Genomic DNA, 57,202 nt, shown 5'->3' on the forward strand with positions numbered 1-57,202 from the left:
AGGGCCCCTGGCTGGTGGCGGACCCAGCGCTGGTGGAGCGGTGGCGGCAGCGGCTGGCGGCGCTGGGTCCGGGCCTGCGGGTCGGCATCGGCTGGCGCAGCCAATTGATGACCGCCGACCGCAAGGCTTCCTACGTGATGCTGGAGCATTGGGGACCGCTGTTCGCCGTGCCCGGCCTGACCTTCGTCAATTTGCAGTATGGCGACTGCGAGGCCGAGATCCGGGCGGCAGAGGAGCGCTTCGGCGTGACCATCCACCACTGGACCGATCTGAACCTGAAGGACGATTTCGATGGCGCGGCGGCGCTGACCGCCAACCTGGATCTGGTGATCTCGCCGGCGATGTCGGCGGGGGAACTGGCCGGTGCGCTGGGGGTTCCGGTCTGGCGCTTCGGCGGCCGCGACTGGACGCAACTTGCCACCGGCGCCCGCCCCTGGTTCCCGACCATGCGTCTGTTCCAGCCGAGGCCGGGCGAAGCGCTGGACTCGATCATCGGAGCCATCGCCGAGGCACTGCGCGCCATGATGCCGGAGCCCGAGCCCGCTTCCGAGGAGAAGGCGGCCCACGAACCGGAAAAGCCCGCCGATTTCGATGCGCTGCTGAACCATGCCGCCGACCTTCACCGCAGCGGCCGGACGGATGAGGCGGAAGCGGCCTACCGTGCCGCCATCGCCGCCGATCCCCGCCGCGAAGCTCCTGGCCATCCCGACGCCCTGCATCTGCTTGGGCTGTTGATGCACCAGACCGGGCGGAACGACGATGCCCTCGCCCTGATCGGCGAGGCGTTGCGCATCGACCCGGCCTTTCCCCAGGCCTGGAACCATCTGGGTCTGGTGCATGAAATGGAAAAGCGCCACGCCGACTCTACCTTCGCCTTCGCCCGCGCGCTGGCCCTGCACCCCGCCTATCCGGAGGCGCTGACCCATCTGGGCCTCGTCCATCAGATCGGCGGCCGGCCGGCCGAGGGCATGCGGCTGCACCGCCGCGCCATCGCCATCCAGCCCGACCATATTCCGGCCCATGCCAATCTCGGCCATGCCTGCGAACTGACCGGACAGACGGTGGAGGCGACCGGCCATTACCGCCGTGCGCTTGCCCTGCAACCGGAGTCGGCCGAGGCCAACAACAACCTTGCCACCATGGCGACGCTGGCCAACCGGCTGGACGAGGCGAAGAGCCATCTGCGCCGCGCGCTGCGGGTCGATCCCGGCTTTGCGCTGGCGGCCTGGAATCTCGGCTTGATGGATTTCGCCGACGGGCGCATTGCCGAGGGCTGGGCCGGCTATTCGCGTCGCTTCTCCGCCCGGCAGTTGCAGCGGGCGCGCCGCATCGACCGGCCGGTCTGGATGGGCGAGGCGTTGCAGGGCCGGCGACTGCTGGTCTGGTCGGAACAGGGTGTCGGCGACGAGATTTTCTTCGCCTCCTGCTTCGACGCCCTGAACGGGTTGGACGGGCCGGTCACCGTCGAGTGCGACCGGCGGCTGGTCAGCCTGTTCGCCCGCTCCTTTCCCTGGGTGGCGGTACGGGCGGAGACGGCGGACCCCGCCGGGCGGGAGACGATCGATCCGCCGGATTGCGACTTGCAAATGCCGGCGGGAAACCTGCCCGCCCTGGTCCGCGACAGGGTGGCACGTTATCCGGACCGTCCGGCCTATCTGCGCCCCGACCCCGGCCTCGTCACCCGGTGGCGCGAGCGCCTCGCCGCCCTGCCCGGCCTGAAGGTGGGGCTGGCATGGCGCAGCCAGATCGTCACCGCCCAGCGTGCCGCCGCCTACACCGGCCTTGCCGACTGGGCGGCATTGCTCGACATGCCCAGCGTCAGCGTGGTGATGCTGCAATATGGCGACTGCACCGCCGAACTGGCCCGGGTGGAGACGGCAACGCGCCGGCTGCACCGGTGGGACGACCTGAATCTGAAGGATGATTTCGAAGGCGTTTCCGCCCTGATCGCCAACCTGGATTCTGGTGATATCGCCGGCCACGGCGGTCGGCGAACTGGCGGGCGCGCTGGGCACGCCGGTGTGGCGGCTCGGCACCCGCGACTGGACGCAGATCGGCACCGGCGCCCGGCCCTGGTTCCCGGCCATGCGCCTGATCCAGCCGCAGGACGGCCAGGGGTTGGCCGACGCGGCCCGGCGGGCGGTGCATGCGCTGGCGGCGCTGGCTCCGACCGGATGAGCGCCGGCCATCACCTGCTTGCCGAGGCGTTCGACCGTCACCAGTCCGGCGGCTTCGACGAGGCGGAGCGTCTTTACCGCCGCATCCTCGCCCGTGAACCGGCGGAGGCCGAAGCCCTGCACCGCTATGGCCTGCTGGTCGCGCAGGTGGGCCGGCTGGAGGAGGCCGACGGGCTGCTCTCCCGTGCCTCGTCCCTGGACTCGAGAGCGACCGAGGTGGCGGTCAACCACGCAAAAATCCTGCGCGCCCTGCACCGGCCGGAGGATGCCGCCCGCCGGTTCCACCATGCCCTGGCCTTGTTGCCCACCCTGCTGACGGCGCTGGAGGGGCTTGGCCATGCCGAACGCGAAGCCGGCCATACCGCTGCGGCGGCGGAAGCCTGATGGCCGGGCGGCACGGCTCGACACCGGTGCGGCAGTGCTGCATCAATGGGGCATCGCGCTGGAGAGCCTCGGTCGGCCCGAGGCCGCGGCGGAGGCGCTGCGACGCTCCGCTCGCCTCGATCCCACGGTTCCCTCCGTCGCCGTCAGGCTCGCCGCGATCCTCGAGCGGGTGGGATGCAGGAGCGAGGCTGCCGGCTGGTATCGCCGTGCGCTGGTGCTTCAGCCTGGCCGTGACGAGGTGCGCAGGGCGCTTTCCGGCATCGCCGGACCGGCCGTTGCCCTGCCACCGGTGGCATAACCCTTTGGTCCAAAGGGTCTGTTGGCCTCCGGATGGTGGTGCGCGAAGTGATTTCAAGACCCCACCCCTGCGACCCACTGTCATACGTCTGAACGGTTGAGGCATCTTTTCGCATGGTTTGACCGCATAAAACGCAAGATTTAGGTTGTTCGGCGGTTCGGATGGGTGAACACTGCTGTTACCGGACCGTCACATTGAGGCGGGACGCGGACTGATCACATGGAGAGCGACTCATGCACACTGAAGCTCGCCTTTCGTCTCTGCAGGAAAAGCACATGCGTCTGGACCGGGCGATCCTCGACGAGGAGAAGCGCTCATGGCCGGATGAGAGCGCAGTGAAGCGCCTCAAACTCGAAAAGCTGCACGTCAAGGAAGAGATCGATCGCCTGACGCGCCCCGGCCCGATGAATTGATCCCCCCAATCACAGCAGCGACCTTTGATCTTCACCCTTGAATAGGGGTTAAAGGCCGGGTTGAGGTGGACCGCCTCACCCCGGCCTTTTGACGTCCGGATCCCGGAAACCGCCGCCGGTCCGACGGAAGCGTTCAAGCTCCACCGCCACCTTGGGAAGGAGGTCGGCCACCCGTTCGCCCGGACCGGTCCAGAACAGCCGCATCGACGGAAACCAAGGCCGCACACCGGTGCCGAGCGCCGTCCAATCGCCCGTGCGTCCCAGCCGCCAGACCGGCACGCCGAGCGCTCCGGCCAGTTCGCCGGTGGAGGTCGCCGGAGCGATCACCAGATCCAGGGCCGACATCAGCGCCGCCGTACCGTCGAGATCGTCGCGCAGGTCGATGTCGGCAAAGTCATGCGGCGCGCAGCCGAAAGTGCTGCGCGCCGCCGCCAGTTCCGTTTCGCAGTCGCCATATTGCAGGTTGACCGGGATCAGGCCGGGCAAGGTCAGCACCGGCCGCCAATCCTCGATGCGCGTGTAATCGGGCATGCGGTCGGGATCGAGCTGGCTGCTACGCCAAGTGATGCCGACCCGCAGGCCGTCACCCAATCCGGACAGGCGACGCCGCCATGTCTCGATTGCTGCCGGGTCGGCGCGCAAGGCCGGTCCCAGAGCGGCGAAGTCGGGCAAGGTGCCGCCCAATCGGCGCGACAGCGATCCGATGGGGGCATGGGCGTCGATGTCGGACGACGGCTCGCCGGGCGTGGCGGGGGCCGGACGCACCGTTGCCTCTGGGAAAGAGCGGGCGAACAACGGCACGAAGCGGGGATCGCACTCGACCACGACATGGCCGCCGTCATGGTCGGCCAGGGCAACCAGCTCCGGCAAACGCTGTGCGAACATCAGCTCGTCGCCGATGCCCTGCTCACGCCAGACCAGAATGCGTTTCCCCGACAGAGGCCCGCCGTCCCAGAGAGGGGCACCGGGGCGCCGGAATGCCGCCGCCATGTCGCGCGTGTCGAAGCGGCGGTCATAGCCATCCCAGCCCCCCGCCAACCGGCCGGCCGTCAGCTCCAGCAATCCGCCGTTGAAGGCCGCCGCCGCGTGGCCGGGCTCAACCGCCAGCGCGCGGGCGCACCATGGACCTGCCGCGGCGGCATCCCCCAGTTCGCGCAGCAGTCGGCCACGGTTCGCCATTGCGTCGGCGAGGGCGGGGGCGAGCGCCAAGGCACGGCGCCCTGCCCGTTCCGCCGGATCCAGCCGGCCGAGGCGGCGAAGCGCCACCGACAGGTTCATCCACCCCGCTTCCAGACCCGGTGTCCGACGGAGCGCCTGTGCATGCGCCCGCTCCGCCTCGGCCCAGCGGCCCAGCCGGGCGAGGGCGACGCCGAGATTGTCGTGTGCCTCCGCCAGAGCCGGGTCGGCCGCGACCGCCTTGCGATGAAGGTCAGCCGCGGCGGCGCTCCGCTCCAGCGCGTCGAGTGCATTGCCGAGGTTGGTCAAGGCCGCCGCGCTGTCGGGCTGGACCGCCAGAGCGGTCCGGAAACTCGCCGCCGCCTGCTCCACCCGCCCGAGCGCCAGACGGACATTCCCCAGGCTGATATGCGCCGTCGCATACTCGGGGGCCTCGGCGACCGCAGCGGCGATGCGCCCCTCCCCTCGCGCCGACGCGCCCGACTGGTGGGCGAGCAGGCCCGAGAGGTGCAAGGCCACCGGGTCGCGTGGGCGGCTTGCCAGCACTCGTTCATAGAGGGGAGCTGCCTGCTCCCAGGCACCGCTACGGTGGGCGCCGACCGCAAGTTCCAGGAGCCTGTCCGGGTCGGGGTCCGGATCTGTGGCGTCGGCGGTCCCGGAGTCACCCTCCCCAGCCCCGATTACTGCCGGACTGGGCGCCCTGCCCCGTGGTGTCGCGTTGGCACGCAACGCACTCGCCATCCGGGCAATCGCGGCCTCAAGCCCTTCGCCGGGATTGGGCTGGAACAGCCGCATGGCCGGGAACCAGGGGCGGGCGCCGGTGGCAAGTTGCGTCCAGTCGCGGCCGCCGAAGCGCCAGACCGGAACCCCCAGCGCACCGGCCAGTTCCCCCGCCGACATCGCCGGCGAGATCACCAGATCCAGGTTGGCGGTCAGCGCCGCAGCGCCATCGAAATCGTCCTTCAGGTTCAGATCGGTCCAGCGGTGGATGGTCACGCCGAAGCGCTCCTCCGCCGCCCGGATCTCGGCCTCGCAGTCGCCATACTGCAGATTGACGAAGGTCAGGCCGGGCACGGCGAACAGCGGTCCCCAATGCTCCAGCATCACGTAGGAAGCCTTGCGGTCGGCGGTCATCAATTGGCTGCGCCAGCCGATACCGACCCGCAGGCCCGGACCCAGCGCCGCCAGCCGCTGCCGCCACCGCTCCACCAGCGCCGCGTCCGCCACCAGCCAGGATGTTCGGGCGGGAAAGCGCTTCAGGTCGGCACGCAGCAGGCGCGGCAGGCTTCCGGCGGCGATCTGGAGATCGGCGTCGCGCGGGTCGGCACTCTCCGGCCTGACATCGGCGCCGGGGAAGGACCGCGCAAAAAGCGGCACCAGCCGGCGGTCGCATTCGATCACTAGGCGACCGGCGCGCCGCATCGCCTCCTCATAGCAGGAGGCGAACAGGATCTCGTCGCCCACCCCCTGCTCCCGCCACACCAGCAGCCGTCGCCCGGCGATGTTCTCGCCGCGCCACGCCCGCATGGTCAGCCGGCGCCGCTGGTCCTGGAACTGCGGCGTGGCGAAGCGCCAGTCATGATCGGCCCAGCCGGCACGCAAGGCGCCCGTTTCCAGCAACAGAAGGGAGCGGTTGTATCGCGCCTGCGCGTGCTTGGGGTCGGCCTCCAGTGCCGCATCGAAGGCGGCAAGTGCCTCCTCCCGCCGGCCATGCCGTTTCAACAGATAGGCAAGGTTGCCGTGCGCATCGGCCAATGACGGCGCAAGCTCGATGGCGGTCCGGTGGCAGTTCTCCGCTTCCGCAATCCGGCCCATCGCTTCCAGGGCATTGCCGCGGTTGGTCCAGGCAACGGCAAGGCCGGGGTCGCAGCGGGTCGCACGCTCCAGCATTCGCGCCGCCTCGTCGAAGCGGAGAAGCTTGTGGAGGGCGCCGCCGAGATTGCTGAGGGCATCGGCCGTTCCCGGCGTCAGGCTGACCGCAATGCGATGGACCCTCACCGCATCCCCAGGGGTGTCGGCCAGTTCGGCCAGATGCCCCAGAGCGGGCGCCAGATCGGCGCGCAGGCGCAATGCGCGGACGATGGCGGACCGGGCGGCCGCCACCTGCCCGGTGCGGCGGAGCAGCGCCGTCCGGTTTACCCAATGGCCGGCACCGTCCGGCTGTGCGGCGACACAGGCACGGGACGCACGGTCGGCCGCTTCCAACTGGCCCATCCCCTGTTGGACTTCGCACAGGGCGGCATGGGCCGAGGCGTTGTGCGGGTCGGCGGCGGAAGCCCGGACCAGCAAATCCTGCGCCTTCTCCAGCGAACCGTGCCGCTTGGCCAGCACACCGCCCAGATGCAGGGCGACCGAATGGCCAGGTACCCTGTCGAGAAGTTGCTGCACCAGGGCCTCCGCCAGTGCAAAGTCGCCGGCACGGTATTGGGCGATGGCTTCCGCCATCTTCCGGTCGCCGTCGGGATCCGGCTTGGCGGGCGCCAGCATGGCCGTTTGCGGGGCCGTTTGCCGGGCTGCCTGCTGGACCGGCGGCCTGCCGGATGCCATGCGCTGCAACTCCTTCGCCATCCGGGCGAGCGTCCCGTCCAGAGCTTCGCCGGGAGTAGGCTGGAACAGGCGCATGGTCGGGAACCAGGGCCGAACCCCGCTGCCCAACTGGGTCCAGTCGCGGGCACCGAAGCGCCAGATCGGAACCCCCAGCGCACCGGCCAGCTCCCCCGCCGACATCGCCGGCGAGATCACCAGATCGAGGTTGACGGTCAGCGCCGCCGCGCCATCGAAATCGTCCTTCAGGTTCAGATCGGCCCAGCGGTGGATGGTCACGCCGAAGCGCTCCTCCGCCGCCCGGATCTTCCTCTTCGCACTCGCCATACTGCAGATTGACGAAGACCAGGCCGGGCACGGCGAACAGCGGCCCCCAGTGCTCCAGCATCACGTAGGCGGCCGTGCGCTCCGACGTCATCATCTGGCTGCGCCAGCCGATGCCGACCCTCAAGCCAGTCCCCAGCGCCGCCAGCCGCTCCCGCCACTGTTCCACCAGCGTCGGGTCCGGCAACAGCCAGGGCGTTTGCCCGTCGAAACCGGACAGGCTGGCGCGCAGATGACACGGCAGGTCGCCCGCCGGGATATGGGCATCGACGTCCGGCGGTTGGATGGTTTCACCGCCGGCGGCATCGACCGATTCCGCCCTGACTGTCGCCTGGGGAAGGAGCGCGCGAACAAAGGCACCAGCCGGCGGTCGCATTCGATCACCACATGCCCGGCCCGTCCGATCAGCGACGGGTAGCAGGAAGCGAACATGATCTCATCGCCGACCCCCTGTTCCCGCCAGACGAGCAGGCGGCGCCCGGCGGGATTTTCCCCCTGCCACAGCGGGGCGGCGATCCGCCGGTTCACATAGCCCTTCGCCCAGAACCGCCGACGGTAGCCGTCCCAGCCACCGGGCAGATCGCCGCGGGAAAGCCGCAGCATGCCGCGGTTGAGATGCGCGGTGTTGAGCGACGGATTGACCGACAGGGCAAGGTCCATCCAGGGTTCGGCCGCGGTATCGTCCTGATGGCATTGCCAGAGCATCATGCCGAGGTTGCCGGCCGCCTCCGCATGCCTCCCGTCGATCTCCAGTGCACGCCGGTGCGCGGCCTCCGCCTCGCCGATGCGCCCGAGCCTTTGCAGGACCAGACCGTAACCGGTCAGCGCGGCAGGGTTGCCGGCGTTGATCGCCAGGGCTCGCCGGTACATCCGACCCGCCTGGGAAAGGTCGTCGCGGTCGAGCAGCAGGCCGCCGAGATTGACAAAGGTTTCCACGCTGCGCGGGTCGGCCACTGCCGCGCTGTGATAAAGACGTTCGGCATGGTGGAGTTCGCGCCGCAAAATATGGATGCCGGCAAGATTGACCAGAGCCTTTCCATAATCGGGACGGAGCCGCAGGGCTCGCCGATACCAGCGCGCCGGCCTTTCGGAATCGGCTTCCAGGTCGTAGCGGCTTTCCAGCGACGTACCGTGGTTGTTCACCACCATGGCATCGCCGGGACTGAGCGCCACCGCCCGGCGGAGCACCAGGGTCGCCGGGCCCATCTCTCCCAGTTCGAGCAAGGCCACGCCCAGATTGTTGCAGGCCCCCTGCATCGCCGGTTCGCGGTCCAGCGCCAGACGGAACTGCACCACCGCATCCCTCAGGCACCGCGTGCCCTGAAGGGCGGTGCCGTAGCTGAAGTGCAGCTGCGCATTGCCGGGATGTGCCGCAACCGCCGCAGCCAGGATGCCGCGGGCCGCCTCGTGGTCGCCACGGCTGTTCAGCAGGGCGCCCAGTTCCAGCGAAAGTTCCTTATCGCCCGGCGCATCCTGCAGCGCGCGGCGCAGACAGGCCTCCGCATCGGGATGGCCCAAGTTCCGCAAACAGACCGCCAGGTGCCGCCATGCGGCGGAATGGGAGGGGTCGGCCTGCACCACCGCATAGAAGGCGTTGGCTGCCGGAGAAATCTGGCCCAATTCCCGTTGCAGCACGCCGTAATTGAAGCGTGCCGTCAGGTTGTCCGGCCCCATGGTCAGCGCACGGGCATAGGCCTCCGCCGCCTCATCCCGCCGGCCGAGGCGCTGAAGCACGGTGGCGCGGTTGTTGTAGGCCTCGACATAGCGGTCGTTCTGCCGGATTGCGACGACATAGGCGGCCAGCGCCTCCTCCAGCATGCCGAGATCGGCCAGGACATTGCCGAGGCTGTTGTAGGCCGTGGCGAAGCCGGGCTGCACCGCCAGCGCGGCCCCCAGATTGGCCAGAGCCTCCGCGGTACGGCCGGTCTGGTGGGCGATGATCGCCGACAGGTGCAGTGCGTCGGCATGCGCCGGATCATCGGTCAGGATGCGGCGGTAATGCGCCAGCGCCTCGGCAAGGCGGCCGGCGCGATGCAGCGGCAATGCGGCGTCGAGCAGCTCGGCGACGGTCACGGCGTCCGATCGGTGGTCGGTGGGTCTTCATCGTCGCCGGCGGCACTGTCGGCCAGACCGCCATCCAGCGATCCGCCATCCGCCGTTTTGAACAACTTGCGGCAGAGCTTGAGCGCCCGATAATAATTGCGGCTTTCGACAAGACGCGTGATCTCGTCCAACGTCTTGGAAGCGTCCGGCCGCGCCTCGCGGGTTTCGTCCAAGATCGAAGCGAAGCGTTGAAGATTCAGCGTCGAATCTTCCGGGAAGATGTAGACGAGCTGAATGACGAAATAGAGCTTCTTCTCGATGCAATCGATCTGCTCTTCCTTCAGAACCTCACGCCCGCGCAGGAAATTGGCGGTGTTGTAGAGGAAGAACGAACCCGGACGGTCGCCGGCACCGATGACGGCACCGTTGATGATGACCTTCTCGTTGGGACGAAGCACGAACTTGAGTGGCATGAGTGGGGAACCCGGGGCTTGTAGGCCGTTGCCGTCCGGCCTTTGCCGGACCGGTCCGGCCCAAAAGAAACGGGCGGCGGCCTGATGCCGCCGCCCGCCGGGCGTGATCCTACCCGAACTTGCCGTCGGAACTCTACGCCTTAGAACAGACGCAGGATCGACTGCTGCGACTGGTTGGCGAGCGAGAGGGCGATGGTGCCCAGCTGCTGGCGGGTCTGCAGCATCAGCAGGCTGGCGCCTTCCTCGTTCTGGTCGGCCAGCGTCAGCTTGCTGGCGCCTTCCGTCAGCACGTCGCTGAACTCCTTGGTGAAGTTCTCGCGGGTCGTGATGATGTTCAGGTTGGTCGACAGGTTCTGCGAGGCCGAACGGATCGTCGCCTTCGCGTTGTCGAGGCCGGCCACCGCCTTGTCGATGTCCGCGCGGTCCGTCCAGCCGTTCTGCGCTTCGTCGAGTTTCAGACCCTGACCGCTGGTGGTCAGGTTGACCGCGTTCACCGTGATCGCGTTCGTGTTCGTCTCGTTCAGCTGGACGGTGATGTCGTTCTTGGAGTTGGCGTCGGAAATCTGCTTGGTGACGATGTTGGCCGAGCAGTTGGCCGAAGCCGCCTTCTTGATCGTCTTCGCATCGATGTCCATGTGCACCGTGCCGCTGTCGAAGGCGAATGCCTGATCGCCCCCTGTCAGCTTGCCGTCGCCCTTGTCGTTCATGGCGTCACGGGTGACCTGGGCACCGTTGGAGTTGGTGACCTGGATTTGCAGGTCGACCTTCTTCTCGATGGTCGAGATGCCGTTGCCCTGGTTGTTGGCCGCTTCCAGCAGGCGGCGGTCGACCGTGAAGGACACGATGGTGCCCGACGCGAAGCTTTCCGAAATCTTCTTGGTCAGCGCGTTGGTGGCGCTGGAGGTCAGCGTGAAGTCGGTCACCGCGCCGGCCGTGGCGTTGCCGGTGAGGGTGATCGTGCCGGTTGCGGTGACGGTTGCGGAGGCGACGTCCTTGCCGACCAGGCGGCCGGAACCGGTCAGGGCCGTGCTGATCGAGGCCCGCAGCTGGGTGGCCACCTGGGCCGAAGCGTTCTGGCCGACGGCGACGTCGCCCTTGGTGGCGGTGTAGCTGAAGGACTGGCCTTCCACCGTGATGGTGAAGATGTCGCCTTCTTCGATGGTCCCACCGATATTCACCGTCGACACCTGGGCCGAACCGGTCTTGGCGGCCGTCGTCAGGGCGGTCGAGGTGGTCTGGGTGTTGTCGAAGTAGGAGATCGTGCGGCTCTCGGTGCCGTCCGAAACGATGAAGTCGCGGGAACGGCCGTTGGCGCCGCGCACCTCGATCTGGACGTCGGAGAAGCTGCCCGACGAGCCGGACATCGTGCCCGACAGCTTCAGGCCGGTGAAGCCGTGCGCATTTTCCGCGCTGGAGATGTCGGCGGTCTTGCCTTCGATCGAGCCGTCGCCCTTGACGCGGATCGAGTAGGTGTCGGCCGATTGCACGTTGGTGACGCGGGCGTTGTCGACGCCGGTCATGCTGTTCACGGCGGCACGGGACGCACTGGTGCTTTCCATGCTCATGCCGTTGCCGGCGATCAGGTTCTTACCGCCGTAACCGCTGTCGGCGGCGAGCTTGTCGATCTGGCCGCGCAGGGTGTTGAACTGGGCGGCCAGCGACTTGCGGGTGGCGACGGAGGCGGCATCGTTGCCGAGCGCCGCATAGGCGGCGGTGGTCAGGCCCTTGGCCTGGTCGACCATGGAATCGATCGAGGTCAGGCCCTTGTCGGCGGCCTGGATGGTGCTGATCGACTGGCCCATCGCGTCCTTCAGCGACGTCAGGTCGCCGGCGCGCTGGTTCAGACCCTTGGCCGAGAAGAAGGCGGTCGGGCCGTCGAGGGCGGTGTTGACCTTGTTGCCCGTCGACAGGATGTTCTGTTTCTTGTTGATCTGCTCCTGCGTGCTTTGCAGCTGCAGGAGGTTGGTCCGCATGGAAGAAGACAGGGTAACGTTGCCGGCCATGGTAGCCACTCCTTTGGAGGATCAATGTCCGGAAGCGCACTGCTTTCGAGGCGCTTGAACCGGAAGGGGACTAATTCCCCCGCCAAAGGGGTAGGCAAAAAGCGGGCCAGTTCAAATTTGCCGGGTTTCCTTGGCAATCCGTGCCGGTGGGCAGGAAGCGACCCGGCAAATTTTGCCTAGCTTCCGGCAAATTCTGCCGGTCAGGCGGCAGGGCTTGCCGGGGCGGCAGATTCTGCCGGGCATTTCCTGCCGGGCAGGACAACCGTTTCGCACACAGCCAGCGGCCCGGCGACGAGCGCAGCACTGCCCCAGGACCAGCCGACGCCGAAGCCGGACAGCAGGAGACGGCGAGGGCCGGCGGTCAGGCTGTCGGCCAGCGAAGCGGCAAGGGCCAGGGGAATGGAGGCGGAACTGGTGTTGCCAACCTCGCGCAGGGCGACGACGGTGCGGTCGGCGGCAACGCCAAGTTTCTGGCCCAGATGGCGGATCATCTGGGCGTTGGCCTGATGCAGGACAAGGTGGTCGACCATGTCCGTGGTCCAGCCGGCATCGTCGAGCGCGGCACGCACGCTTCCCGGCACTTCGCGCAGGGTGAAGGCGAAGACCTGGGTCCCGTCCATGAACAGGCGTGCCGGCCGGTCCGGATGGCGCATCGCCCCGCCGTCGGCCGCCAGATAGGGTGCGCCGGCCCCATCGCTGCCCAGGTCGAAGGAGATCGGGTCCGCCCTGTCGTCAAGCTCCAGCGCCACCGCAGCTGCCCCATCGCCGAACAGCGGAGCGACCGCCCGGTCCTCCGGGTCGATCAGCCGCGAGGTGGTGTCGCCGACCAGCAGCAGCGCCCGCCGTCCGGCCGGCTTCAGCATCCCGCCGGCGACCCACAGCCCATAGACGAAGCCGGAGCATCCATGGGTGATGTCGAGCACCGCCGCGCCCTTGCGCAGCCCGAGCCGCCGGTGCAGCAGCGACGCTGTGCCGGGCAGCGTCTGGTCGTGGGTCTGGGTCACCAGAACCAGCAGGTCGATGCTGCCGGGCTCCCACCCCACCCCGTCGAACAAGCGGCGGGCGGCGGCCTCGGCAAGGTCGCTGGTGCATTGGCCGGGGGCAACGATCCGCCGCTCCTCGATCCCGGTGGCGGCGGCGACCTTGCGGGCCCCCTCCTCGCCGAACCGGCGGGCGAGAATCCGCAACCGTCTCACGCCCCTCCGGCACGCAGCCGACGATGCCGCGTACGCACACGCCGTCGATCCGGCTGGCGACCATCTCCGCCTCCCCCGTTTTCCTGCAGCGTCACATGCGGCCTCAGCAGGTGATGCCGCCGTCCACTGTAAGGGTTTGACCCGTGATGAAGCCACCGCCGTCGCCCAGCAGGAAACGGACCAGCGGCACCACGTCCGCCGCAGTGCCCAGTCGGCCCAGCGGCGTGCGGCGCACGATCTGGTCGCGCTGCCCGTCGGACAGGCTGCCCGACATCTCGGTGTCGAGATAGCCCGGCGCCACCGAATTGACGGTGATCGCCCGCCGCCCGACCTCCCGTGCCAGCGCCCGGGTCAGCCCGTCCAGCCCGGCCTTCGACGCCGAATAGGCGGCCAGACCGACATAGCCGCGCTGTCCGATGATGGAGGAGATGTTGACGATGCGACCACCCTGTGCGCCCGCCCCGCGGGCCGCCAGCTTAGCGCGCAGAAAGGCGCGGGCCGCCTGGAGCGCCCCGGTGAGGTTGGTCTGGATCACCGCCTCGGCATCGACCTCCGGAAAGGTCGCCAGCACGCCTTCGCGGGCGATGCCGGCATTGTTGACCAGCCCCCACAGCGGCGAATTGCCGCCCCAGGCGACAGCGGCGTCGAAGAAGGCGCGGACCTCCGCCCCATCGCCGATCCGGCAGGGGTGCCAGAACAGGTCGGGGCCGGCCAGCCGCTCCAGCGCCTCCGACGGGGCGCGGCTGCAGGTGGAGACCCGGCAGCCGTCGGCCAGCAACGCCTCAACCAACGCAAGGCCGAGGCCGCGGCTGCCACCAGTGACGATGATGTGCCGCTTGGTCCGGGAGCCATCCTCCACGGTCGGATGGGCAGCGGTCATTGTGGTCCCTTTCGGCTCTTCTTGCCCGCCGCGCTCAGCGGGATATGGTCGGCGAAGGTCAGGGCGCGCGGGCGGGCAGCAGGGGGCAGATCGGCGGCGGCGGCGCGCAGGCCGGTGCGCAACGTCGCCTCGTCCACGCCCGGTGCCGCCACGATGGTGGCGGTCAGCAGATGGCCGGTGATCGGACTCGGCACGGCAACGACCATGGCATCGGCCACCCCGTCGACCGCGAGCAGGCGGCGTTCCACCGCTTCGGCGGAGACCTTCACACCACCGACATTGACCAGCCCGTCGAGACGGCCGGCGAACAGCACACGGTCGCCTTGGCGTTCCACCAGATCGCCGGTGGACAGCCAGCCCTCGCAGTCGGCCGCTCCGGAGGCGGCGCGCGGGCTGCGCACCTCCAGCACGCCGTCGACGATGCGGAGCGCCAACCTGTCGGGCGCATCGTCCAGCCATGCGGCGGGAAAGCCGGCACGGCCGTCGGCGACGGCGAACAACGCACCGGCCTCGGTCGACGCGTAGATATGGCGCAGCCGGGCATCGGGGAACCGCGCCGCCAGCCGGTCGAGCAGCGGCTGGTCGGCGGCCTCGCCCCCCAGCGTCAGCGCCGCCAGCGGCAGTTCCGCATCGCCGAGCGCCATCAGGAAGGCCCGCCAGAAGCTGGGCGTGCCGCTGACATGGGTCACGGCATGGCGGCGCGCGGCTTGCGCCAGGGCGGCGACCGTGCCGCCACTGCCACCGGGCACTGCGACCAGCAGAGCCCCGGCCGCCGCTGCGGTCAGCATCACCTGAAGACCGGCGAAGGCGCCGGGATCGTAGGTCAGCAGCCAGCGCGCGCCCCCTCCGTCGCGCCGCGCAGCCGGCCGCGCAAACCGGCGAAGTAATGGCGCAGGCGCTTGGGCGTGCCGGTGGTGCCGGAACTCTCCAGCGTGACGGTGAAGCCCGGCCCCGGCTGCCAACCCTCCGGATCCGCTGCGCCACGGGCCAGCAGAACGCCCTGCCCCGCCGCTTCGGCCGCCGCCAGAGCGGCCAGCACGCGCGACGGCCGGTCGGCCTGCACGACGCCGCCCGCCGGAACCGGGAGTTCGGCGAGATCCGCCCAGACGAAGCTGTCCTCCCCTTCGATCAGGCGGAAGGCGGGGTGGAGCCAGTCGGGGCGGCGGCCGGTCATGCCGGGACGGTGTAGAGCGCCGCCAGTTCGCCGACGGTGGTGAATTGGCGGAAGCCCTCGCGGAAGGGATCCTGGCCGGTCCGCTGTTCCAGCACCACCAGCAGCGTCGCGAGGTCGAGGGAATCGATGGGCAGATCGCCGTCGAGGAAACGGCTGTCCGCCGTCAGGGGCGGCAGCGCCTCCCCCTTGTCGGCGGCGATGCGGCCGAGTTCCTCGGCGATCAGGGCGAAGATGCTGTCGGTCATGGTCGGTTCAACTCAACGGATCGGACGGCCCGGATCGACCGTCGTCGCAGCCGTCCAGAAAGCTGCGGATGGCGGCGGTCACCGGGCTGGCGGCCTCGATATGCGGCAGGTGGCCGGCCTTGTCGAACACCCGGTAGGGTGCGTCCGGCGGCAGCCAGTCGGCCGGCGGCATCGGGATGATGCGGTCCTCGCGGCCCCACAGCACCTGGATCGGCATCGGATAGGCGCTCCAGTCCACCGGCGCTCCACCGCCGGCATGGGCGGCGAAGGACGTCGCGACGATGCGCTCGAATCCGGCGCGGCGGACCGGGTCGGCGCCCTGCGCATGCAGCACCTCGCCGAAGCGGGGAATCAGCGGCGAGGGGCCGGCGAACAGCCGTTCGGCACAGGCACGTCCTTCCGCCACGTCGGCGGGAGCCATGGCCCGACGCAGGAAGTCCAGATCGAAAGCCGTGCCCAGGCCGGCGCTGGACAGCAGGGTCAGGCTCGCTACGCGGTCGGGCGCCAGCCTCGCCAGCTCGCGCGCGACATAGCCGCCCATCGAATGGCCGACCACATGCACGCGCGGCAGTTCCAGCCCGTCGAGGAATTCGACCAGCCACGGCGCGAAGTCGGAAACCAGGCCGCTGCCGACATCGGGCGTCGATCCGCCATGGCCCGGCAGGTCGACGGCGATGGCACGCCGCCGCGACGACAGGGCCGACAGGTTGAACTGCCAGGTCAGGCGGTCGCCGGCGAAGCCATGCAGAAGCAGCACGGGCACGCCGCCGCTGCCCACCGAAAGATAAGCGGCTGGGCCGCCTGCGACGGTGGCGACACCGGCGCGCAGGCGGCTTCCTTCCGATACAGGACCGGCCGAAACGGGGCGGGCTGAGACAGGCCGGGGAATGGGCACCGCTCAGGCCGTGACCGGCGCACCCGCCAGGGCCAGCAGATCGCCCACCGTCTTGGCCTTGGCCAGCTTCTCGCCTTCGACCACGACGCCGGTCTTCTCGTCCACCAGCGCGATGAAGCTGATGACCGCCAGCGAATCCCAGGCCTCCAGCGATTCCAGGGCCTCCTCGCCGCTCAGCGTACCGGGATCCAGTTCGAGCATCTCGTCAAGAGCGAGCAGGAATTCGTTGCGATCCATCAGTTTTTCTCCTTGGTCGAACCGAGACCGGGTCAGTGCAGCGACTTTTGCCGGACCGAGCGGTTGATGTCCACCCAATCGGGGTGGTCACGAAGAGTTTTGCAACAATCCTGCCAGCCGAAGACGGGGTTGGCCGGCAGGAGCGCCTCCAGCAGGCGGCGCACCAGCTCGTAGTCGGCGGGTTCGTCCACGCACCAGCGCTGGCCTTCCAGATCGCTGTCCAGCGGCAGGTCGGGCACCAGCGCCGTCCCCAGCCGGAACCGGTCGGGGCGGCGGTAGAGGTAGGGGGTGACATGCTCCCGCTCCACCGGGTCGGTGGCGTTCGCCGCTGCCTCGTCCAGCAGACGGCGCGGAAAGATCTCGGCGTCCAGACCGCGCGGATAGCGCGTGCTGTCGATCGACAGATAGTCCAGCGGCTGGCCGTCCTGGAAGGCGGCGATCAGGCGGCCGACCAGCGCCGGGTCGATCAGCGGACAGTCGGCGGTGACGCGCACGACCAGATCGGCTTCGGCCGATGCGGCGGCACCGGCGAAGCGGCCCAGCACATCCTGCTCGTCGCCGCGGAAGACGGTGACGCCAAGTCCCTGCGCACACTCCACCACCGGGTCGTCGGCGGCATTCACCGTCGTCGCCAGCACCACCGCATCCAGGCCGGGAGCGCGGGACAGCCGCTCCAGATGATGGGCCAGCAGCGGGCGGCCGGCGGCCGGCATCAGCACCTTGCCCGGCAGCCGGGTCGAGGTCATGCGCGCCTGCGAGATGGCGACGGTCCTCTGCTTGCTCGGGGTCTTAGCCATGCGGCCCCTCCCCTGGAGGTGCCAGCATGTCCCAGCCCAGCGGCTCTCCCCGGTGCAGGCGGCGGACGGCGCGGCGGCCCAGCACGTCGGGCAGATGCCTGGGCGCCATCCCGAAGCCGGGGCGGATGGAGCGGACATTGGCGGCGGTCAGCGGCTCCCCCGCCTCGACGTCGGCAACGACATAGAGGGAACGGCGATAGTCGCGACCGCCGGCCTCGCTGGGCTTCACCCCGTAATCGACGCGGCCCATGGCGGCGGTCGCCGTGCGCACGGCGTCGGCCATCGCCCTGAATTCCGCCGGCTCCAGCGAAAAGGCGCTGTCGACACCGCCGTCGGCGCGCGACAGGGTGAAGTGCTTCTCGATCACCGTCGCACCCATGACCGCGGCGGCGACCGGCACGGCGATGCCCTGGCTGTGGTCGGACAGGCCGGCGGTGACGCCGCCGAAAGCCTCGGCCAGGTGAGCGATGGTCCGGAGGTTGCAATCCTCCGGAGGGGTGGGATAGCCGCTGACGCAGTGCAGCAGGGCGAGCGGGACATCGCCCGCTGCGGCCACCGCCTCCTCGATCTCGCCCAGCGTTGCAAGGCCGGTGGAGATGATCAGCGGCTTGCCGGACCGTGCGGCGCGGCGGATCAGGGGAAGGTCGATCACCTCGAAGGAGGCGATCTTGAAGGCCGGGGCGTCGAGATCCTCCAGCAGTTCGATGGCGGTCTCGTCGAAGGGAGAGCTGAAGATGGTCAGCCCGAGCGACCGCGCCCGCTCGAACAGGGGCGCATGCCAATCCCACGGGGTGTGCGCCTCGCGGTAGAGGTCGTGCAGGGTGCGTCCGTCCCAGAGCCCGCCCTCCAGCCGGAAGCCGGGACCGTCATGGGCGATGGTGATGGTGTCGGCGGTGTAGGTCTGCAGCTTGACCGCGTCGGCCCCCGCCTCCTTCGCCGCGTCCACCAGCGCCAGGGCACGGCCGAGGTCGCCATTGTGGTTCCCCGACATCTCCGCGATCAGGTAGGGCGGATGACCCTGCCCAATCGGGCGCCCCGCGATGGACATCGGCGGTCGGCTGGGGAGACGGCCGTTGGCATGGCCTGGAGCGGCATTCGACACGGGCAGGTATTCCAATCGGATCGGTCTGACGGACCCAGTCTTTCACGAAATCATGAAGGAAGGTTAATTTCCGGTGGCCGGTCCGCCGCGCAGCAGGGCCCGCGCCTCCTCGCCATAGGCGAGCAGCCGTTCGACACAGCGGGTGCGGTCGCCGATCTCGACGAAGCGCGCCTTGGCCGCAAGCTTGGCCTCGGCGAGGGCCTCGGCATCGGTGGCGAGCGCCACGGCACGCGCCAGATAGGCGTCGCGGTCGGGCACGCAGAACGCCGGGCCGGCATTGCTGGCGACGTCGCCCGAGCCATAGCTGATCACCGGCACCCCCTCCGCCAGGGCATAGGAGGCGCCGCCGCCGCCGCCCTGGCGCGGCGGATTGAGGAAGACATGGCAGCGGGCATAGAAGGCGCGGATGTCGGGGACATGGCCGAGGCAGCGCATGCGGTCCCGATTGCGCAAGGCGGCAAGGCGGCCCGGCAGTTCCTTCACTTCGCCGGCGAAGACCAGAGCGCCGTCCGGGCAGCGCTCCAGGATCTCGTCGAACAGCTCCAGAGTGTCCTCCCCCACCTCCAGGTCCAGACGGGTGCCGACCACCGCGAAGAGGACGGTGTCGTCGGGGAAGCCGGTTTCGACGCGCTTGCCGTCGGACGGCGGCGGCGTGAAACCGAAGGTGAAGGGGCGGAAGCGGCGGGCGAACGGCGCGCGGTAGAGGGCCGGGATGGAGCGGGTATGGTCGTTCTCCTCGTACCCCAGCACGATGTGGGCGAGCGAGACGGTGATGCTGGAGGTCGTGGGGATGGCGACGACCGGCCGGGCATCGGCCTCCGCGTACAGGTCGGCGACGATGTTGGATTCCGCCGAAGGCGACGATGAGATCCGGATCGTAGCCGTCGATGGCGTCCACGATGACGCGCAGCTTGTCCTGGCTGAAGGCCGGTTCGGTGAAGGAGGCGACCTTCACCTGCCGGCCGAACATCTTCAATGCGTAGACGCCGTCCAGATCGGCCGCGACCTCTGCCACCATCGGCGGGATGAAGACATTCTCGACCCTGGCGGGCATGCCGTTGACGTTGATGATGGCGACGTCCAGCCCGAAATCGTCCTGCATGCGGGCGGCGAAATCGAAACAATCGCGGGTCGGCTGGTGTCCCTGGTTGGTGAACTGGTTGGTGACCACCGCGACGCGGCGGATCGGCCCGTCGCGAAAGGCCGCCCGCGCCGGTGTCAACCCCCAGCGCCGCGCGATCTGCCTGACCATCGCCGTGTAATAGCGGAACAGGTCGCAGGCGACGAAGGTCGCCATCTTCTCGCCGCTGGCGGTTCCCAGGAACAGCTGCCGCGAGATGCACCAGTGGGTGTAGTGCAGCGCCGCCGGATCGGCGCTGTCGCCGCCAAGGATCAGGTAATGAAGGATGCGCTCCAGATGATAGAGATCGCCGGTCAAATGGAACAGCACGGAACGCAGCCGGATCGTGTCGTTCACCGGCGTGTCGCGCTCAAGCCGTTCGGCAAGCTCCATCCGGCCGTCGAACTCCATGGCCCGGCGGATCTCGTCGCAAAGCGCGGTGAAGCGGTTGAGCTTGCCGGCGTCGATTTGCCGGTCGGTGAGAAAGACCGTCAGTGCTGCGGCGGCCGCGGTCACGCGGTCGGATGGAACCGTTCCCGGCATCGTCTTGACCCTTCCACTCCAGGCAGCCTTCCCGTGTGTACCGCCGCCACAGCAGGCCGTGCAAGCGGGCACTTCCCCCGGCAATCCATCGGCGATGGGTGCAGCGCGGCAGAAGCCGTTGCGCAAGGAGGCGGATTGCGACACACTCCGAATACCCATATTTTTAAAAGGGAAACTGAGATGGCTGGCTTCGACTCCACCGCCGGTGCCGCCGGCGTCGTGACCGGGCTGATCGAAAAGGCCGCTGCCGAACTGGACGCGATGTCCGATGCAGCGGCCGAGATCGCGCCGGAGGTCGGCGACCTCACCGGCGTGCTGGTGGAGGCGCAGCGGATCGCCGACCGGGCCGCCCTGGAACTGCGCCGGCTGACCCAGAAGCTGGCGCGGGCGGCCGCCTAAGTCTTGAGCCCGGCGACGCCGTCCAGGATCACCCCCTCGTCCAGGGCACGGCGTTCCAGCTTGGCGCCGAACAGCTTGGCGCCGGTCAGATCGGTCCTGGCGAGGTCGCAGCCGCGCAGGTTGGCGAAGGACAGATCGGCATTGCCGAGATTGACCGACCGCAGGCAAGCGCCGCTGAGATCGGCATAACGCAGCTTGGCTCCCGACAGGTCGGCCGGGCGGGACCGCTGCTCGTCGAACACCAGGGGGCGCAGGTTGACGTTGCGCAGATCGGCATTGTTCAGCTTGGCGTTCCGCAGGCTGATGCCGCGCAGGTCGCCGTCCGTCAGCTTGGCGCCGCGCAGGTCGGCGCGGTCCAGCACCGCGGCCTGCATCTGCACGCCGGAGAGGTCCAGGCCGTAGAGCGTCGCCCCGGCCGCGCGCAGCATGGTCAGGCACATGTGGGCCAGCGACGGCGCATGGCGCAGGTCGAAACCGGACAGGTCGAGCATCGCGCCCTGCGCCCCGCTCGACCCCACCCAGGTCATATGGTCGGCCAGCAGGTCTTCCAGGGATCGCCCCAGTTCGGCCACCACCCGGCCGACCGGCTTGTCGGTCAGCGCCTCTTCCACGTCGGCGTCGGTGAGGTCGGCCATCACCATGGTGGCGCCGGTCAGCACCGCGCCGCGCAGACAGGCGCCGCGCAGATCGGCACCGGACAGGTCGGCCCCTTCCAGGTTGGAGCCGGTGAAATTGGCGCCGCGCATGGTTGCCCGCACCAGCTTGCACCCGCGCATCACCGCGTCCGAGAAGTCGGTATGGACCGCCATGATGCCCGACATCCGGGCGTTGGTCAGGTTGGCCCCGGACAGATCGGCACCGTCGGCGTCCGCCGGACTGGACTCGATCTGCACCATGTGCAGATGGCCGGAGCGGTCCTTCTCGGCCAGGGAGCCGTCGCGCAGATCCGCCTCGAACAGGTTGGCGCCGACCAGGATGGCGCCACGCAGGCAGGCGCCGCGCAGGTCGGCCTTGATCAGGCTGGCGCCGTCGAAATTGGCCTGCCGCAGGTCGGCGACGAAGAAGGAGGCGCAGTCGAGCCGCGCACCGGACAGGTCGGCGCCGCGCAGGCTGGCGCCGACGAAATCGGCATGGGCCAGATCGCGCCCCGATAAATCCAGGCCGGACAGATCGCAGAAGGAGAGATTGGCGCGCGCCCCGCCGACACGGGCGTTGCGGAACATCTCGTGCTTGCGCACCGCCTGATCGAGCTGCGCCTGGTCGAAGCGCCTGAGCGCGCGATTCTGCACCATGGTCCCGTGAACTCCCTTTCCCGGCGCCAGTGTGCGGCAGGCCGGCTTCAGAAAGGGTTAACTCATGCTGCGGACTCGTTCTCCATGGCCGCTTCCCCGCCGTCGGCCGGGCGGCCCCGTTCCGAAAGGATGGAAGCGATGACCCCGCGCAGATCCTCCGGCGACACCGGCTTGTGCAGAAGCCGGCAGCCGGTGGCGACCGCCTCGCGGATGCGTTCGGGCGCGGTGTCGCCGGTCAGGATCAGGCCGGGCACCGGACGGCCCAGCCGCTCCCCCACCTTCGCCACCATCTGCACGCCGGTCAGCCGGCCCGGCAGGCGGAAATCGCTGACGATGAGGTCGGGAACGGGCATGTCGGGCATGTCGGGCATGGAACTGGATTTGGGGGTACCGGCCTTGGGGGAGCCGGCCTGGAGCCTGGTCCCGCCGATCAGTGCCAGCGCAGTCTCGCCCTCGTCCGCGACGACAACGCGATAGTCCCAGCTTTCCAGCAGCAGCCGCACGGCATCGCGCTGGATCGGGTCATCCTCCACCACCAGGATCAACCGGTCGCCCGCCACCACCGGATCGGCGTCCTTCACCGGCGCCGCGGTCGGCGCCCGTTCGGTTCCGACCACCGGCACGCTGACCGCGAAGACCGAACCGCGGCCCTGGAGCGACCGGACCTCCACCGCATGGGCCAGGAGAGCCGCCTTGCGGCGCACCTTGGCGAGGCCGAGGCCGAGGCCCTGGCGGCGGTCGCGCTCCGGATTGCCGAGCTGGACGAAGTCCTCGAAGATGTTGTCGAGCTGTTCGGGCGGGATGCCGGTTCCGGTGTCCCACACCTCGATGCGCAGCCACCGGCCCTGACGATTGCCCTGATGGCGGCAGCCGATGGTGACGCGCCCCTCGTCGGTGAAGCGGATGGCGTTGCGCACCAGATCGCCCAGCATGCGGGTCAGCAGCGTGCGGTCGGTGCGGATCACCATCCGGGTGGGCATCGCGCGCAGGACCAGCCCCTTTTCCGCCGCCATGCCGCGGAATTCGGCCAGCGAGATCCTCGAACACCGCCGACACCGGCACGTCGGCCAGCTGCGGCCGCACCACGCCGGCATCAAGCGTCGCCACCTCCAGCAGGGCATGCAGAAGCTTCTCGCCGGCGTCCAGCGCCTCGCCCATCTTCTCGGCGATCGCATGGTCGCGGGTGTTGGCGAGGCGTTCCATCAGAATATGATGAAAAAGCCGCAAGGCCTGGAAAGGCTGACGCAAATCATGATTGGCCGCCGACAGGAAACGGCCCTTGGCCTGATTTGCCCGTTCCTTTTCCTCCAGCGCACGGCTCAGCTTCACGTTGAGGGCGCTGAGGGCCGCTGTGCGCTCCTCCACCCGCTGCTCCAGCTGGACATTGGCCTGTTCGAGCTGGGCGTTCGCCTCCGTCAGGGCCTGACGGGCCAGCGCCTCCCTCTGCAGGCTGGCGGCGCCGAGCAGGGAAAGGCCGGCCAGTGCGGCGACGCCGGCAACAACCACGATAAGGCCGCGTTCCATCCGGACATACCAGGGCTCCAGCACGCTGGTGCGCGGGATCGTCACCGCCGACAGGATCGACAGGCCGGCCATCCGCTTCAATCCGAGGATCGACGGCTTGCCGTTCACCATCCATTGCGCATCGACCCGGATGGTTCCGGCGTCAAGCCGTGGCAGCGGGCCGAGCGACGGGGCGCCCGACCCGGCGAGGCGGACGCCGTCGGGTCGGTACAGACCGACCGAGCGGGCGCTCGCGTCGAAGGGCTTCAGCACCGGATCCAGGGCCGCCAGCGGTACGGCGACCAGGATCGCACCGTCGAAAACGCCCGCCGCAGTGTGGATGCGGCGGGCGAGAAGAATGGCCGGCTGCCCTGCCACATGCCCGAAGGCCGGCAGAATCCGACGTTCCTCCTCCGGCGATAAGGGGCGGACCAGAAGCGACAGGCCGTCGCTGGTTTCCGGCTCGGCGAAAGCGATGGTGGGACCGTACAGCGCCGTTCCGTCGGCACTGAGCAGCGTGACCCGGCCGTTGCGCTCCACAGCCATCGCCTCGGGCAATGTGCGCTGTCCCCAGGAGGCCAGGCCACGTCCGTCCATCCGGCCGGCGACCTGCTCCAGCAGGCCGACACTGGCCTCCAGCACGCCGCGCGCATGGCTGTCGAACAGGGCGGCCGCTTCCCGTGCGTCCTTCTCGGCTCGATCGAGCGTGTCACGATAGTCGAGCGCGGTGACGGTGGCCCAGGAGGCCGTCCCCAGCAGCGCCAACAGCGCGCACAGGAAGGCGACCAGCATCCGTGGAGAGGGGGCGAGACGGCCGGGGCCGGCCAACGACAGGGAAGGCGGAGGCATCTGCGGCGATGACATCGGCCCGGTCACACGGGCATTGGCTGGAGCAGCGGCAGACAATGCCGAAGCTCCTTCCAAAGCGTCGGCGACTGGTGGGGGACGGTCATCGGCGGGCAATCCTGGGCGGTGGCGGAACTGGGCGGGTGACGGAAGAGCGACCGGGTCGCCAGCGACTGCGATACAATCGAGTTGGGCGAAACAGCCAAGAGTAAGTTTCAACTTTTCCGAATGTTTGAATGACGAATCAACCCGCAGTTCCCCGTTCGGTTGACGGTGTGGAACTAAAGCTTAGCCCCATTAGCCAGAGGAACAATATCACAGGAAGAAATGTCCCGCGATCAGTCTTGGCGACTATGACAAACATCGTAATCACCTGCCCATTAGGTCAGGTCGAATTGAACGGAACGATGAAGCCTTCCGACCGCAATTGTGGGTTTGTTCGCTACTTTAGATTAAGTGCGCCACCATTCTTGCCGGATGCATTTCCGGCGCCGGAAACGCAAATGGGCCGCCCGCGCGGGAGGCGCGGCGGCGTCACAGGAACGGGGCGGTCAGATCAGGGAGGAGGGGCGGACGTCTGCGTCTCGCCACGTACGATGAGAATCAGCCCATCATCCGCCGCCTCGATCTCCTTGCCGGCATCGCGGGGGATCGGGACTTTCTGGCGGCGGCAGAACAGCAGAAGCAGCGCCAGCGTCTTGCTGGGGGTGAAGACGACCTCCCGCGACCTGGAGGCGCCGCTTTGCTGGATTTGGACCGACAGGCCGCCATCGGACGTCGGCGTCACCATGGTGACGACGCCCAGCGGCAGATCCGTCTGGTTCGGAGCCTTCTGGTACCAGGCGAGGGCTTTCTTCAGGGCGGAATTGGTGAAGAACAGTTCACGTGTCTCGACGATCATTCCATCCCTGACCAAACACTCACGCCCGGCCGCCCTCCAGTCCCGGATTGAGCCGGAACGTGATCGCGCGCCCCAGTTTGGATTCCCGCAGAAGGATCTGCTTGGTTTCCAGCAGCTTGATGGCCCGGTTCACATTGGGCCGCTGCATGCCCAGCGCATCAGCCAGTTCGGACTGGAGCACCGGAACGGAGCGATCGAAATGGAGCCTCCGGCTCAGATAGGTGAACACACGAAGCGCCTCCAGAGTGATCTCGCGGTCGGTCGAAACGGCTCTGGAGATGACGTCATGATGATGCAGCATCGTGGCCTCGGTACGCAAGGTTGTCAGGTTGCTGGGGCGATAATCGGAATGGTTCAGCGTTGCGCCCCGCAGGCCCGCGGTGCCGGCTGAAGTCTGCGATTCCGTGTTCGGTTGCGTCATCGGCCCTTCCCTTCCGCTGTGGCCGGCGAGGCCGGCGTGTTCGAATGAGATGACCGTACCGCGGGATTATTGTTCGCGTATGTCGCCACGATTTCGCCGCTGACATAATTGGTGTCTGTGGAAGCAATCATGAAATCGGATTGAAACCGCAAGCTGCCCGTCGCCGATCCGGAATCGCCCGATGCTGTGCCGTTTTGTCGCGGGAACCGAGCCGGTTACAGCCCTGTTTCACCTTTCATATGCCCGGCGATCGAGCGCCGAAGTTGGAAGGGAGAGCCGCCATGCACCGCCTGATTCTGTTGCGCCATGGCCAGAGCGTGTGGAATGCCGAAGACCGCTTCACCGGCTGGACCGACGTCGGGCTGACCGAGCGCGGCATCGCAGAGACCCGCAAGGCTGCCGAATTGCTGAAAGCGGCCGGCATCGACGTGGACATCGCCTTTACCTCGGTGCTGAGCCGGGCAATCGAGACGCTGCACCTCGTCCTGCGCGACATGGACCGCTTGTGGCTGCCGGTGCACAAGCACTGGCGCCTGAACGAGCGGCATTACGGCGCGCTGCAAGGGCTGAACAAGGCGGAGACGGCGGAGCGCCACGGGGCCGAGCAGGTGTTCCAGTGGCGGCGAAGTTGGGACGTGCCGCCGCCGGCCATCGAGCCGGACGACCCGCGGTCAGCCGTTACCGACCGCCGCTACGCCGGCCTCGCCAAGGCGAACCTGCCGCGCGGCGAGAGCCTGAAGGACACCACCGAGCGCGTCATCCCCTTCTGGCGCGACGAGATCGCTCCGGCGCTGCGGCTGGGTGCCCGGGTGCTGGTCTCGGCCCATGGCAACAGCCTGCGCGGACTGGTCAAGCATCTGGACAATGTCAACGACCAGGACATCCCGCTGTTCGAGATCCCGACCAGCCGCCCGCTGGTCTATGAACTGGGCGCCGACCTGACGCCGCTTCGCCGCTATTTCCTGGGCGAGAACGGCACGGTCGAGGAGATCGGCTGGCCGAAGCGCGAGGGAACGAAGCGGGATAGCGCGGCGGCGTGACTGTCTCTTTCCCGAGGCTGGAGAGAGACAGGAGTGCTTTTATGGCGTCACGCCACGCCGCTTCGGGCCTCGACCAGCAGGGGGGCCGCTGCGGGGGCCACTCCGGCCTGGAGCGCGACCGGCCGGGGCACCCTCCTTCGCCACCGGATGGTGGAAATGGTGCTGGTGCGCCGGCTTCTCGCCATTGCCCCGCTCCGGCGGACCGCGCCGGCCGCCGCGGCGCTCGTCGACACGGCTGCTGTAGCAGTTGTCGCAGACACGGAAGCGGTGGTTGGCCTTCAGCCGCGTGCCGCAGACCGGGCAGGCGCGGGCGAGCGAGCGCTCGGCGAGCGTCCGCTCGATGAAGGCGTTCAGGTGCGCGCGGCGCTCCTGGCACAAATCCATCTCGGGATAGGCGTCGGGGAAGCGGTAGGCGAGCCAGGCGTAGGCGGTCAGTTCCTTAACCGCGCGCTCGGCCTTCTCCAGCTCCACATCGGTGCCGACGCTGTGCCGGAACCGCTCGGCGGCGTCGGGGGCGGCGTTGGGGATGCCCCTGCCCTGGTTGACCGCCCAGCCGCCCAGAAGGCGCAGGTTGTTCTGGTCGCGGGTGTCGATGGGACAGCGGGCCAGCATGTCGCGCTGGGCCAGCGGCAGCTTGGCGCGGTCCACCGCTGTTGCAGCCTGGATGCGCTGCTCCAGGTCGGTCATGCGGAAGGTCTGGTTGGCGCGCAGCAGCTCCTGACCGGCGGTGCGCAGCACCTTGGCGAGGCTGTCGGTGTCCAGTTCGCGCGCGATGGCCTCGACATGGCTGAGGTTGGGCGAAATCCACGAGCGCGGATCTTCCGGCGGCACCGGCGGCGAGGTCAGGGCCCGGCGCACCGGGTTGATGCTCTCGCCGTCCAGCACGGCGACGCGGCCTTCCTCGCGCAGGCCGAAGCGGCCGGCCCGGCCGCCGATCTGGCGGATCTCCGACGCGGTCAGCTCGCGTTCCTCGCGCCCGTCATATTTGCGGGTGGTGGACAGCACGACGCGGGCGACCGGCAGGTTCAGCCCCATGCCGATGGCATCGGTCGCCACCAGCACGTCGGCGGTGCCCTCGCGGAAGCGGCGCGCCTCGGCCCGGCGGACTTCCGGCGACAGGGCGCCGTAGATCACCGCGACATTGTGGTTGCGCCCCAGCAGGTCGTGGCGCAGAGCCATCACGTCCTTGCGCGAGAAGGCGATCAGCGCGTCGCCGGACTTCACCTCCTCCAGCTTCACCCGCTCCTCCTGGACGCGCAGCGGCGACTTGCGGGTGAACTCGACGACCTCCAACTCCTCGCCCATCGCGTCGGCCAGACGCTTGACGTAGGGAATGGCATCGGCCGAGCCGGTCATCAGGATTTCCGGCGCCGCCACGCCGGCCACCGCCTGGGTCCAGGCCCAGCCGCGGTCGGGATCGCCGATCATCTGGATCTCGTCGATGACGCAGGCACCCCAGACCTTGCTGGTGTTCACCATCTCGATGGTGGAAGAGGTGAAGGCGGCGCCCGGCCGCACGTCGCGCTCCTCGCCGGTGACGAGGCTGCACGGCCGGCCGCGCGTCTCCAACGCCTCCTGCCCTTCCAGCGCCAGCAGACGCAGCGGGGCGAGATAGCAGCCGCTTTCCGCCTCGGCCAGCCGGTCCATCGCCGCGTGGGTCTTGCCCGAGTTGGTCGGGCCGACGAACAGCCGCAGCTTGCGGATCATCGCACGGGCGGTGGCGAAGCTGTCGAGATAGACGCCCATGCCGGACGCGTTCTCCAGCCGCTCCCGCCGCACCTTCAAGCCGGCACGGGATGCTGCGGTGGAGAAGGCCTCCTCCATCGCATCGAGCAGGGTCTGCAAACGCGGGATCCGGCCGCCGAAGCCGACGACGCGGCCCAGTTCGTCGGCGAAGCCCTTGGGCCGCCAGGAGTCGCCGAAGCCGGCCGCCCGCTGCGCCATCGAGGCGACCCAGCCGTCGACGCGGTCCTTCGCCTTGGCAATGGCGGGCGAGGACAGGCACGCGCCCTTCACCCGCTTGCCCAGCGCCTTGGCCTGCGGCCGGCCGAACCCCTCCTCGATGGTCAGCAGCCCCCACAGGTCGGCCTCGATGTCCGGAAGGGGCCCGAGCGCCACCTTAAATCGCAACTTGAGCTTGCGGTCGGTGCCGGGGATCTGGACGACATGGTTGACCGCGACCGTCCAGCGCGCCGGGGTGCTGTCGGCATCCACCTCGATCCCGTCGCCGCGCACCACGGCGGCCACCGCGCGCAGGGCGTCGCGGCGGTCGAATTCGTCGGCGGTGCCGGGGGTACGGCCGGAACGGGCGTTGTCGGAAGTGTCGTCGGTCATGATCGTCTTTTCTTGAGATTGCCCCGGTGATGCAAGCGCTTCGGCCGGTCATATCGGCCGGGCGGCCGGTCCGGCAAGGCCGTTAGGCCCTGCCATCAGACAACAGCCATAGAGCGCCAGGGTCTCTCTTTATGGCCGGGGCCTCACTTTATGGGTCTGACCGGCCGATTCGGCAAGCCGAATCCCCCGATGGGAGCAAGCCCGGGCTAATTCGATTCCGTCGCCGTTTCTCCGATCTCGCCCGTGCGAAAAGGGGGGAGGCACGGCCACATAGAGCCACGCAGGTTTGGTGGTCCGATCCCAACGGGTTAGCCGCCGCCGCCCGGCGGACAGGCCCGGCACCGGGTCAAGCCGGACCGGCCGCCAGATCGGTCGTGTAACGCTCAACGCTTTGTTCCGATCAATTTTTTTGGGAGATGCGCATGCCGAACCCTCGTGAGGTCCTGGAACTGATCGAGCGCATGCGGTGCATTTCGAGCGACGGCGAGCGCCGGGCCCTGATCGAACGGCTGGGCGCGGTCGACCGTCCGACGGTGCTGTCCTTCCTGAACGCGCACGGGCTGAACGTCTGCATGACGTCGGACGCGGCACTGGCCGCCTTCGGCGCGTCGGACGTGCTGCTGCGCGACGGGATCGGGTTGCAGGCGGTTCTGCCGGTGCTGGGCATGCCGTCCGGCCTGAACATGAACGGCACCGACTTCATCCCGCTGCTGCTGAAGACCCTCGGCCCCCGCAAGGTCGCGATCTACGGCACGGCCACCCCGTGGCTGGACCGCGCCCGCGCAGCACTGGAGACGGAGACGCCGCACCGCTATGCCGACCTTCAGCACGGCTTCCACCCGGTGGAGCATTACATCGCCCAGGCGCGGGCCAACCGCCCCGACGTGATCCTTCTCGCCATGGGCATGCCCAAGCAGGAGCAGGTCGCCGCGGAGCTGAAGCGCGCGCTGGATCATCCGGTGCTGATCGTCAACGGCGGCGCCATCGTCGATTTCCTGGCGGGCCGTTTCAAGCGCGCTCCCGAGGCCGTCCAGCGCTCCGGCCTGGAATGGGCCTTCCGTCTGGCGCAGGAGCCCCGCCGCCTGTTCCGCCGCTATTGCATCGGTGCCTTCGGCTTCGCCTGGAGCACTTATCGCCTTCGCCGTGCCGCATCCCTCCGAACCCGCGGGACGGGCGCCGCAGCGCCCGCTTCCACCCGGATCTCTCCGTCACCGATCCGGCGGTCGCCTATCCAGAAGGAGCTTTGAGACGTGGAAAACCTTCCCCAGATCAACAACGGAGGCCACGGCCCTGGAAGCCATGGCGGCCTGCCGGCTCAGGCGTGGCCCACCCAGGTCGGCCACCATGCGCCGCGTGAGTTCGACGGCCCCGCTCCGGCGATGGGCCCCGACTTCCGCTTCATCCTGCGGGTGCTGGCGGCGCACAAGACGCTGATCATCCTGATCGTGCTGGCGCTGACCGCCCTGTCGGCCTTCGCCGTCTCGCTGATGAAGGACAAGTACACCTCCGAAGCCCTTCTGCTGGTCGACAATCGGCAGGTCCGCGTCGTCCGTGCGGAAGACCAGGCGCTGAACTCGATCACGCCGGAAGACGGCGCGATCCTCAGCGAGATCGAAATCCTGAAGTCGACCGCCGTGCTGTCCCAGGCCGTCACCGACCTGAAGCTGGCGACGAACCAGGAATACAACCCGCCGGTCCAGGCCGACGAGACGAAGCCCTTCGTCGAGCGCGCCACCGCCTGGACGCGCGAGCAGGCCCATGCCGTCTTCGGTCCGGAACTGCCGGGCGTCGTCCAGGCCGTCCTGGCCCATGGCGACAACATGACCAAGGACACCCACCTGCGCGAGACCCGTGCCGCCGACAGCATCGACGGCGTGCTCGACCGCGTGCGCCGCAACCTCGAGGTCGGCGTCGTCGGCCGGTCGCGCGTCATCCAGGTCCGCTACACCGCCGGCGACCCGGAGATCGCCCAGAAGGTGGTCGACACCGTCGTCCGCCGCTACATGGAAACCCGCCAGCAGATGGACCGCGACCTGTCCACCAGCGCCGTCGCCTGGCTGGAAGACCGCATCGGCACCCTGCGCAAGGAAGTCGCCGCCGCCGACACCAAGGTCGACGCCGTCCGCTTCAAGGCCGGTCTGGTCAAGAACGGCACCAACGGCTTGATGGCCACCACCGAGCTTGAGCAGGCCCGACTGCGTCTGGCCGAGGCCGCCGCCACCCGCGCCCGCGCCGTCGCCCAGGCCCAGACGCTGGAACGCAGCGCCGGCAACGGCGGCAGCCTCGCCTCGCCCGTCGTCGCCCAGCTGCGCGCCACCGTTGCCTCGATCTCCACCGAGCTTGCCCAGCTGTCGCGCCAGTACGGTCCGAAGCACCCGCGCATCCAGGAACTCCAGGCCCGCCTGAACGAGGCGAACTCCTCGCTGCAGCAGGAGGTCCGCCACGAGATCGGCGGCGTCCGCGAGGCGGCCAACGTCGCCATCGAGCAGGAAAACGCCCTGAAGGCGATGATCGCCAAGCTGGAAACCGGTTATCAGACGATGACCGAGGAAGCGGTTCCGCTGCGCACGCTGGAGGCCGAGGCCCAGGCCAAGCGCCAGCTGCTGGACAGCCTGCTCGGCCGTCTGGAAGAGGTGCAGGCCCAGCAGGACAACCGTGCCTTCCCGACCGCCGTCAAGCTGGTCTCGGCGCCGCAGGTTCCGCATGAGCCGTCGGGTCCGTTCCGCATCCTGATGCTGATGGCCGGTTTCGTCGCCTCGCTCGCCGTCGCCATCTTCATCGTCTTCGGCATCGAGCTGTTCCAGCGCCGCATCCGCACCCCGGAAGCCGTCCGCCGCATCCTGGGCGTGGGCACGGTCCACATCGTCCCGCACCACTCCACCCGCGGCACCCGCGGCCGTCTCGACCAGATCTTCCAGAACCATCCGTTCTCGCTGTTCTCGGAATCGATGCGCGCCCTGTTCCGCAACCACCTGTCGGATTCTGGGTCCGGTCGGCTCCATCGCCGTCACCTCGGCCCGCCCGCAGGACGGCAAGACCTCGATGAGCCTCGCCGTCGCCCAGGTCGCGGCCCAGGCCGGCCGCCGCGTGGTGGTGGTCGACACCGACTTCCGCCGGTCGCGCATCGACGGACTGTTCAACCTGTCGGCCAAGAAGGGCCTGTCGGACTGGGTTTCCGGCACCGCCACCCTGGACGAGATCGTCCACACCAGCGAGGACGCGCCCTATGCGATGATCCCCGCCGGCCGCCTGATGCCGGAGACGCTGGACCGCTTCAACGTCGACGGCCTGATCCACCTGATGGCCGGCCTGTCGCCGCACTTCGATCTGGTGGTGTTCGACACCGCCCCGGCACTGGCCGTGTCGGATGCCCGCATCGTCTGCGGCGCCGCCTCCAAGGTCCTGTTCGTCAGCCGCTGGGGCCACACCACGGCCAGCGACCTGCAGGCGGTCGCCGACCTGGGTCCGATCGACCACAGCAAGTTCGTCGCGGTGATGACCGACGTGAACCTGAAGAAGGCGGCCTCGCGCGGTTACCAGGGTCCCTACAACAGCTACATGGCGACCCGGAAATACTACGGCGACACCACCCTGCGGACCGCCCCGTAAACGGGAAGCCGGGGTGACCTGAAGCTCCTTCGACCCAGAGGCCCTTTCCTTCCGGACGCTGCGGCGCCCGGAGGGAGGGGCCTCTCCATGACCGGCTACCGCGACCAGAGGAGAAGCCCCTCCCCATGATCACGCCTCCGAAGCCCGGCCTTTCCCAATGGCGCCCCAGCCGGCGCGACCTGCTGTGGACCGCCGCCGCCGGTGCGGTGCTGGCGAGCTGCCGCGGCGCCAGCGGTCCGACGACGGCGGAAGCCGCCGCCACCCAGCCGCGGGCGGCGGAGCCGGCGGTGACCCTGCGCGAGGCCTGCCGGGCGCTGGGCATCCGCCATGGTGCCGCCCGCGACCATTTCATCGATCCGGAAGACCCGATGCTCGACCGGCTGATGGCGCGCGAATGCGACGTCGTCACCCCGGAGAATGGCGGCAAATGGGGCGTTTTCCAGCACACCGAGGGCAATTACGACTGGCGCCGCTTCGACGCCGCGGTGGAGCTGGCGCGCGGCATCGGCGCCACGCCCAACTGGCACACGATCATCTGGCAGCATATGGGCATGCCGCCCTACATGAAGCTTCCCGCCGGACGGCAGGCGGAGCTGGGCATCTCGGAAAGCGCCTATTTCTCGCCGGACGGCACGCTGAGCGCGGACAATGTCTGGCCGCGCTTCACCGGCGTGGTGGAGGCGGTGCGGCAACGTTACGGCGATGTCTTCTACCGCATCGACGTCGCCAACGAGGTCTTCTTCTGGGAAACGGTGGAAAGCCATCCCAAGGAGCAGGACCGTTACGGCTTCCGCCGCGGCATGTGGTGGGTGGCGGCCGGCGGGGCGGAGAAGGGGCCGGAGTGGCTCGATCCTTTCTTCCACCATGTGCACAAGGCGTTCCCCAAGGCGAAGCTGGTGCTGAACGAGTTCGGCATCGAGATCGACGAGGGCTGGCAGCAGCGCAAGCGTGCCTATCTGCTCGACTGGCTGACCGGGGCGGTCAAGCGCGGCGTGCCGATCCATGGCATCGGGCTGCAAAGCCACCTGATCGGCGGCAAGCCCTATGACAGCACCGGCATGCGCAAATTCCTCCGCGCGGTCGACAAGTTGGGCCTGTCCGTCCATCTGACGGAGATGGACGTGGACGAGACCCGCCTGCCCCGCTCCTGGTCGCGGGCGGAGAAGGACCGGGCGATGGCCCAGCTGGCCCGGCAGTATCTGGCCGACATGCTGGACAACGCGCGGGTGGAGGAGCTGTGCTGGTGGCACCTGCGCTCCGACCTGAATTTCATCGCGCGGGAGCATCCGGATCTGGGTGCTCACCCCTCCCCCTACGACGAGGAGTCCCGGCCCCTGCCGCTCTACACGGCGGTGGTGGAGACGCTGCGGGAGAAGGCGCGCACCGGAAAGGCGCGGTCGGGCTGACAGCGCTCCGGATGACGTACCGCGGGGGTAAGCCGTTGGCGCCATCCACCCCCTGCGATAGGCCCGCGCACTTTCTCGTTCGCGCGCGCGCGTCCGGTGCCGCTCCCGTTTAAAGTCCCTCAATGCGTCCTGTACCCATCTGATGGAGAGGTCGATCGTGCAGAACACAGCCGACACATTGCCGATGGATCGCCTGCCCGCCGATCGTGCGACGGACGAGGCGCTCGTCGAGCGCTACCGGCGGAAGTTCCACCTCTCGCCGACCTACCCGCTGACGGCCGAGATGGTGCAGCGCCACTGGGATCTGGAGCGTCGCCTTGCCCGCGAGCTGCTGGACAGCAAGCCGGACGAGCGCTGGGACGTGTTCGAGCAGGCCTATACGACGCTCTACACCAGCTGTCCGTGGCTGAACGAGGCGGAGGACGATGCGCACACCCGCAACGACGACCTCGACTTCCGCCATTTCCTGACCCTGCTGGGCGGGCCGCAGGACGTCTATGAGGTGGGATCGGGCAAGGCCCGGCTTCTGCGCTACCTCGCCCGCCACGGCTACCGCTGCGTCGCCACCGAGGTGACGCGCGAGCGCGGTGCGACCTGGATAGAACAGGATTCCAACGTCACCTGGAAGAACAGCGACGGCATCCACCTCTCCCGTTTCGAGGCGGCCGACCGCTATGACAGCGTGATCTCCACCCATGTCGTGGAGCACATGCATCCGGAAGACGTCCTGACCCACATGGAGAATGTCCGCACCATCCTGAAGCCGGGTGGCAAGTACATCCTCAGCATGCCGCACAAATACGCCGGTCCGGCCGATCTGTCGGAGGTGTTCGGCCTGAACGAGCCGATCTGCATGCATCTGCGCGAATATGGCTGGGGCGAGACGGAAGCGATGCTGCGTCAGGCGGGCTTCGGCCGCGTCGAGGCCGTCTACATCCTGCCGATGGCGGTGCGCCGCCGGATGAACCTGCATTTCGCCAGCCGCGCCTACCTGGGCTATGCCAAGCTGGTTGAGGCATTTTTGGGACGGATGCCATTAACCCTTAATCGCAAGCTCGGAAGGGTTGGCCAGCTCTATCTGTTCCGGCCCGAGGTGTTCGTGGTGGCCCACAAGCCCAGGTGATACCCGTTTGAGCGCTGCAAAAAGGCGCTAAATCAAAGACTTACAGACAGACCGAACCCCTTTGTTGCTGCAATGCATCGACAAAGGGGTTTTTCGTGTCTCTTTCTTTTCACAAGTGATAGTGGCATTAGAGCCGCATTTCGCTAAAATTTGAAATACCTCGTTAACCTTTTCCGGCCAGATTGGGTTTCAGCGAAATTCACGGAAAAGAGGATACTTCCAATGGCAACGAGCCCCGTCGATACGACCTTCGTCGTCAATGCCTCGGGTGTGACTGCCGGAGGAGTCTGGCCGCATTTCAAATTCCTCGTCGATGGCGTTGCCGTCGGCCAGGCGACGGTCAATTCCACCAGCGCCGGCCGGTACAGCTTCACCACCAAGGTGGCTCCCGACGTCGCCCACAAGGTCCAGGTCGTTTATGACAACGACTGGCTGTCGACCGACAAGGCCGGCATGTACCGTGACCTGATCGTCAAGTCGATCGAAGTCAACGGCAAGACCATCGCTTCCAACAGCTCGACGGTCTCCTACGCCGCTGAAGGTCAGGGCACGATGTCCGGCCGCGAAATGCTGTCCTGGAGCGGCTCGCTCGATTTCAACATGTCCAAGGACATGTTCGCCAGCTCCACCGGGACCCCGACCACTCCGACCACCCCCACGACGCCGACCACGCCGACGACCCCGACCACCGGCGGCACGCCGATCGTCGTGAATGCCTACGGCAATGCGGCCGGTGGCGTGAACGCCCACTTCAAGGTTCTGGTCGACGGCAAGATGATCGGTGAAGGCACGGCCGGCACCGCCGCCAAGGACTTCACCTTCAACGCGAATGTCAGCGCCGACGTCGCCCACAAGGTCCAGATCCAGTACGACAACGACGCTGTGGTCAACGGTGTCGACCGCAACCTGTACGTCAACAAGATCACCATCGGCGGCCACGCCGTGAACCCGACCGACAGCATCGTGTCGATCGACAAGGGCGCCCTAGACGGCAAGGACGTCGTCGCCGGCCAGCAGGCCATGTGGTGGAACGGCACCATGGAGGTGAAGGCCGACAAGTCCTGGTTCGCCGGCAGCACCACCAACCCGACCAACCCGTCCAACCCCACCACGCCGACCCAGCCGAGCCTGTCGGTCAGCGATGTGACGGTGACGGAGCCGACCGGCACCAAGACCGCCGGCGGCATCCAGGGCTTCCTGCACACCCAGGGCAATCAGATCGTCGACGAGGCCGGCAACACCGTCCGCCTGACCGGCGTGAACTGGTTCGGTGGCGAGGGCTACAACTACGTACCCGCCGGCCTGTGGGCCGACAGCTACCAGGGCCACTTGGAGAAGATGAAGTCGGTCGGCTTCAACACCATCCGCCTGACCATGTCGGACGAGATGTTCGACAACACCGCGGTGACGAACGGCATCGACTATTCGAAGAACCCGGATCTGGCCGGCCTGACCCGCCTGCAGGTCTATGACAAGGTCATCGACTACGCCGGCAAGCTCGGCATGAAGGTGATCCTCGACCACCACCGCAACGACGGCGGCGCCGGCACCAACGAACACGGGCTGTGGTACACCGACAAGCACCCGGAATCGACGGTGATCAACAACTGGAAGATGCTGGCAAAGCATTATGCCGGTAACGAGACCGTCATCGGCGCCGACCTTCACAATGAGCCAAGCGTCAGCGCCACCTGGGGCGGCAGCGCCGCCACCGACTGGGCCTCGGCCGCCGAGCGCATCGGCAACGCCATCCAGACGGTGAACAAGGACTGGCTGCTGTTCGTCGAAGGCACCGAATGGAGCAGCACGCTGGCCGGTGCGCAGGCGCGCCCGATCCACTTCGACACCCCCAACAAGCTGGTCTATTCGCCGCACGCCTACGGCCAGAGCGTCGGGCAGTTCAGCTGGCTGAACGATCCGAACTACCCCAACAACCTGCCGGCCCAGTACGACAAGATGTGGGGATACCTGTACAAGAACGATACCGCGCCGATCCTGCTGGGCGAATGGGGCGGCCAGTTCACCAGCTCCGCCGAGCAGACCTGGGCCAAGACCATGGCCAAGTACCTGAACGGCGACTGGAACCTGGACGGCAAGAGCGACATCGCGGCCGGCGACAAGGGGATGAGCTGGACCTTCTGGGCCTGGACCCCGGAATCGGGCGACGTCGGCGGCATGCTGATGGACGACTACAAGACCATCAACCCGACCAAGGCCGCCATCGTGAAGGGCGCCATGGAAGGTGCGGTGTTCGATACCCCGACCACCACCGCCAACACCGCCAACGCCACCTTCACGGTGAAGCTGTCGTCCGCCTCCGGCACCCCGGTCACGGTGGATTACTCCACGGTGGACGGCACCGCCAAGGCCGGCTCCGACTACACCGCCACCAGCGGCAAGCTGACCTTCGCCGCCGGCGAAACCAGCAAGACCGTGACGGTCAAGGTGCTGAGCGACAGCGTGACGGAAGGCAACGAGACCTTCGGCCTGAAGATCTCCAACGCCACCGCCGCGACCATCGCCGACGCCACCGGCACCGGCACGATCATCGACGCCTCTGCTGCCAAGGCCGCCGCCGCTTCGCTCAGCTCGGCCGACCTGCTGGCCCACACCATGAGCACCGCCAACGACACGGCCGACACCACCGCCGCCGTGGCTACGGCCACCGACCTGGCGACGATGCAGCGTCTTGCCAGCCATGAAGTGATCGGCGTCACCTTCGACACCTATCACGACCTGCACACGACCGACAGCAGCCTGGCGCACGCCGCCTGACCTGACCTGACCTGTCCGGTTCGTCCGGCCGGGTGAATGCCTGAAGGAGAAGGGGTCCGTCAGCATTGCTGCCGGACCCCTTCTCCGTCTCCAGGGATGGAAAAGGGCGGGTCAGCCCGGCATCGGCGAGGTGGCGGTGCCGGGCATCATGGCCGACGCGCGCCCGACCTGGGCCGGATGCGGGATGTCGGGAATGGTGACCTCGGCCACCGCCTTGCCGGGGTTGCCGGCGACCACGCTGCGCCGCGGCATCGGCTTGGTGACGACGGAGGAGGCGGCGACGATGCTCTCGTCGCCGATGCTGACGCCGATCACCACCGCATGCGGCCCGACCCAGACGCCGTCACCCAGCTCAGGGTAATGGGTGACGCGGCCGGTGGGCAGCAGGTCGTCCTTCTGGCCCAGCGTGACGCCATGGAACAGGGTGACGTTGGCACCGATCCGGGCACTGGCGTTCACTACCAGTCCCCAGCCGTGCAGGATGCGCAGTCCCGGTCCGACCTGGGTTTCCCAGGGAGATCCATGGCGGCGGAATGCTGGGTCCAGCGGTGCAGCAGCCGGCAGGCGGCGAGCAGCGGCTTGCGCAGCGGCTTGCCAAGCGGCCCGCCCATCCGGTTCAGCGCCTGACAGCTGCGCAGGGTGAAGGTCACCCGGAACATGCGGTTGCCCGCCAGCAGCTTCAGCACCGCCCCGAGGCCGGAGCCCCCGCCGTAACGGGTGGCGTCCGCCGCAACCGTCTGCCGAAATGTGTAGTGCGGAGCGTCCTGCATCGCGGTGTCATCCTCTCCGTTCAAGCATTGTCACGCCGGCTGTCGGGCTGGCTCTCACGCTGGTTGTCCGAGCGGCTCTCAAGCCGTCTGGGGCCGGCGACGAAATCGGGCGGTCATGCGGAACAGCATGGCGCGGTCGGCCTTGCCGAAGCTGGGCCCGAACAGGGCGGCGACGGCGAACAGCATGGTCAGCCCGACCTTGGCGGCGGCGAAGGTCGGGTTCACCTCGAACCCGAATAAAGCGAGGCCGGCCAGATAGGCGATGGCGGCCGGCGCCAGGATGCCCGTCACCCGCAGCGCACTGAGCGGCGGCTCGTTCGGGCTGAGACGGCGGCACATCGCCTCCGTGGCGCCCAGCATCACCAGCTCGCGCACCAGCACGCCGATGGCACCGCCCATCAGGCCGAGCGGCCCCAGCGTCACCGCCATGACCAGCGTGCCGACGGCCAACCCGCCCAGTGAGATCGCCGGCAGCACGCCGACCTTCTTGGTCTTCACCAGCCCGACCTCGGCATGCATGCGCACGCCATGGACGACATAGGCCAGCACCAGCAGCGGCATGCAGGGCAGAACCGTCTCGTACTCGCTCGAGGCGATCAGCCACAGCACCTCCGGCGCGGTCAGCGCCATGCCGAGCGCCGCCGCCGAGAGCAGCACGACGAACAGGTAGAAGACGAATTCCGACTGGTCGCGCCCAGCGGTGCTGTCCTGCGCCTCGATCCGGCTGACCGACCAGATCTGCAGGAAGGAGGCGGTCAGGAACATGTAGAGCATGGTGGCGAGCCGCAGGCCGAAGGACAGCACGCCGACCGCCGCGACGCCCATCAGCAGATTGACCAGATAGCGCATGGCGAACTGGTTGCCCATGTCCAGCATGGTCTGCGGCATGAAGGGCAGGCCCAGCACCGTCACCCGCTTCAGGATGCCGAAGGAGAAGCCGACGCCGTTGGCCGCCAGGATCGCCACCGTCAGCGCGATGCCCAGCCCGACGAAGGTGATGGCGTTGGCCAGGAAGATGCCGGTCACCCCCAGATCCATCACCAGGAGGAAACTGAGGTTGAGGCCGATCAGCCCCACCGCCTTGCCGACCGAGATCAGCAGGCAGGTGCCAGACCGCTTGTGGACCCGGTAATAGGCGAGCGCCAGCTCGAACACAGCGCTGAAGGCGATGCCGGCGAAAGCGAAGGCGATGATCGGCCCCTGGTCGGTGCCGCCGAACAGCAGGTCGCTGGCGCCCCAGCCGGCCGGCAGGGCCACCGCCAGCAGCGCCAGCGAGGCGGCCCACAGACCGATCATCGTGGTGCTGACCACGCGGGACCGGCTGCGGTCGTCGGGATGTTCGAAATAGACGACGGTGAAGGCGTTGATCATGCCGATCATCAGCATGACCGCAACGATGTCGCCGACGACGCTGATCAGGGCATAGACGCCGAACTCCGCCGGTGACAGGACCTTCGCATAGAGCGGCAGCAGAAGCAGTCCCGCAGCGCGGTTGACCACGTTCGCCACCATGAACATCCAGCCATGTTTGATGATCGTACCAGCTTCGACAGCCATCCGGTTTCCTTCGCCCCCTGTAATCCGCTTCTTCTTCCGGTCTCGCCTGCTGGGGAGAGCATCGCGTCCGCCCTGTCGCATGGGTCCATGTCGCATGGACCCGCTTCTCATGGGCGTGCCGCACGGGCGCAGATAAGGAAGAAGAACGCGCCAAATCTTGGCGGAGGTCGGGACAGCGTCAATTCGGCCTTGAAGCGACGGGAACACTCTTCGGTGCTAGTCAGCACGGCTTCGGTCAGACATCCTGGACGTTCCGAGTATGCTTTCCGGCAAGTTCGCACGCTGCCTCTTGCGCCCTGCAACAGGCAAGGGTGCGTTCGCGCCACCTCCCCGCTCGGAATTGCTCCGGCGCTCCCTTCGGTCGATCCGGCTGGCGGGCCCACCCCGCAAGTTCGGCGATCACCCCCGTTCGCGCTGCCGCTTTACGCCCGGTCGGGGGAGATTTCCGTGGCATATACCTAAAAATTGCGGCGATCGCGGGTGCCGTCGGGGGTGCGGCACCACCTTGCCGTTAACCCGAAACGCTATCCCCGCTGGGGACGGCATCCGAAAGTATCCCCATTAATATTCGGCCCCCCGTACCCTTCGAAACACCGGTGGTATCGCGGACGCGAAATCAACGTCCGTATGCACTGTTGCTGGCCGAGCTTCCTCATCCTAATTCGTCCTCAACGAACAGCGGATCGGCCGACCAAAATCATGAAAGAGTGTTCTTTACATAAATGCGCACCTGCCGATGCGGGGGCGCAGCAAAGTAAAGACCGGCCGAATCCCAAGAGACGCTGATGACGAGCGACCATCCGCACGAATGGCCGTGCGGTGGCTGGCATTCCCTTCAACCACGGGACCTGCGATGAGCAAACTGGACCCAGAAGTGGTCATCGATCTGACCTCGGCGAAAAAGGCGACGATCCCCACGATCGCCCCCGGGCTGCTGCTTGCACTCTCGGATGGATTGGTCCTCGCCCTGGTGGGGTGGACGCTCAACCATTTCCTCGGCGCCGATGCGCTGACCGAGCCGATGGAAGCCGCCGCCTGGCAGCGGTCGCTGGTGACCGGCCTGATGCTGGTGCCTCTGGTGAAGTCGGTGTTCGGCATCTACACGCTCGGACGCTTCGACTACATGGAACGCACGAGACGGACTTTTCAGGCGGCCTTTCTGTGCTGCGCCGTGCTGGCGGTGCCGTTCATCGTGATGGAGGGCTTCCGCTCCTTCTTCGTGGAAGCGCTGTCGATCGCGCTGCTGGGCTTCGCGGTCACCTATGTCGCCGATCTGCTGCTGATCCAGGGCCTGCTGTCCAGCGCGCTGGACTGGCGCACCCCGGTGATGATCGTCGGCGCCGGCCCGCAGGGTGCCGCCATCGCCGAGAAGCTGCAGCGCCTGCCCTGGCTCGGCATGCGGCCTGTCGGCTTCGTCGATGACGACGACAGCCTGTGGCAGACCCGCGTCGCCGGCCTGCCGGTGATGGGTCCGGTGGAACTGCTGGCGAAGTCGCCCGCCGTCGCCGGCCAGGCCAGCGCCGCCATCGTCGCCGACATGGGCCGCCACGGCAGCGACCTGACCGGCCTGGTCCGCACCCTGCCCTTCCGACAGGTCTACTGCGTGCTGGGCGAAGGCAACGTCAGCGCCGTCGACGCGACGTACCACAACCTGCACGGTTCGCTGGCCCTGCGCGTCAGCGTCCGTCCGCCGACCGGTTACCTGCGGATCCGCCGCGCCATGGACATCGTCCTGTCGGCGATCCTGCTGGTCCTGGTGGCGCCGCTGATGCTGGGCCTTGCCGTCGCCATTAGGCTTGACAGCCCCGGCCCGGTGATGTTCCGCCAGAAGCGCTGGGCCGGCGGCAAGCAGACCTTCGACCTGCTGAAGTTCCGCTCCATGCATGTCGATGCGGAAGAGCAGCTGCAGCATCTGCTGGCGAACGACCCGGTCGCCCGTGAAGAGTACATGACCTACCACAAGCTGACGGTCGACCCGCGCATCACCCCGCTCGGCCGCTTCCTGCGCAAGACCTCGCTCGACGAGTTGCCGCAGCTGTGGAACATCCTGATGGGCGACATGAGCCTGATCGGCCCGCGCGCCTACATGCCGAAGGAACTGCCGGAGGTGGGTGATCTTCGCCGCGGTGATCGGCACCGTCCGTCCGGGCCTGACGGGTTACTGGCAGGTGTCGGGACGCCACCGCACCACCTTCCAGGAGCGTGTGTCGATGGACGTCTTCTATGTCCGCAACTGCGGCCTGCTGTTCGACTTCTTCATCCTGTGCAAGACCGCGGTGATGGTCCTGAAGGGCGACGGGTCGTAACCCTACCCCACCCGAACCGGATGCCAGCCGGACCCCCGCGCCACTCGCGCGGGGGTCTTTTTATTGGAAACTCAGCATCCATTCCCTTTTTCGGGCGGCAAAGGGAGGGGGAAGCGCGAAAGCGGCTACCTCTTTCGGGCTTGGCCTCCTTCGGTCTAATGCCACCGCCCGGCTACGAGATGTGGGGTGTCGTCCGCATCTTCAGTGCTGCACAGCCGAACACGGTACGGCAGCCTAAGGGAAAGCCGATGAAAATCCTGGATTTTCTGGAAAAAAGCATCGCCGTCATCGGCATCATCGCCTTCGGAGGCTCGGTGCTTCCGCTGATGCTGACCGGCGGCGACCCACTGGCGGGCGATCTGGAATCGGCCGGCGTCACCATCCTGTATGGCGGTCTCTACGTTCTGGTGCTGGCCGCCATCGCATTGCGGCCGTCCATCGCCTTCCAGATACCCTTCGCCAGCCCGGCGTTGACGGCGATGATCGCCTTCGCCTTCCTGACCGCGCTGTGGTCGCTGTTCCCGGACATCACGCTGCGCCGGTCGATCGCCTTCATGTTCACGACGGTGTTCGGCATCTGGCTCGCCTTGCGCTTCCGCTTCCCGGAGATCATGCGGCTGCTGGTGGTCGGGCTGTCGTTCCTGATGTTCGTCTCCTTCTTCATGATCTTCGCGATGCCGGCCATTGGCCTGGACAGCGCGCAGCATGTCGGCGCCTGGAAGGGCGTGTTCTTCCAGAAGAACGTGACCGGCCGCATGATGGTCTGGCTGGTTCTGGCGCTGGTCTGGCTGGACTGGCAGAAGGAGATGGGCCGCTGGCTCACCCGGCCGCTGATCCTGCTGGCGATGCTGCTGATCGTGATGAGCCGGTCCGGCACCGGCCTCGTCACCTCGCTCCTGGTGTCGGTGGCCTTGCTGTCGACAACCATGCTGCGCGGCAGCATCCGCAACTTCGCCCCCACCATGGCGCTGCTGCTGGCCCTGCTGGTGATCATGGTCACTGCCGGCGCGACTTTCTGGTACGACGTGCTCTATGCGCTGGGCCGCGACCCGACCCTGACCGGCCGCACCGTGCTGTGGGAACACATCGTCCACTCGGTCGGCGAGCGGCCGCTGCAAGGCTACGGCTATGCCGCCTACTGGTCCGGCTTCAACGGACCGGGCTCCAGCTTCACCCGCGACTGGGGCATCACCTCGGCCCACAGCGGCTGGCTGGAGCTGACGCTCGACCTCGGCCTCGTCGGTGTGGCACTGGTGGTGGCGGTGCTTGGCCGCATGCTGTTCCAGGGCTTCTTCGCCGCCCGCTATGGCAACAGCCGGCCCGAGGCCGCCTGGGCCTTCGCCGTCGGCTGCGCCCTGCTGGCGGTTTCGGTGTCCGAGAGCGTGTTCGCCGAGCGCCATTCGATGAACTGGGTGATCGCCACCATCGCCGTCGTCCGGTTGATCCAGCAGAGCCGCTGGCAGCGCCTGCTGAACGACCGGGCGGCCGAAGAGCACCGCCTGCGCCGGAACGCCGCCGCCACCGCGCCCTCCCCCGCTTACGCCGGGCGGACCGCCTATGCCGGCCCCTATCCCGGCCCCCTGTCCCGGCACTAGCGGCGGGGCGCTCCGGAACCCCGTCCCCTGCGACCTTTCCCATTTCCCTTCGACCGAAGGCAGACCCATGAGCCCGAAGAATCAGCCGGCAAGCAGCAACCGCCCGGCAAACAGCGAACAGGCGATCGAAGATCAGGTGACCAACGAACAGGTTACCGTCGTCATCCCCACCCGCAACCGCCCGGACATGGTGATGCGGGCGGTGCGCAGCGCTCTCGACCAGACCTATCGCGACCTCGACGTCATCGTGGTGATCGACGGGCCGGATCCGGCCACCGCCTCGCATCTGGCGACGCTGGCCGATCCGCGGCTGACCGTGATGGAGCTTGAGACGAACCACGGCGCCGCGGAGGCCCGCAATATCGGCGTGCGCGCCGCACGTGGCGGCTGGATCGCCTTCCTGGACGACGACGACCATTGGATGCCGGAGAAAGTGGAGTTGCAGATGGCGGGCCGCCCGGCCGGCATCCGCTTCCCCATCGTCAGCTGCCGCTGCCAGGTGGTGACCGCCCGCGGCACCTTCGCCTGGCCCCGGCGTCTGGCCACCCCGGCCGACGCCATCGGCGATTACCTGTTCGTCCGCCGCGGCCTGTTCAAGGGCGAGACCTTCGCCCCGACCACGACGCTGCTGGCGCCCAAGGCGCTGCTGCTGCGCAACCCGGTCCCCAAATCCCGCTTCGACGATTGGGAATGGCTGATCACCTGCGGCCGGATCGATGGCGTGGCGCTGGTCCATATTCCCGATGTGATGGCCGTCCATTACACCGAGGAAAACAACCGCGTCACGCTGTCGACCTGCCACAACATCAACCAGGCGCTGGAATGGGCGGAGTCGATGCGCGACCACCTGTCGCCGCGCGCCTATGCCAGCCTGCTGTTGCAGGCGACCGGCGGCGAGCAGGCCGCCCGCACCGCCGGCACGCGCTGGCGGATCCTGAATTCGGCGCTGCGCGACGGCCAGCCGACGCCGATGGCGCTCGCCACCTTCACCATGCATTCGCTGATGCCGGTCGGCCTGCGCCGCCGCCTGCGGCAGGCCTTGTTCTCCGCGTCCGACGCTGCCTGAGCACGAAAAGGACCCCGACGCCTATGGACAGCACCAACGACATCCGCACCCCCACCGGCCAACCGGATGCGCCCACCCGGACCGTCGTCGTGTTCGCGACGCCGGGCGCACTCGACGGCGGCGGCGGCATCGGCCGCATGACGGGCTATGTGGTCGACCAGTTCGACAGGTCGGGCACGACCCGCTCCATCATCCTCGACACTCGCGGTACCGGTAGCGTTCTGCTGTCACCCTTATATCTCGGCGTAACACTGGCAAGGCTGGGCTGGATCCTCGCCCGCCGCCGGGCCTCTGTCGTGCACATCAACGTGTCGGAGCGTGCGAGCTTCCTGCGCAAGGCGGCGGTCCAGCTGGTGTCGGGGCTGATGTCCTGCCCGACTGTCGTCCACCTGCACGGCGCCTCCTTCGTCGAGTTTTTTGAAGGCGGCATGTTCGCCCGCGGCATCAGCCGCTGGCTGTTCAACCGCTGCGGCCGGGTGGTGGTGCTGGGCGACAACTGGCGCGACTTCCTGGTCCAGTCGGTCCGCACCGATCCCCGCAAGATCCGGGTGCTCTACAACGCCGTGCCGGATGTCGGTGCCGATCTCGGCACGCGGACAGCGCCGGAGCCGGGCACCGTCCTGTCCCTGCTGGTGCTCGCCAACCTGTCCGAGCGCAAGGGCATCGGCTCGCTGCTGCGCGCCTGTGCGCTGCTGAAGCAGCGCGGCCAGCCCTTCCGGGTGACCATCGGCGGCGGCGGCGACGTCGACGGCTACCGCGCCATGGCAGCAGAGCTGGGAGTGGCGGAGGAATGCCGCTTCCTGGGCTGGATCGGCCGGGAGGAGGCGCACGCGCACATCCGGTCGCACGACATGCTGCTGCTGCCCTCGACCCATGAAGGATTGCCGATGGTGATCCTGGAGGCGCTGTCGGCGCAGCTGCCGGTCATCACCACGCCGGTGGGATCGATCCCGGAGGTGCTGACCGACGGCGAAACCGCCCGGATCATCCCGGTGAACGACCCCGGCGCGCTCGCCGATGCCGTCGTCGAGGTCGGGCACGACCCGGACCTCTATCGCCGGCTCGCCGAGAACGGCCGCCGCCTGTTCCTGAAACAGTTCGTCATCGACGCCTACGCCAAGTCGCTTCTGGCGATCTACCAGGAGCTGGACCGCGGCGCCGTCGAGCTTTCCGGGGACTTGGACAAGCTGGCCGGATCGGCCGCCACCGCATCGAAACGGCGGTAGGCCATGGTCACCCACATGTCGATGATCGGGTTAGAAAACAATCAATGCGGGCATAGCCGAAAGGGAGACGCACATGCACAGGTTGGGTAACCATACCGGCAGGCCAACCCGTTCGGTCGCTCCACAGCGTACGGATGCTGCATCGCGTAAACTTGCACGCGAACGCCGCCCGGCCTCCGGCTGCGACGCGTTCCAAAGGGCGGCAGCTTATCGGCCGCACCGCGACGCACCTGTCACGGCCTGATCGTCGGGCCGGCAAGGACCAGAGGCCGAAAACATAACAAGCCCGCCGCAGCCGTCGAGAGACGGACGTCACACGGTAAAAGCCGGGGCGCAACGCAGGAAAGGCGGGCCGGGAAAGGATCAGGAGCGGACATGATCTATATCGTCTCCCCCGGCGGCACCCAGGAGAAAGGCGGAATGGGCCGTGTGGTCGACAACTTCACGACCGACTTCCGGCAAAATTGCCCGGACGTGAAGTTCGAGGTGATCGACAGCTACGGCCCCGGCAAATTCCACCTGATGCCCCTCTATTTCGCGCGGGCGACCGCGCGGCTTGCCGGTTGCTTCGCCGCCGGCAAGGCCGATCTCGTGCACATCCATATGGCGGAATACGGCAGTGTCCTGCGCAAGGGCATCCTGATCGCCATGGCGCGCACCTTCGGCGTGCCGGTGATCCTGCATCTGCATGGCGGGCGCTTCCCCAAGCAGTTCAAGGACGCCGGTCCGGTGATGCGCTGGGCGATCCGCCGCATGATGGCGATGACCAGCGAGATCGTCGTGCTGGGCGAGTTCTGGCGCGACTGGGTGGCCGAAGCCTTCGGGCCGGAGGCGCGGCAGCGCACCACCCTGCTCCACAACGCCGTGCCGGGTCCGGCATCGCCGCCGGTGCGCGACGATGCGGAGGAAGACTTCGCCGGTCCGGTCCGCCTGCTGTTCCTCGGCCGGCTGATCAAGCTGAAGGGCATCGACGTCCTGCTGAACGCGCTGGCGTCTCCCACCTGCCGCGACCGCAACTGGCAGGTCACCATCGCCGGGGACGGCGATCTGGAGACCTACCGCAGCCTCGCGACGGAACTGGGCATCGCCGACCGCGTGCGCTTCACCGGTTGGCTGGATCAGGCCGGCTGCCGGCGCGAACTGGCCGGCGCCCATGTGCTGGTCCAGCCCTCGATGTTCGAAGGCCTGCCGATGTCCGTGCTGGAAGCGATGGCGGAGGGGCTGAGCATCGTCGCCACCCCGGTCGGCAGCGTCCCCGACGCCATTGCCGACGGGGAGACCGGACTGCTCGTTCCGCCGGGCGATACGGCCGCGCTGGCCGATGCGCTGGCGCGGGTGATCGACGACCGCACCCTGCGTCGCAACCTCGGCGCCGGTGCCCGCGCGCGGTGGGAGCGCCAGTTCGACGTCGCCGTGTTCCGCGAACGGCTGCTGGAGATCTATCGCCGCAACGCGCGCGGCAGCCTGAGCGCATCGCCCGCCGTTCCCGCCGGCCCGGTTCCGGCCGCCGGACCGGCAGGCCATTCGAAGAGCACCACCGGCTGACCCGAAAAGCGGCAGACCTCTCCCGGTTCAGGCTGACCCAGCCAGGACCGGGAGCATCGACATGAAGGAAGGGGCACCATGAAAAACGCCATTGCCAATCTGGTGCGCTGGTCGGGATTCGGTGCGATGCAGCGGTTCCTGAAGGCGCGGAACGCGGTCACCATCGTCGTCTACCACGATCCGGCCCCGGAGGTGCTGCGCGAGCATCTGCGCTGGTACGCCAAGCATTACGGCTTCACCACGCTCGATGCCGTCGCCACCGCGATGGAGACCGGCCGCTGGGACAAGCTGCCGGACTATCCGCTGGTCATCACCTTCGACGACGGGCATCGGAACAACACGGCGCTGGCGCCCTTGTTCCGCGAATTCGACCTGCGCCCGACCATCTACCTGTGCAGCCAGATCGTCGGCACCGGCCGCCCCTACTGGTGGAAGACCGCCGCCGCCGACGGCATCGGGGTGGAGCGGCTGAAGCGCGTGCCCGACCCGGAACGCCGCCGCCTGCTGGCCGAGGCCGGCAACGATCCCGACAAGGATGGCGACGAGCGTCAGGCGATGACCTGGGACGAGATCGCGCGGATGACCGATGTCGCCGATTACGGCGCCCACACCCGCACCCATCCGATCCTTCTGCAATGCGACGACGACCGCTGCTCCGACGAGATCGCCCTGTGCCGTGCCGAGCTGGAGGAGGCGTTGGGCCGGTCCTGCCGGCACTTCGCCTTCCCCAACGGCGATTTCAGCGACCGCGAGGTGGAGGAGATCCGGCGTGCCGGCTACCGCACCGCCCGCACCATCGATCCCGGCTTCAACGACGCCTCCAGCGATCCCCTGCGGCTGAAGGCCTTCCCGGTATCCGACGACGCCACCGTGGAGTGGCTGAGCGTCCAGCTGACCGGCATCCCGGCCTGGCTGCGCAAGCGCAAGGCCGCGGGCACCGGCGATTCGGCCAATGGAGCAACGCCCGAATGGACAGGTTCGATGGTAAAGCCGAAGTCGGCAGGCGTATGACCCTGAGCGCCGACGCCAAGCCGAACGTCAAGCGTCCCGCGACAAGCTCTATTACGGGACAACAGAGTGGCTAACCACAGACTTCAATCCACTCCTATCCTTTGAGCCCTCGCAAACCACCGCGAGCATCACAATAAAATTGCATATCAGGCGGATGCGAGAACAAGGAGCCGGAAAACAGCGGGACACATGACAGGGGGTAGCCGGACCTACCCCCAACAGCGTCCCGGCCGAACACCCGGCTCCCCGTTCAAACCGACCGAACCCCCGTTACGACACCCCCCTTTACGACACCCCAAGTCGACCGAACCCAGCAGGAGTTTTCAGAGACATGCGGACCGCCACCCTGACCGACACGACCCTGACCGCTCCCGCCCTGCCGGAAATCCGCGCCTTCATCGTGGAGAATTTCCTGCTCGGCAAGGACTCCGGCTTCGACAACAGCGAATCCCTGTTGGAATCGGGGATTATCGACAGCACCGGCATCATGCACGTCGTCGCCTTCCTGGAAGAGCGCTTCGGCATCGCCGTGGATGACGACGACATGGTCGCCGACAACCTGGAATCGGTGGAGCGCATCGCCGCCTTCGTCGGCCGCAAGCAGGAACTGCGCAACGCCGCCTGATCCGGCAGGATCGCCAGGGCGAGCGGCCAAGAGACGGGCACCGAAGACGGGCGAAGAAGGACACCACCATGGCCCATCTTGTTCACCAGTTCCTCAGCGAAACGGCCAAGCGGGATCCCTCCCGCACCGCGCTGATCGCCGGGGATGCCCGCCGCAGCTTTGCCGAATTGGACCGTGAAAGCGACGCCGTCGCCTGCGCGCTCCAGTCGGCGGGGATCGCGCGCGGCGACCGCGTCGCGGTGATGCTGGAGAACTCCATCGAATATGTCGCCGGCCTGTTCGGCACGCTGAAAGCCGGCGGCGTGTTCGTGCCCGTCAATCCCTCCACCAAGGCTGACAAGCTGACCTACCTGCTGGCCGACGCCGGCATCCGGGTCCTGATCGCGCCGTCAGCTCTGGCCCGGCAGGTCCTGCCCGCGCTGGAGACGGTAGAGACGCAGCCGACGGTGCTGTGGGTGGGCGCCGGCCTGCCCGACGGTGCCACCGGCCTGCTCTATGCAGACGCGGTGGCGGCTCCGCACCGGCAACCGGCCGAACCGGGCCTGATAGACCAAGACCTGGCGGCCATCATGTACACGTCCGGCACCACCGGCCGGCCGAAGGGCGTGATGCTGACCCACGCCAACTACGTCAACACCAGCTGGGCGATCTCTACCTATCTGGGGAACACCCCCGACGACGTGGTGATGTGCATCCTGCCGCTGACCTTCGGCTATGGCCTGTCCCAGGTGCTGACCGGCGCCCGCATCGGCTTCACCCTGGTGCTGGAGCGTTCCTTCGCCTTCCCGATGGAAACGCTGAAGCGCATGGTGCAGCACCGCGTCACCGGCCTGCCCGGCGTGCCGACCGTCTTCTCCACCCTGCTGGGGCTGGAAGCGGCGAAGACCGCCGATCTCGGCAGCCTGCGCTATCTGACCAACGCCGCGGCCCCGCTGCCGGCCGCCCATCTCCGCCGGCTGCGCGAGCGCTTCCCCCAGGCCGTCTTCCATTCCATGTACGGCATGACCGAGTGCTGCACGCGGATCAGCACGCTCGACCCTGCAGAACTGGACCTGAAGCCGGCTTCGGTCGGACGCGCCATCCCCAACTGCGAAGCCTTCGTAGCCGACGAGGAGGGCAGCCGCCTTCCTCCCGGCCAGGTCGGCGAGCTGGTGGTGCGCGGCGCCAATGTGATGCGCGGCTACTGGAACCGGCCGGAGGAGACCGCCCGTCGCCTGCGCCGCGGCCCGCAGGGCGAGACCCTGCTGTTCACCGGCGACCTGTTCACACAGGACGCCGAGGGGCATCTCTACTTCGTCAGCCGCAAGGACGACGTCTTCAAATGCCGTGGCGAGAAGGTCAGCCCCAAGGAGGTCGAGAACGCCCTGTACGAGCTGGAGGGCGTGCTGGAGGCCTGCGTGATCGGCGTTCCCGACGATGCCGACGGGTTGGCGGTCAAGGCCTTCCTCGTCGCCCGTGACAATGCGGCCCTGTCGGACGCGGCGATCCGCCAGCACTGCCGCGGCCGTCTGGAAAGCCACCTCGTGCCGAAGTTCATCGAGTTCCGCGACAGCCTGCCGAAGACCGACTCCGGCAAAATCCGGCGAGCGGAACTGGTGGAGGAAACCGGCAAGCCGGCACGTCCGGCCGCGGCATCCATCCGCTCTCCCGCGTAGCGGGGACGGGGCAGGACGGGAGCGGAACGCTCCCGATACAGAACACCACCACGAACACTACCCACCCCAGGACAGAGAGCACGCTCATGTGTGGTGTCGCCGGAGTTCTCGCAGGATCGCGTGCCGAACCGGCCGGTCTGGACGAGCTGAAGCGCATGATCGCCATGCTGGGCCATCGCGGCCCGGACGGTTACGGTTTCTACCGTGACGACCGGATCGGGCTTGCCCATGCGCGGCTCAGCATCGTCGGTCTGGCCGGTGGCTTCCAGCCGATCCACAACGAGGACCGCACCCTCTGGATCAGCTTCAACGGCGAGATCTTCAACCATGTCGAACTGCGGCGGGAGCTGGAGGCGCGCGGCCACCGCTTCTACACCCAGACCGACACCGAGGTGATCGTCCACGCCTTCGAGGAATACGGCCCCGCCACCTGGGCCAAGCTGAACGGCCAGTTCGCCATCTGCCTGTGGGACACCACCAAGCGCGAGTTGTGGATGGTCCGCGACCGGCTCGGCATTTTGCCGCTGTTCTACGCCCGCCGCGGCGATCATCTGGTCTTCGCGTCCGAAGCCAAGTCGCTGTTCGGCGGCGGCCGGGTGGCTCCGGTCTTCGACCCGGCCCGCCTCGCCCAGGTCTTCACCCACTGGAGCACCGCGCCGCACGGCAGCGTGTTCGAGCGCGTGGAGAGCGTGCCGGCCGCCACCGCGATCCGCGTCGACTCCACGCTGGCCCTGCATGTCGACCGCTACTGGCAGCCCGATTTCGCGACCGATCCGTCGCTGGCCAAGCTTTCGCTGGACGAGGCCGCCGACCGGCTGGAGGAGAAGCTGCTCGACGCCATCCGCCTGCGGCTGCGCGCCGATGTGCCGGTCGGCGTCTATATCAGCGGCGGGCTCGACAGTTCGGTGATCGCGGCGCTGGCCCGCAAGCTTGACACCACCCACATGCACAGCTTCGGCGTCCGCTTCACCGACGCCGGCTTCGACGAGACGCCGCAGCAGCGGCTGGTCGCCGGCCATGTCGGCACCGAGCATCACGACATCCTCTGCAGCCCGCAGGACATCCAGGCCGCCCTGCCCGACGTCATCCGCCATGGCGAAACGCCGCTGGTTCGCACCGCCCCGGCCCCGCTGTTCCTGCTGGCGCGTCTGGTGCGCGAGAGCGGCATCCGCGTGGTGCTGTCCGGCGAAGGCGCCGACGAGTGGCTGGCCGGCTACGACATCTTCAAGGAGGACAAGGTCCGCCGCTTCTGGGCGCGTCAGCCCGACAGCAAGGCGCGGCCGAAGCTGCTGGGCCGCGTCCATCCCTTCGCCGCCGTCAACGGCCAGAAGGACAGCCCGCTGTGGCAGGCCTTCTTCAAGCGCGGGATGATGGAGACGGACGAGACCTTCTACGCCCACCGTACCCGCTGGCGGAACACCGGCTGGTCGCAGCGCCTGCTGTCCGCCGATGTCCAGGCGACCGCCGACGATGCCGCCTTCGAGGCGCATGTGGCGGCCCATCTGCCGGACGGCTGGTCGCGCTGGTCGCCGCTGGCGCGCAGCCAGTGGGCGGAGATCGCCACCTTCATGACCCCCTACCTGCTGTCGGCCCAGGGCGACCGCGTCGCCATGGCCAACAGCATCGAGGTCCGCTACCCCTTCCTCGACCCGGCGGTGGACGACCTCTGTGCCGCCCTGCCGGACCGGGTGAAGATGCTGGGCCTGCGCGACAAGCTGGCCCTGCGCCGGCTCGCCGCCCGCCATCTGCCGGCCGAGATCTTCCAAAGACCGAAGCGGCCCTACCGGGCGCCGATGACCACGGCCCTGTTCGGCGACGGCGCCCCGGACTATGTCCGCGACCTGCTGTCGCCGGAAGCGCTCGCCCGCTACGGCCTGACCGACGCCGCGGCCGTCTCCGCCCTGGCCGACAAGGCCCACCGCCAGAACGGCCGCATGGCCGGCGAGCGGGAGGAGATGGCGCTGGTCGGCACGCTGACCCTGCAGATGCTGGCCCGGTACGTCCACGACGAACTGCCCCAGAGCATCCGCGAGCAGCGGGCCGCCCTGGACCGCACCGAAATTCACGTGCTGGAGGATCTGGCCGGCAACGCCCGGACCGCCACACCTCAGCCCACCGCGGCCTGATCGCCGCGCCCTTTCTTGACCGACGATGCATCAACCCCCATTGGGAACCGTGACCATGCTGAACGCCCTCACCTCGTTCGACTCCAAGGCCCTCGATCTGGATTGCGCGGCCGCGGCTCGCGAGATCGAAGACGCCATCCAACGCATCGTCGCCCATGATCTGCGCCGCCAGGGCATCGTGCTCGGCGTGTCCGGCGGCATCGACAGCTCGGTCTGCGCCACGCTCGCCGTCCGCGCCCTCGGGCCGGAGCGCGTGCTGTGCATCCTGATGCCGGAAAAGGAAAACTCGCCGAAGAGCACCCGCCTCGGCACCCTGCTCTGCGAGCATCTCGGCGTCACGCCCGTCATGGAGAACATCACCGGCCCGTTGGAGGCACTCGGCTGCTACGAGCGGCGCGACAATGCCATCCGCCGGCTGTTCCCGGAATTCGGTCCGGGCTGGAAGCAGAAGATCGGTCTGGCCGGCAACCTGCTGGACGCCGACCGCGTCAACTACTTCACCCTGACCGTCGAATCGCCGGACGGCGAGCGCCAGACCAGCCGCATGCCGGTTGACGTCTATCTCGACGTCGTCGCCGCCACCAACCTGAAGCAGCGCATGCGCAAGACGGTCGAATACACCCATGCCGACCGCCTGAACTATGCCGTGCTCGGCACGCCGAACCGGCTGGAATATGAGCTGGGCTTCTTCGTGCGCGGCGGCGACGGTCTGGCCGATCTCAAGCCGATCGCCCACCTCTACAAGTCGCAGGTCTACCAGATGGCCGCCTATCTCGGCCTGCCGGCGGAAATCCAGGCGCAGTCGCCCAGCACCGACACCTACACGCTGCCGCAGTCGCAGGAGGAGTTCTACTACGCCCTGCCTTACGACAAGCTCGATCTGGCGCTCTGCGCCTACGGTCGCGGCGCCAGCGAGGAGGAAGCCGCGGAGGCGCTGAACCTGACCGTCCAGCAGGTCCACCGCGTCTACAAGGACATCACCGCCAAACGCCGCACCTCCGCCCGCATCCTGCGCGATGCCCATCTGGTGCAGCCGGTGTCCGTCGGGGATGAGGCATGAGCGTCATCGACTGGAAGCAACGTGGCGTCGCCCGGTATGAACCGGGCGACCACGCCTCCCTGGAGGCATTCCAGCGCGCGCATTTCGGAGCCGAAGCAATCCAGCTGTGTCCAGACCACTTCCATTGGCTGTTCGAAGAACCGCCGGAGCGGGAGCATGAAGGCCCGCAGCTCTGGCTGTGCAAGCGGAACGGTGCGGTGGTCGGGCAACAGGGCGGCATCCCCTTCGCCCTGAAAGTGGGGGAGCGCAACCGCCGGGCCTCCTGGGCGATCGACCTGATGGTCGCTCCGGAATGGCGCCTGCGCGGCGTCGGCCCCGCCCTGTCGGAAACCCACACCGGAGCCAGCGATCTCGCCGTGTCGCTGTCGATGACGGAGGCCGCCTACAAGTCCTACAAGCGCGGCGGTTGGCTCGACCTCGGCAATGTACCGACTTATCTGCGGGTGATCGATCCGTTGCGCTGCCTGCGCGTCAGCCCCTATGGCGGCGGGCTGGCCAAGCTGGTCGCCAGGGTGGGCAAGCCGGCGCTGGCGTCTGCCTCGATGGGTTACGGACTCTCGGCCAAGCTGCTCGGCGCCCGGCTGGTCGAGATCGACCGTTTCGACTACCGCGTCGACGACCTCTGGGAGGCGGCGTCGCCACAGCATCCGGTGATCGCCCGGCGCGACTGGGCTTTCCTGAACTGGCGCTTCGACCTGTCCCCCCAGGCCGACCGCTTCCGCCGCTTCTACGTCATGCGCGGCGAGACCGTTCTGGCCTATGTCGTGCTCCGGGTTGACCACTGGAAGGGAGAGCCGGTCGGCGTGGTCTGCGATTATCTGGCCCGGCCGGGCTGGCTGATGGCGGCCTTCTCGCTGATGACCGAACTTGCGCGCCGGGAAGGGATGGTCGCGCTGATGTGCCGGACGCTGAACGCCCAAGCGGCCCGGCCGCTGTCGATGATGGGCTTCCTCTGCCTGAAGAACGGCCTGCGCACGCCGACCCGCATGATGGTGCGGCCGGCGCTCGATCAGCCCGAGCTGGCCGGCACGGTGGGCGATCCGAAGAATTGGTTCGTCACCATCGCCGACAGCGACATGGGTTTCAAGGGATTGGGCGAGTAGGCGGAGAGCCCAAACTCCAGACGCGAAAAGGCCGCCTTCCCACAAGGAAGGCGGCCTTTTCGATGGTCGCGATAAAATCGAGTTTCAAGTGACGGGATGCGTCTTCAGATCGTCCATGAAGCGGCTTACCGCTGTGCATGGCGCCCGGTGAGATCAAGCCGATCGAGCGATTAGTAAGGCTTAGCTTCAAGCATTGCTGCCCGTCCACATGCCTCCTATCGACGTGATGGTCTGTCACGGCTCTCAAGGGAGCTCTGGTTTAGAGGTGGGTTTCCCGCTTAGATGCTTTCAGCGGTTATCCCGTCCATACTTAGCTACCCGGCCATGCCACTGGCGTGACAACCGGTGCACCAGAGGTATGTCCATCCCGGTCCTCTCGTACTAGGGACAATATCCTCGCAAAACTCCGACACCCACGGCAGATAGGGACCGAACTGTCTCACGACGTTCTAAACCCAGCTCACGTACCACTTTAATCGGCGAACAGCCGAACCCTTGGGACCTGCTCCAGCCCCAGGATGTGATGAGCCGACATCGAGGTGCCAAACGACTCCGTCGATATGGACTCTTGGGAGTCATCAGCCTGTTATCCCCGGCGTACCTTTTATCCGTTGAGCGATGGCCCGTCCACGTGGAGCCACCGGATCACTATGGCCGACTTTCGTCTCTGCTCGACTTGTCAGTCTTGCAGTCAGGCGGGCTTATGCCATTGCACTCGACGAGCGATTTCCGACCGCTCTGAGCCCACCATCGCGCGCCTCCGTTACACTTTGGGAGGCGACCGCCCCAGTCAAACTACCCGCCATGCAGGGTCCCGGACCCGGATAACGGGCCACGGTTAGATGCCAGAGACTTCAAGGGTGGTATTTCAAGGTTGGCTCCACACGAGCTGGCGCCCATGTTTCCAAGCCTCCCACCTATCCTACACATGAAGTCCCTAGCACCACTGCAAAGCTGTAGTAAAGGTGCACGGGGTCTTTCCGTCTGACCGCGGGAACTCCGCATCTTCACGGAGAGTTCAATTTCGCTGAGTTGGTGTTGGAGACAGCGGGGAAGTCGTTACGCCATTCGTGCAGGTCGGAACTTACCCGACAAGGAATTTCGCTACCTTAGGACCGTTATAGTTACGGCCGCCGTTTACCGGGGCTTCAATTCAGAGCTTGCACTCCTCCTCTTAACCTTCCGGCACCGGGCAGGCGTCAGACCCTATACGTCGCCTTGTGTGGCTTCGCAGAGCCCTGTGTTTTTAGTAAACAGTCGCTACCCCCTGGTCTGTGCCCCCCGCCATGGCTTGCGCCACAACGGGGCCCTCTTCTTCCGAAGTTACGAGGGCAATTTGCCGAGTTCCTTCAACACCATTCTCTCAAGCGCCTGGGTATACTCTACCAGTCCACCTGTGTCGGTTTGGGGTACGGTCTATAAGGCGGGGCTATTTCCTGGAACCGGTCCACAGCACGATCAATCCGATAAGATCGTACACGCTTTCCAATCCGTCACCTCCGCCAGGCCCACGAATATTAACGTGGTTCCCATCGACTACGCCTTTCGGCCTCGCCTTAGGGGCCGGCTCACCCTGCGTGGATTAACCTTGCGCAGGAACCCTTGGACTTTCGGCGACAGTGTTTCTCACACTGTTTGTCGCTACTCATGTCAGCATTCTCACTTCCGATACCTCCAGGCGGCCTCACGGACACCCTTCGCAGGCTTACGGAACGCTCCGCTACCACGTGATCAAAGATCACATCCGCAGCTTCGGTACACGGCTTGAGCCCCGATACATTTTCGGCGCAGGCCGGCTTAACTAGACCAGTGAGCTATTACGCTTTCTTTAAAGGATGGCTGCTTCTAAGCCAACCTCCTGGTTGTCATGGCCTTCCCACATCC

At 67.6% G+C, this 57,202-nt stretch carries 42 protein-coding genes, 1 rRNA gene and 1 pseudogene (2 of these 44 running past the window's edge); 20 read left to right on the top strand and 24 right to left on the bottom strand.

Annotation, left to right across the window (positions count from 1 at the left end):
* The 3 genes from ACWPN3_RS02765 to ACWPN3_RS02775 all read left to right on the top strand — a co-directional run.
* Window positions 1–2,561: the 3' portion of a tetratricopeptide repeat protein gene (locus ACWPN3_RS02765; RefSeq protein WP_492261058.1), read on the top strand. 1,375 nt of this gene lie to the left of the window's left edge; 2,561 of the gene's 3,936 nt are visible here — the last part of the coding sequence; the start codon falls outside the window, past its left edge; its stop codon occupies window positions 2,559–2,561.
* Window positions 2,515–2,859, top strand: a complete 345-nt coding sequence (locus ACWPN3_RS02770) for a tetratricopeptide repeat protein (RefSeq protein WP_492261059.1) — start codon at window positions 2,515–2,517, stop codon at window positions 2,857–2,859. Before ACWPN3_RS02765 ends, ACWPN3_RS02770 begins: the two co-directional genes overlap by 47 nt.
* A 233-nt stretch (window positions 2,860–3,092) precedes the next feature.
* Window positions 3,093–3,272: a YdcH family protein gene (locus tag ACWPN3_RS02775; protein ID WP_109450190.1), complete on the top strand. Its 180-nt coding sequence runs from the start codon at window positions 3,093–3,095 to the stop codon at window positions 3,270–3,272.
* A gap of 75 nt (window positions 3,273–3,347) precedes the next feature.
* Here ACWPN3_RS02775 and ACWPN3_RS02780 read toward each other — a convergent pair whose 3' ends face one another.
* The 14 genes from ACWPN3_RS02780 to ACWPN3_RS02845 form a co-directional block, all read right to left on the bottom strand.
* Complete coding sequence (locus ACWPN3_RS02780; RefSeq protein ID WP_492261060.1) at window positions 3,348–7,319, bottom strand: tetratricopeptide repeat protein; 3,972 nt, start codon at window positions 7,317–7,319, stop codon at window positions 3,348–3,350.
* Window positions 7,320–7,439: 120 nt separating this feature from the next.
* On the bottom strand, window positions 7,440–9,389 hold the full coding sequence (locus ACWPN3_RS02785; protein ID WP_492261061.1) for a tetratricopeptide repeat protein: 1,950 nt from the start codon (window positions 9,387–9,389) through the stop codon (window positions 7,440–7,442).
* Window positions 9,386–9,832, bottom strand: a complete 447-nt coding sequence (locus tag ACWPN3_RS02790) for a flagellar biosynthesis repressor FlbT (RefSeq protein WP_109445351.1) — start codon at window positions 9,830–9,832, stop codon at window positions 9,386–9,388. The genes ACWPN3_RS02785 and ACWPN3_RS02790 overlap by 4 nt, the downstream gene beginning before the upstream one ends.
* A 140-nt stretch (window positions 9,833–9,972) precedes the next feature.
* Window positions 9,973–11,835 (bottom strand): flagellin N-terminal helical domain-containing protein, encoded by a 1,863-nt coding sequence (locus ACWPN3_RS02795; RefSeq protein ID WP_109445352.1) that lies wholly within the window; start codon window positions 11,833–11,835, stop codon window positions 9,973–9,975.
* A 200-nt stretch (window positions 11,836–12,035) separates the two neighbouring features.
* Window positions 12,036–13,031, bottom strand: a complete 996-nt coding sequence (locus tag ACWPN3_RS02800) for a ketoacyl-ACP synthase III (RefSeq protein ID WP_492261062.1) — start codon at window positions 13,029–13,031, stop codon at window positions 12,036–12,038.
* Window positions 13,032–13,134: 103 nt separating this feature from the next.
* Window positions 13,135–13,911 carry an SDR family NAD(P)-dependent oxidoreductase gene (locus ACWPN3_RS02805; protein WP_109445354.1) on the bottom strand — a complete coding sequence of 259 codons (777 nt, stop codon included), beginning with the start codon at window positions 13,909–13,911 and terminating at the stop codon, window positions 13,135–13,137.
* Window positions 13,908–14,699 carry an AMP-binding enzyme gene (locus ACWPN3_RS02810; protein WP_492261063.1) on the bottom strand — a complete coding sequence of 264 codons (792 nt, stop codon included), beginning with the start codon at window positions 14,697–14,699 and terminating at the stop codon, window positions 13,908–13,910. Before ACWPN3_RS02810 ends, ACWPN3_RS02805 begins: the two co-directional genes overlap by 4 nt.
* Before the next feature lie 35 nt (window positions 14,700–14,734).
* Complete coding sequence (locus ACWPN3_RS02815) at window positions 14,735–15,085, bottom strand: hypothetical protein (RefSeq protein WP_492261064.1); 351 nt, start codon at window positions 15,083–15,085, stop codon at window positions 14,735–14,737.
* Window positions 15,082–15,330, bottom strand: coding sequence for an acyl carrier protein (locus ACWPN3_RS02820; protein ID WP_109445356.1), 249 nt, complete (start codon window positions 15,328–15,330; stop codon window positions 15,082–15,084). The genes ACWPN3_RS02815 and ACWPN3_RS02820 overlap by 4 nt, the downstream gene beginning before the upstream one ends.
* A gap of 7 nt (window positions 15,331–15,337) precedes the next feature.
* A complete protein-coding gene (locus ACWPN3_RS02825; protein ID WP_492242601.1) occupies window positions 15,338–16,093 on the bottom strand; it encodes an alpha/beta fold hydrolase in 756 nt (251 codons plus the stop codon).
* Window positions 16,094–16,228: 135 nt separating this feature from the next.
* On the bottom strand, window positions 16,229–16,462 hold the full coding sequence (locus ACWPN3_RS02830) for a phosphopantetheine-binding protein (RefSeq protein WP_492242600.1): 234 nt from the start codon (window positions 16,460–16,462) through the stop codon (window positions 16,229–16,231).
* 32 nt (window positions 16,463–16,494) lie between these two features.
* Complete coding sequence (locus ACWPN3_RS02835) at window positions 16,495–17,259, bottom strand: cytidylyltransferase domain-containing protein (RefSeq protein ID WP_492242599.1); 765 nt, start codon at window positions 17,257–17,259, stop codon at window positions 16,495–16,497.
* Window positions 17,252–18,307 (bottom strand): pseudaminic acid synthase, encoded by a 1,056-nt coding sequence (gene pseI / locus ACWPN3_RS02840; RefSeq protein ID WP_492242598.1) that lies wholly within the window; start codon window positions 18,305–18,307, stop codon window positions 17,252–17,254. Before pseI ends, ACWPN3_RS02835 begins: the two co-directional genes overlap by 8 nt.
* Window positions 18,308–18,424: 117 nt before the next feature.
* Complete coding sequence (locus ACWPN3_RS02845) at window positions 18,425–19,111, bottom strand: glycosyltransferase (RefSeq protein WP_492242597.1); 687 nt, start codon at window positions 19,109–19,111, stop codon at window positions 18,425–18,427.
* A 22-nt stretch (window positions 19,112–19,133) separates the two neighbouring features.
* Here ACWPN3_RS02845 and ACWPN3_RS02850 point away from each other — a divergent pair, with 22 nt between their 5' ends.
* Window positions 19,134–20,423 carry a hypothetical protein gene (locus tag ACWPN3_RS02850; RefSeq protein WP_492242596.1) on the top strand — a complete coding sequence of 430 codons (1,290 nt, stop codon included), beginning with the start codon at window positions 19,134–19,136 and terminating at the stop codon, window positions 20,421–20,423.
* Here the strand turns inward: ACWPN3_RS02850 and ACWPN3_RS02855 are convergent.
* From ACWPN3_RS02855 to ACWPN3_RS02875, 5 genes and pseudogenes are all read right to left on the bottom strand, one after another.
* A complete protein-coding gene (locus tag ACWPN3_RS02855) occupies window positions 20,420–21,715 on the bottom strand; it encodes a pentapeptide repeat-containing protein (protein ID WP_109445362.1) in 1,296 nt (431 codons plus the stop codon). The two genes, ACWPN3_RS02850 and ACWPN3_RS02855, sit on opposite strands and share 4 nt — an antisense overlap.
* Before the next feature lie 62 nt (window positions 21,716–21,777).
* Window positions 21,778–22,728: an ATP-binding response regulator gene (locus ACWPN3_RS02860; RefSeq protein ID WP_492261065.1), complete on the bottom strand. Its 951-nt coding sequence runs from the start codon at window positions 22,726–22,728 to the stop codon at window positions 21,778–21,780.
* A 133-nt stretch (window positions 22,729–22,861) separates the two neighbouring features.
* Window positions 22,862–24,082 (bottom strand): annotated as a pseudogene (locus ACWPN3_RS02865) (phytochrome family protein); the annotation flags it as partial.
* Window positions 24,083–24,620: 538 nt separating this feature from the next.
* Entirely contained in the window at window positions 24,621–24,965 is a 345-nt protein-coding gene (locus ACWPN3_RS02870) for a hypothetical protein (RefSeq protein ID WP_109445364.1), read from the bottom strand.
* Between the two features lie 19 nt (window positions 24,966–24,984).
* A complete protein-coding gene (locus ACWPN3_RS02875) occupies window positions 24,985–25,386 on the bottom strand; it encodes a MarR family transcriptional regulator (RefSeq protein ID WP_492261066.1) in 402 nt (133 codons plus the stop codon).
* A gap of 281 nt (window positions 25,387–25,667) precedes the next feature.
* Here ACWPN3_RS02875 and gpmA point away from each other — a divergent pair, with 281 nt between their 5' ends.
* Window positions 25,668–26,426 carry a 2,3-diphosphoglycerate-dependent phosphoglycerate mutase gene (gene gpmA / locus ACWPN3_RS02880; protein WP_492242593.1) on the top strand — a complete coding sequence of 253 codons (759 nt, stop codon included), beginning with the start codon at window positions 25,668–25,670 and terminating at the stop codon, window positions 26,424–26,426.
* Window positions 26,427–26,465: 39 nt separating this feature from the next.
* On the opposite strand, the gene ACWPN3_RS02885 is transcribed toward gpmA, so the two are convergent.
* Window positions 26,466–28,760, bottom strand: a complete 2,295-nt coding sequence (locus ACWPN3_RS02885) for a helicase-related protein (RefSeq protein ID WP_109445367.1) — start codon at window positions 28,758–28,760, stop codon at window positions 26,466–26,468.
* Window positions 28,761–29,182: 422 nt separating this feature from the next.
* Between ACWPN3_RS02885 and ACWPN3_RS02890 the strand changes: the two genes are divergently transcribed.
* The 5 genes from ACWPN3_RS02890 to ACWPN3_RS02910 all read left to right on the top strand — a co-directional run bounded on the left by ACWPN3_RS02890 (window position 29,183) and on the right by ACWPN3_RS02910 (window position 37,673).
* Window positions 29,183–30,007, top strand: a complete 825-nt coding sequence (locus ACWPN3_RS02890; RefSeq protein ID WP_109452584.1) for a WecB/TagA/CpsF family glycosyltransferase — start codon at window positions 29,183–29,185, stop codon at window positions 30,005–30,007.
* Window positions 30,008–30,010: 3 nt separating this feature from the next.
* Window positions 30,011–32,386: a GumC family protein gene (locus tag ACWPN3_RS02895; RefSeq protein ID WP_492261067.1), complete on the top strand. Its 2,376-nt coding sequence runs from the start codon at window positions 30,011–30,013 to the stop codon at window positions 32,384–32,386.
* 108 nt (window positions 32,387–32,494) lie between these two features.
* The gene (locus ACWPN3_RS02900; protein ID WP_492242592.1) at window positions 32,495–33,775 is read left to right on the top strand and encodes an endo-1,4-beta-xylanase; all 1,281 of its coding nucleotides are present in this window, start codon (window positions 32,495–32,497) and stop codon (window positions 33,773–33,775) included.
* Between the two features lie 157 nt (window positions 33,776–33,932).
* Window positions 33,933–34,898, top strand: coding sequence for a class I SAM-dependent methyltransferase (locus tag ACWPN3_RS02905; protein WP_109445370.1), 966 nt, complete (start codon window positions 33,933–33,935; stop codon window positions 34,896–34,898).
* Between the two features lie 222 nt (window positions 34,899–35,120).
* Window positions 35,121–37,673 (top strand): cellulase family glycosylhydrolase, encoded by a 2,553-nt coding sequence (locus ACWPN3_RS02910; protein WP_492242591.1) that lies wholly within the window; start codon window positions 35,121–35,123, stop codon window positions 37,671–37,673.
* Between the two features lie 111 nt (window positions 37,674–37,784).
* On the opposite strand, the gene ACWPN3_RS02915 is transcribed toward ACWPN3_RS02910, so the two are convergent.
* The 3 genes from ACWPN3_RS02915 to ACWPN3_RS02925 all read right to left on the bottom strand — a co-directional run bounded on the left by ACWPN3_RS02915 (window position 37,785) and on the right by ACWPN3_RS02925 (window position 40,000).
* On the bottom strand, window positions 37,785–38,132 hold the full coding sequence (locus tag ACWPN3_RS02915; protein ID WP_492261068.1) for a DapH/DapD/GlmU-related protein: 348 nt from the start codon (window positions 38,130–38,132) through the stop codon (window positions 37,785–37,787).
* Complete coding sequence (locus tag ACWPN3_RS02920) at window positions 38,132–38,443, bottom strand: hypothetical protein (RefSeq protein ID WP_492261069.1); 312 nt, start codon at window positions 38,441–38,443, stop codon at window positions 38,132–38,134. Before ACWPN3_RS02920 ends, ACWPN3_RS02915 begins: the two co-directional genes overlap by 1 nt.
* Window positions 38,444–38,521: 78 nt before the next feature.
* Complete coding sequence (locus ACWPN3_RS02925; protein ID WP_109445373.1) at window positions 38,522–40,000, bottom strand: lipopolysaccharide biosynthesis protein; 1,479 nt, start codon at window positions 39,998–40,000, stop codon at window positions 38,522–38,524.
* A gap of 853 nt (window positions 40,001–40,853) precedes the next feature.
* On the opposite strand from ACWPN3_RS02925, the gene ACWPN3_RS02930 reads away from it, so the two are divergent.
* The 10 genes from ACWPN3_RS02930 (at window position 40,854) to ACWPN3_RS02975 (ending at window position 55,318) form a co-directional block, all read left to right on the top strand.
* Window positions 40,854–43,901, top strand: coding sequence for a sugar transferase (locus tag ACWPN3_RS02930; protein WP_492261070.1), 3,048 nt, complete (start codon window positions 40,854–40,856; stop codon window positions 43,899–43,901).
* Window positions 43,902–43,968: 67 nt separating this feature from the next.
* A complete protein-coding gene (locus tag ACWPN3_RS02935; protein ID WP_492242589.1) occupies window positions 43,969–44,967 on the top strand; it encodes a glycosyltransferase family 2 protein in 999 nt (332 codons plus the stop codon).
* Between the two features lie 23 nt (window positions 44,968–44,990).
* Entirely contained in the window at window positions 44,991–46,193 is a 1,203-nt protein-coding gene (locus ACWPN3_RS02940) for a glycosyltransferase family 4 protein (RefSeq protein ID WP_492242588.1), read from the top strand.
* 375 nt (window positions 46,194–46,568) lie between these two features.
* A complete protein-coding gene (locus tag ACWPN3_RS02945; protein ID WP_211099162.1) occupies window positions 46,569–47,738 on the top strand; it encodes a glycosyltransferase family 4 protein in 1,170 nt (389 codons plus the stop codon).
* A gap of 78 nt (window positions 47,739–47,816) precedes the next feature.
* The gene (locus ACWPN3_RS02950; RefSeq protein WP_492242587.1) at window positions 47,817–48,749 is read left to right on the top strand and encodes a polysaccharide deacetylase family protein; all 933 of its coding nucleotides are present in this window, start codon (window positions 47,817–47,819) and stop codon (window positions 48,747–48,749) included.
* 331 nt (window positions 48,750–49,080) lie between these two features.
* Window positions 49,081–49,374 carry a phosphopantetheine-binding protein gene (locus ACWPN3_RS02955; RefSeq protein ID WP_109445379.1) on the top strand — a complete coding sequence of 98 codons (294 nt, stop codon included), beginning with the start codon at window positions 49,081–49,083 and terminating at the stop codon, window positions 49,372–49,374.
* A gap of 68 nt (window positions 49,375–49,442) precedes the next feature.
* On the top strand, window positions 49,443–51,029 hold the full coding sequence (locus ACWPN3_RS02960) for a class I adenylate-forming enzyme family protein (protein WP_492261071.1): 1,587 nt from the start codon (window positions 49,443–49,445) through the stop codon (window positions 51,027–51,029).
* An 86-nt stretch (window positions 51,030–51,115) separates the two neighbouring features.
* Window positions 51,116–53,155, top strand: a complete 2,040-nt coding sequence (asnB, locus tag ACWPN3_RS02965) for an asparagine synthase (glutamine-hydrolyzing) (RefSeq protein ID WP_492242585.1) — start codon at window positions 51,116–51,118, stop codon at window positions 53,153–53,155.
* Between the two features lie 55 nt (window positions 53,156–53,210).
* Complete coding sequence (gene nadE, locus ACWPN3_RS02970; RefSeq protein ID WP_098737746.1) at window positions 53,211–54,215, top strand: NAD(+) synthase; 1,005 nt, start codon at window positions 53,211–53,213, stop codon at window positions 54,213–54,215.
* Window positions 54,212–55,318, top strand: coding sequence for a GNAT family N-acetyltransferase (locus tag ACWPN3_RS02975; protein ID WP_492242584.1), 1,107 nt, complete (start codon window positions 54,212–54,214; stop codon window positions 55,316–55,318). Before nadE ends, ACWPN3_RS02975 begins: the two co-directional genes overlap by 4 nt.
* A 149-nt stretch (window positions 55,319–55,467) precedes the next feature.
* Here the strand turns inward: ACWPN3_RS02975 and ACWPN3_RS02980 are convergent.
* Window positions 55,468–57,202 (bottom strand): 23S ribosomal RNA (locus tag ACWPN3_RS02980); it runs 1,012 nt beyond the window's last position.

Source organism: Azospirillum sp. UENF 111221, assembly GCF_058780625.1.

Excerpts from the sequence above, each read along its gene's own strand:
- ACWPN3_RS02910 (WP_492242591.1), top strand. The coding sequence starts at position 35,121 with ATGGCAACGAGCCCCGTCGATACGACCTTCGTCGTCAATGCCTCGGGT.
- ACWPN3_RS02975 (WP_492242584.1), top strand. The coding sequence starts at position 54,212 with ATGAGCGTCATCGACTGGAAGCAACGTGGCGTCGCCCGGTATGAACCG.
- ACWPN3_RS02775 (WP_109450190.1), top strand. The coding sequence starts at position 3,093 with ATGCACACTGAAGCTCGCCTTTCGTCTCTGCAGGAAAAGCACATGCGT.
- ACWPN3_RS02875 (WP_492261066.1), bottom strand. The coding sequence starts at position 25,386 with ATGACGCAACCGAACACGGAATCGCAGACTTCAGCCGGCACCGCGGGC.
- gpmA (WP_492242593.1), top strand. The coding sequence starts at position 25,668 with ATGCACCGCCTGATTCTGTTGCGCCATGGCCAGAGCGTGTGGAATGCC.
- ACWPN3_RS02890 (WP_109452584.1), top strand. The coding sequence starts at position 29,183 with ATGCCGAACCCTCGTGAGGTCCTGGAACTGATCGAGCGCATGCGGTGC.
- ACWPN3_RS02940 (WP_492242588.1), top strand. The coding sequence starts at position 44,991 with ATGGACAGCACCAACGACATCCGCACCCCCACCGGCCAACCGGATGCG.
- nadE (WP_098737746.1), top strand. The coding sequence starts at position 53,211 with ATGCTGAACGCCCTCACCTCGTTCGACTCCAAGGCCCTCGATCTGGAT.
- ACWPN3_RS02925 (WP_109445373.1), bottom strand. The coding sequence starts at position 40,000 with ATGGCTGTCGAAGCTGGTACGATCATCAAACATGGCTGGATGTTCATG.
- ACWPN3_RS02950 (WP_492242587.1), top strand. The coding sequence starts at position 47,817 with ATGAAAAACGCCATTGCCAATCTGGTGCGCTGGTCGGGATTCGGTGCG.
- ACWPN3_RS02835 (WP_492242599.1), bottom strand. The coding sequence starts at position 17,259 with ATGGCTAAGACCCCGAGCAAGCAGAGGACCGTCGCCATCTCGCAGGCG.
- ACWPN3_RS02780 (WP_492261060.1), bottom strand. The coding sequence starts at position 7,319 with ATGGCGAGTGCGAAGAGGAAGATCCGGGCGGCGGAGGAGCGCTTCGGC.
- ACWPN3_RS02900 (WP_492242592.1), top strand. The coding sequence starts at position 32,495 with ATGATCACGCCTCCGAAGCCCGGCCTTTCCCAATGGCGCCCCAGCCGG.
- ACWPN3_RS02935 (WP_492242589.1), top strand. The coding sequence starts at position 43,969 with ATGAGCCCGAAGAATCAGCCGGCAAGCAGCAACCGCCCGGCAAACAGC.
- ACWPN3_RS02945 (WP_211099162.1), top strand. The coding sequence starts at position 46,569 with ATGATCTATATCGTCTCCCCCGGCGGCACCCAGGAGAAAGGCGGAATG.
- ACWPN3_RS02805 (WP_109445354.1), bottom strand. The coding sequence starts at position 13,911 with ATGACCGCTGCCCATCCGACCGTGGAGGATGGCTCCCGGACCAAGCGG.
- ACWPN3_RS02830 (WP_492242600.1), bottom strand. The coding sequence starts at position 16,462 with ATGGATCGCAACGAATTCCTGCTCGCTCTTGACGAGATGCTCGAACTG.
- ACWPN3_RS02860 (WP_492261065.1), bottom strand. The coding sequence starts at position 22,728 with ATGGCGGCGGAAAAGGGGCTGGTCCTGCGCGCGATGCCCACCCGGATG.
- ACWPN3_RS02955 (WP_109445379.1), top strand. The coding sequence starts at position 49,081 with ATGCGGACCGCCACCCTGACCGACACGACCCTGACCGCTCCCGCCCTG.
- ACWPN3_RS02960 (WP_492261071.1), top strand. The coding sequence starts at position 49,443 with ATGGCCCATCTTGTTCACCAGTTCCTCAGCGAAACGGCCAAGCGGGAT.
- ACWPN3_RS02810 (WP_492261063.1), bottom strand. The coding sequence starts at position 14,699 with ATGCTGACCGCAGCGGCGGCCGGGGCTCTGCTGGTCGCAGTGCCCGGT.
- ACWPN3_RS02920 (WP_492261069.1), bottom strand. The coding sequence starts at position 38,443 with ATGCAGGACGCTCCGCACTACACATTTCGGCAGACGGTTGCGGCGGAC.
- asnB (WP_492242585.1), top strand. The coding sequence starts at position 51,116 with ATGTGTGGTGTCGCCGGAGTTCTCGCAGGATCGCGTGCCGAACCGGCC.
- ACWPN3_RS02930 (WP_492261070.1), top strand. The coding sequence starts at position 40,854 with ATGAGCAAACTGGACCCAGAAGTGGTCATCGATCTGACCTCGGCGAAA.
- ACWPN3_RS02770 (WP_492261059.1), top strand. The coding sequence starts at position 2,515 with ATGCCGAACGCGAAGCCGGCCATACCGCTGCGGCGGCGGAAGCCTGAT.
- ACWPN3_RS02820 (WP_109445356.1), bottom strand. The coding sequence starts at position 15,330 with ATGACCGACAGCATCTTCGCCCTGATCGCCGAGGAACTCGGCCGCATC.
- ACWPN3_RS02850 (WP_492242596.1), top strand. The coding sequence starts at position 19,134 with ATGCTGGAGGTCGTGGGGATGGCGACGACCGGCCGGGCATCGGCCTCC.
- ACWPN3_RS02795 (WP_109445352.1), bottom strand. The coding sequence starts at position 11,835 with ATGGCCGGCAACGTTACCCTGTCTTCTTCCATGCGGACCAACCTCCTG.
- pseI (WP_492242598.1), bottom strand. The coding sequence starts at position 18,307 with ATGTCCATCGCGGGGCGCCCGATTGGGCAGGGTCATCCGCCCTACCTG.
- ACWPN3_RS02885 (WP_109445367.1), bottom strand. The coding sequence starts at position 28,760 with ATGACCGACGACACTTCCGACAACGCCCGTTCCGGCCGTACCCCCGGC.
- ACWPN3_RS02855 (WP_109445362.1), bottom strand. The coding sequence starts at position 21,715 with ATGGTGCAGAATCGCGCGCTCAGGCGCTTCGACCAGGCGCAGCTCGAT.
- ACWPN3_RS02870 (WP_109445364.1), bottom strand. The coding sequence starts at position 24,965 with ATGATCGTCGAGACACGTGAACTGTTCTTCACCAATTCCGCCCTGAAG.
- ACWPN3_RS02815 (WP_492261064.1), bottom strand. The coding sequence starts at position 15,085 with ATGACCGGCCGCCGCCCCGACTGGCTCCACCCCGCCTTCCGCCTGATC.
- ACWPN3_RS02790 (WP_109445351.1), bottom strand. The coding sequence starts at position 9,832 with ATGCCACTCAAGTTCGTGCTTCGTCCCAACGAGAAGGTCATCATCAAC.